Raw genomic sequence first — 57152 nt, forward strand, 5'->3', positions numbered from 1 at the left:
GCCGGTGTCCAGACCACTGGCCCCCTCGGTGGCCGGCACCACGCGCAGGGGCAACTCACCCCCGGGGTGGCGCAGGGACACGTCGGGGTCGCCGGTCGCCGATGCACGCGCAGTCTCAGTCATCGGTAGGGACGCTACTGCTGTCGCGGGTGCCCGACCACGCGCGCTGACCCGGCGGGGCGGACCGGGTGCCCGGCCCGCCCCCCACCCGGTTCAGGGGTGGGTCATCGAGAGGACGTCGAGGGCCTCGTCGAGCTGCTGCTCGGTGAGCTTCCCCTGCTCGACGTAGCCGCGCTCCACCACCACCTGGCGGATCGTCTTCTGCTCGGCCAGCGACTGCTTGGCCACCTTGGCCGCCTCCTCGTACCCGATGTACTTGTTCAGCGGCGTCACGACCGACGGCGAGGACTCCGCGTAGGTCCGGCACCGGTCGACGTCGGCGACGATCCCGTCGACGCAGCGGTCGGCCAGGATCCGGCTGACGTTGGCCAGCAGCCGGACCGACTCGAGCACGTTGCGGGCCATCAGCGGCAGCGTCACGTTGAGCTCGAAGTTCCCGGTGGTGCCGGCGAAGGTGACCGCGGCGTCGTTGCCGATCACCTGGGCGGCGACCTGGATGGTCGCCTCCGGGATCACCGGGTTCACCTTGCCCGGCATGATCGAGCTGCCCGGCTGCAGGTCGGGCAGCTGGATCTCGGCCAGGCCGGTGCGCGGGCCCGAGCCCATCCAGCGCAGGTCGTTGGCGATCTTCACCAGGCCGACGGCGATCGTCCTGAGCTGGCCGGAGGCCTCCACGAGCCCGTCGCGCGAGCTCTGCGCCTCGAAGTGGTCGCGGGCCTCCGACAGCGGCAGGTCCAGCTCGGCGGCCAGCCGCTCGATGATCGCGGCGGCGAACCCGGGCGGCGTGTTGATGCCCGTGCCGACCGCGGTGCCGCCCAGCGGCAGCTCCCCGATCCGCGGCAGCGAGGCCTGCAGCCGCTCCACGCCGTAGCGCACCGCCGCGGCGTACCCGCCGAACTCCTGCCCCAGGGTGACCGGGGTGGCGTCCATGAGGTGGGTGCGCCCGCTCTTGACGACCTCGGCGAACTCCCCGGCCTTGCGCGACAGCGAGGCCTCCAGGTGCTGCAGCGCCGGGATCAGCGTGCGGACGATCGCCCGGGTCGCGGCGATGTGGATGGCCGACGGGAAGACGTCGTTGGACGACTGCGAGGCGTTGACGTGGTCGTTCGGGTGCACCGGCGAGCCCAGCGCCTCGGTGGCGAGGGTCGCGATCACCTCGTTGGTGTTCATGTTGCTCGACGTCCCCGAGCCGGTCTGGAAGACGTCGATGGGGAAGTGGTCGTCCCACTCGCCGCGGGCCACGGCCGCGGCGGCGGTGCCGATGGCGTCGGCGGTCTCCTGCGGCAGGACGCCGAGGGAGGCGTTCACCGCGGCGGCCGCGCCCTTGACGGCGGCCAGGGCGGCGATCAGCTCCCGCTCGATGGGCGTGCCGGAGATGGGGAAGTTCTCGACGGCGCGCTGCGTCTGCGCCCGCCACTTCGCCCAGGCGGGGACCCGGACCTCGCCCATGGAGTCGTGCTCGATGCGGAAGTCCGTGCCGTCCTGCGGGGCGGCCTGGTCCGCGAGGGGCGTGTTGTCAGGGGGCATCGCTGCGGCTCCCGGTGTGGTGGTCGGTGACAGTGCTCCGGACCAGGACCCTAGAGGCCCGCTTGACCCCGGCCAGCCGCCGCCCGGGGAGGCTCCGCGGACCACGCACGGCGGCCACCGGCTCGGCTACGGTCGCCGCGTGGAGCCCGACGCCGCCCCCGACCGGCCCGTCGTCCGCGCCTCGGACGCCGACCGCGAGGCCACCGTGAGCCGGCTGCAGCAGGCGGTCGCCCAGGGGCGGATCGACCTCACCGAGTTCGGCGAGCGGGTGGAGGCCGCCTACGTCGCGGGCACCCTCGACGACCTGGCCGCGCTCGTCGCCGACCTGCCGCCGGACGCCCCGGCGCCGCTGGAGATCGTCGGGTCGCGCGTCCCCGAGGAGGTGAGCAGCACGTTCGGGGACGTCGAGCTCGCCGGCCCGAACGCCCCGCACCGGGTGTCGACGGTGTTCGGCGACGTGCGGCTGGACCTGCGGGGCCTGCGCACCGACGCCGACCGCGTCGAGGTCACCCTGAGCGCGGTGTTCGGCGACATCGACGTGGTGGTCGCGGAGGGCGTGGACGCCGAGCTGCGCGGCCGGACCGTCTTCGGGGACCGCAAGACCGACCTCGCCGCAGTCCCGCGGCTGGCCGGCACGCCGCGGATCGTCGTCCACGCGCGCACCGTCTTCGGCGACCTGCGGCTGCGCAGCCTGGCGCCGGGGGAGTCGGCCAGCCGCTGGCGCGCGATGGTCGACCGCCTCGCGCAGCGGCACCTGCCCCCGCCGGTCAGCTGACCGCGTCGGGCCGGTCCAGGGGCGCGGCGGCGTAGGCGCGCAGCTTCTCCAGCGAGTGCAGGCTCTCGATCGAGCGGATGGTGCCCGAGCGCGAGCGCATGACCAGCGACTGGGTGGTGCACCCGCCGGCCCGGTACTGCACGCCGCGCAGCAGCTCGCCGTCGGTGATGCCGGTGGCCACGAAGAAGACGTCGCCGCGGACCAGGTCGTCGATGTGCAGCACCCGGTCGAGGTCGTGGCCGGCGTCGATGGCCTTCTGCCGCTCCTCGTCGTCCTTGGGCCACAGCCGGCCCTGCAGTGCACCGCCCATGCACTTGAGCGCGCAGGCGGTGATGATCCCCTCGGGCGTGCCGCCGATGCCCATGAGCATGTCGACGCCGGTGCCCTCGCGGGCCGCGGCGATCGCGCCGGCCACGTCGCCGTCGGTGATGAACTTGATCCGCGCGCCGGCCTCCCGCACCTCCTGCACCAGCTGTTCGTGGCGGGGCCGGTCGAGGATGCAGACGGTCACGTCGCCGGTCGAGCTGCGCTTGGCCCGGGCCACCCGGCGGATGTTCTCCCCGACCGGCGCGGTGATGTCGACGACGTCGGCGGCGGCCGGGCCGACGGCGATCTTCTCCATGTAGAAGACCGCCGAGGGGTCGTACATGGCCCCGCGGTCGGCCACGGCCATGACCGCGATGGCGTTGGGCATGCCCTTGGCCATCAGGGTGGTGCCGTCGACCGGGTCGACGGCGACGTCGCACTCGGGGCCCTGGCCGTCGCCGACCTGCTCGCCGTTGTAGAGCATCGGCGCCTGGTCCTTCTCGCCCTCGCCGATGACGACGACGCCGCGCATGCTCACCGTCCCGATGAGGGCGCGCATCGCGTCCACGGCGGCCCCGTCGCCGCCGTTCTTGTCCCCGCGGCCGACCCAGCGCCCGGCGGCCATGGCCCCGGCCTCGGTGACGCGGACCAGCTCGAGGGCCAGGTTGCGGTCCGGCCGGGGCCGGTCGGGCCGCAGACCGCTCCCGCCGTGGGTAGCGGAGCCTTCGGGCACGGGCAGGGACACGCGGACCTCCTGGAGGAGGACCCCGTCCCCCCACCCCGCACGAGCTGGGGCGGGGCCCGGGACGGGGCCGTGGGCGGCGGGGTGGGCGGTCAGTGCTGTCATCCTAGGGGGGTGAGCTCCGCCGGCCCGACCAGTCAGCCGCCCCCGCAGGCGCCCTCCCCGGCGGTCGAGCGGGCCAACCGGATGAGCGCGTCGAACATGCTGCGCTCGCTGGTCCCCCTGGTGGTGATCTGCCTGGCCCTGGTGGGCTGGATGACCTTCCAGCAGTCCGGGGTGGACACCGTCCGCGAGGTCGACCCGGCCAGCACCGTGCAGCTGGCCGCCGCCCGCGCGGACTACCCGGTGCCCGTCCCGGCCGACCTGCCGGAGGGCTACCGCCCGACCAGCGCGCGCACCGACGCCGGCGGCGTGCAGTCCGGTGACCCGGTCACCCTGGAGATCGGCTACCTCACCCCGTCGGCGGAGTACGCGGGCTTCGTCGTCAGCGACGACGCGCGGGCCGACGCTGTCGACGACGTCCTGGGCGGCGCGCAGCAGAGCGGCACCCTCGACCTCGGCGGCCAGTCCTGGACCCGGGGGACGACGGACCGCGGCGAGACGGTGCTGTCCCGCGCGGCCGACGGCGTCACGGTGCTGGTCACCGGCTCTGCGACCGAGGAGGAGCTGGCGACCCTCGCGGCGGCGGTGCGGCCCTACGCGGGCTGATCGCTACTCCGGCTGGTCACCCGGCGTCGCGGCGGCGAGCCGCTCACGGGCCCGGTCCAGCCAGTGCCGGCACAGCTCGGCCAGCTGCTCACCCCGCTCCCACAGGCCCAGGGACTCCTCGAGCGTGAGCCCGCCGGCCTCCAGCCGACGGACGACGTCGGCCAGCTCCTCGCGGGCCTGCTCGTAGGTGGTCGCCGGCTGGTCCTCCGGGGTCTGGCTCATGGCCGTGCATCCTCCCTGGCGACCCGCACCGGCAGCCGCCCGCCCGCCACCCGGACCGCCAGCCGCTCGCCGTCGGCCACCTCGCCGGGGTCGCGCACCAGGGACCCGTCGGCCCGCTGGACGACGGCGTAGCCGCGCTGCAGCGTCGCGGCGGGGGAGAGCGCGGCGACCCGGGCGCGGGCGTGCTCGAGGTCGCGCTCGGCGCCCTCCAGCCGGTGCACGAGGGTGCGCCGGGCGCGGCTGCGCAGCTGCTCGACGTCGTCGGCCCGGCCGTGCAGCAGCCGCTGCGGGTCGGTCAGGACCGGGCGGCTGCGCACCCCCTCCAGCCACCGCTCCTGCTGCTCCAGCCGGGCGGCGAGCAGGTGCCGGGCGCGGGCGCGCAGCCCGTCGACCAGCCGGCGCTGCTCGCCGATCTCGGGCACCACGCGGTGCGCGGCGTCGGTGGGGGTGGCGGCCCGGACGTCGGCGGCGTGGTCGACCAGCGTCGTGTCGGTCTCGTGCCCGACGGCGGTGACCACCGGGGTGCGGCAGGCGGCGATCGCGCGGACCAGTCCCTCGTCGGAGAAGGGCAGCAGGTCCTCGACCGAGCCTCCGCCGCGGGCGACCACGATGACCTCGACCTGCGGGTCGCGGTCCAGCCGCTGCAGGCCCTCGATCACTGAGGCGGCCGCGCTGGGGCCCTGCACCAGGCTGTGGTGGACGGCGAAGCGGACGGCCGGCCAGCGGCGGCGGGCGGTGACCAGGACGTCGCGCTCGGCGGCGCTGTCCCGCCCGGTGACCACGCCGACGACGGCCGGGGCGAAGGGCAGCGGGCGCTTGCGGGCGGCGTCGAAGAGGCCCTCGGCGGCCAGCAGCCGGCGGATCCGCTCGATGCGGGCCAGCAGCTCGCCGAGGCCGACCGCGCGGATCTCGGTGGCCCGCAGCGAGAACGACCCGCGGGCGACGTAGTAGTCCGGCCGGGCCCGCACGACCACCCGGGCGCCCTCGGCGAGCTCCAGCCCGGGGCGGTCGGCGACGTCCCGGGCGCAGGTGACCGGCACCGACAGGTCGGCGGCCGGGTCGCGCAGGGTGAGGAACACCGTCGCCGCCCCGCGGCGGGACAGCTGGGCGACCTGACCCTCCACCCAGACCTCGCCCAGCCGGCCGATCCACTCGGCGACCTTGCGAGCCACCGTGCGCACCGGCCAGGGGGCGTCCGGGGTGGAGGGCGCGGTCACGTCCCGAGCGTGTCAGACGGCACCGACGGCGCCCGCGGGGAGGCGGGCGGCCCCGTCCCGGGTCCCGCCCCGAGCGTGCGAGGGGTGGGGAGGACGGGGTCCTCTCTCAGGCGCCGCGCGGGGCCAGCGGGCTGGACTCGGCCGCCTGGCGCTCCAGCTTCTCCAGCCGGTTGCGCAGCATCCGCAGGTACGGGTCGCGGGCGCGGGTGGCCTCCTCGTAGGCGACCAGGTCCTGCACGGTGGCGAGCTGGTAGCCGCGCAGCCGGCCACGCAGCTGGGCGATCGTGAAGGCGTCGTAGCCCGCGACCGGCGCGGCACCGGCCGCCTGCCCGCCGGTGGCGGCGTCGTCCCCGGCGCCGGCCTGGTCGTCCACCTGGGCGCCGGCCGCGGTGACCAGCTCCTCGCCGCTGCCGGTGGCGTCGCGGTCGTCGGCGGCGCTCGGCGTGGTGTCGGTGGACGGGCGGGTGTCGGCGTCGCTGACGCCACTGCCGGCCGCCTCGTCGACCCCGGTGTCCTGCCGGTCGTCCTGGGCGGGCCCGCCCGGGGCCTCCTCCGCGGCGCCCTCCGGAGCGGCGACGCCCTCGTCGGTCACCGTGCCCTCGACGGTGGCCACCCGCCCGTCGGGGGTGAGCACGTCGACGTCGGTGGCCACGTCCGGGGTCACGTCGGCGGCGCTCTCCGCGTCACCGACGAGCAGGTCGGTGTCCGGGGTCCCGGCGTCCGGCGCGTCGGCGCCGACGTCCGGGCCGCCGGCCTCCTCGCCCACCGGCGAGCCGCCGGGGTCGCTGGGCGCGGGCGCGTCCGCCGGGTCCCCGGAGAGGAGGTCGGTGTCCACGCCGCCGGGGTCCATGGGCGCCGGGGGCGGCGTCCCCAGGTCCTCGGCCGCCGTGGCCTCGGCCCCTCCGGCGTCCGTGTCCCGCAGGGCGGGCGGCGGGGTCGTCGGGCTCTCGGCGATCTCGTCGGTGTCCACGGCGCCGGCCCCGGCCGCGGCGCCGTCGGCCTCCAGCAGCGCGGTCTCCAGCGCGTCCTCGGTGGACAGGCCGGGCTCGGCGCTGCCCAGGTCGAGCCCGGCGGCGGCCACCTCGTCGGTGATGTCCGCGAGGGCCTCCACGACCTCCTCGGGCGACGGCTCGGCCGGCAGGCCGGACACCTCGTCGTCGACCAGCGCGGCGGCGTCCAGGGCCACCTCCTCGTCGTCGACCGGCACGGAGGCCCGGTCGAAGGGAGTGTCGCGGTCGAACCCGGGGGCGCGGTCGAAGGCGGAGCCGCGCCCGGCCGGCGCGGGCAGGTCCTCGTCGAAGGTCGCCATCCCCGGCTCGGCCTCGCCGCGGAGCCCGGTGAGCACCTCGTCGCCCCGGGCGACCAGGCCCGAGTAGTGCTGCTGCAGCCGCATCGTGGCCTGCATCGCCAGCCCGATCACGCGGACCGGCAGACCGGTGAGGGTCCGCGGCAGGGCGACGACGTCGTCGATGACGGTGGCGGTCAGGCCCACGACGGCGCGGACGGCCTGGGGGATCTCACGGGACATGGCCCCACCCTGCCCCGAATCGACGCGCCCGACACGCGTGCGGCGGCGCACACCCCGCCGATGGTGGTACACGTCTCGCCCGCCGTCCGGCCGCCGGGTGAACCTGCTCACAACGGGGGCCGGCCTCCCCGCAGGATCCCGCCGCGAGCCTGCGAGGGGCGAGGGGCGGGGGGCAGTCGGCCCTCTGCAGGGTCCCGGTGTGAGCTTGCGAACGCCGGGGGGCAGAGGGTCCTTCTCCTACCATGGGGCCATGGCTGATCAGCGCGGACGCGTCCTGCTGGCCGATCCCCGGGGCTACTGCGCCGGCGTGGACCGGGCGGTGGTCGCCGTCGAGCGCGCCCTGGAGATCCACGGCGCACCGGTGTACGTCCGCAAGCAGATCGTCCACAACAAGCACGTGGTGGCGACGCTCGAGCGGCGCGGGGCGGTCTTCGTCGACGAGACCGACGAGGTTCCCGAGGGTTCGGTCGTCGTCTTCAGCGCGCACGGCGTCTCCCCGGTCGTGCACGAGGAGGCGGCCGCCCGGCAGCTGCGCACGATCGACGCGACCTGCCCGCTGGTGACCAAGGTGCACCAGGAGGCCCGGCGGTTCGCCCGTGACGACTACGACATCCTGCTCATCGGCCACCGCGGCCACGAGGAGGTCGAGGGCACCGCCGGCGAGGCCCCGGAGCGCATCCAGCTCGTCGACGGTGCCGACGACGTGGCCACCGTCCGGGTGCGCGACCCGGAGAAGGTGGTGTGGCTGTCGCAGACCACGCTGTCGGTCGACGAGACGCTGGCGACGGTCGACCAGCTGCGCCACCGCTTCCCGGGGCTGCAGTCGCCCCCGAGCGACGACATCTGCTACGCCACGCAGAACCGGCAGCAGGCCGTCAAGCAGATGGCCGCCGAGTGCGACCTCGTCGTCGTCGTGGGCTCGACGAACTCCTCGAACTCCGTCCGGCTGGTCGAGGTGGCGCTGGAGTCCGGCGCCCGCGCCGCCCACCTGGTCGACTTCGCCGCCGAGATCGACCCGGCCTGGCTCGACGGCGTCGGCACCGTCGGGGTCACCAGCGGCGCGTCGGTGCCCGAGGTGCTGGTCAGCGAGGTGCTCGACTGGCTCGCCGAGCGCGGCTACCCCGACGTGGAGACGGTCAAGGCCGCCGAGGAGCGCCTGGTGTTCGCGCTGCCCCGCGAGCTGCGCACGGACCGGCCCCGGCCGGCCGCCGACCCCGCCTAGCAGCACCCCCCGTACGACGACGGCCCCCTCCCGGACTCGGGAGGGGGCCGTCGTCGTACGGGGCCTTCAGCGACGGGCGGCCCAGCGGATGAGCGCGACCACCGCGGCGGCGACGGTGGCGATCACCATCGCGGGGAACCCGCGGATGAGCAGGGTGGCCACCGTCGGGAGGTTCACCGACGCCGACGGGGCCAGCACGGTGTTCAGCACGGCCACGGCCACGTAGACCAGCGGCGGGGCGACCAGCGTGGTGAGCAGGTCTTGTCGGCGCACCGCGGCCGCGGCGGCGGCGCTGGTCACGGTGAGCAGCACCAGCGTGCCCGGGCCGAGGCCGGTGCTGACCCAGGACTCGAGGGCGGCGCCGGCCAGCGTGACCAGGAAGACGGCCAGGACGGCGACCGAGCCGCGCAGCCGGCTGCCGCTGTCCGCCGCACCGCGACCGGCCGGCCGCGGTGCCCCGGACCGCGGGTGGGCCGACCGGGGGGTGCGGGCGTCGGGCTCGTCGCGGTCGCGTGCGTCCCGCGGGCGGTCGTCGCGGGGCCGCCCGCGCTCGGCCGCGGGCGGGACGGGGCGGCTGCGCCCGGCGTCCGGGGCCGGTCGCGCCGCCCGCTCGACGGGCCGGCGCGGGGGCGCGGCGGCCGGGCGGCCGTCGCGCGCGAGGTCCCGGTCACGGGCGGCGCGTCCGGTGTCCCGGGGGAGCGGCGGCAGGCCGGCCGGCCGCATCCGCGGGGGCGGCGGGGGCACCGGCGGGCGGCCGATCCGCGCGACCTGGTCGGCCGCCCCGGAGCGGGCGCCGGTGCGCCGGTCGGCCCGCGCCCCGGGCTCGCGCCAGGTGTCGGCGCTGTTCACCGTGGCCATGGCGGCCCCCGTCCCCTCGTGGTGGACCCCGGTGCGCGGCGGTCCCTGTCGCGGCAACGGTAGCGACGGCCGGGCCGGCGGCGGGGCAGGACGACGCCGACGCGGGGTGTGCAGAAGTGCCAAAAGCGCAGCCCGGGCCGCACACCGGGCGGGGACGGCGGGGTGCGTGTGACGGGGCGGTACGGGAGCGGCGACCGGGACGACGCCCGCCGTCGGTCAGCCGCTGGTGCCGTCGCGCTCCACCGGCGGGGGCCCGGGCGCGCCCGCCGGCGCGGGCAGCTGGGTGGGCCGGGGCAGCTCGGCCGGCCGCAGCGTGCGCACCGTCGCCTCGACCGGCTCGGGCGTGGGCACCGGGGCCTCGGCGACCCCCAGGTCGTCGAACCGGCGGGCGGCGACCAGCACCGAGCTCTCGTAGGAGCCGACCGTCTCGTTGTAGCGGGTCAGCGTCGAGGACAGCGCCGACCCCAGCCGGGTGAGGTGCCCGGACAGCGTCGTCAGCCGGGCGTGCAGCCGGCGGCCCACCTCGAGCACCTGGTCGGCGTCACGCGCCAGCCGTTCCTGCCGCCACGAGTGGGCGACGGTGCGCAGCAGCGCCAGCAGCGTGCTGGGGGTGGCCAGCACCACGTCGCGGGCGAACCCGTACTCCAGCAGGCCGGGCTCGGCCTCCAGCGCGGTGGTGAGGAACCCGTCGGAGGGCACGAACAGCACGGTGAACGGCGCCGCGGGGCGGAACGCCGTCGGGTACCGGCGGGCGGAGAGGGCGTCGACGTGGGTGCGCAGCTGGCGGGCGTGCGCGGCCACCCGCTCGGCGCGCACGCCGACGTCCTCGGCCTGCACCGCCTCGATGTAGCCGGTGAACGGCACCTTGGCGTCGACGACCACCTGGCGGCCGTCGGACAGCGTCACCACGAGGTCCGGGCGCACCCCGGCACCCGCGTCGTTGGTGCCGGAGGGCTGCTCGACGAAGTCGCAGTGCTCGAGCAGGCCGGCCACCTCCACCACCCGGCGCAGCTGCACCTCGCCCCAGCGGCCGCGCACGTGCGGGGTGCGCAGCGCGGTGACCAGCGCGGCGGTCTCCTGCCGCAGCAGCGCCGAGGTCTGCCCCACGGTGCCCATCTGCTCCCGCAGCTCCCCGTGGGCGGTGGCGCGGTCCCGCTCGATGCCGGCCAGCAGCCGGTGCAGGTGGTCCAGCGACTCGTGCACCGGCTCCAGGCCGTCGTCGGCCGGCCGGGTGCGGGTGACCAGGGCGACGACGCCCAGGGTGACCGCGGTGGCCAGCAGCGCGCCGACGAGCAGACCGGTGAGCAGGGAGGCGGCGTCCACGAGCGAGGAGCCTGCCGGATGGGACCGACACTCCCCGGGAGGCACCGCGGTGGCGGAGGCACAGGAAGCAACACCCCCGTCTCCGGGCGGTGCCACGTGGGTGTTGCCTCCTCTGCCTGGGCTCAGGCGGGGACGGGGGCGTGCGCCGCCTCGTGGTCGAGCAGCCAGCGCTTGACCGGCGTCCCCCAGCGGAAGCCGCCGAGCCCGCCGTCGGAGCCGAGCACCCGGTGGCAGGGGACGAACAGGGCCGCGGCGTTGCGCGCGCAGGCGTTGGCCGCCGCCCGGACCGCGGCGGGGCGCCCGCAGCGGGCGGCGAAGGCGGCGTAGCTGTCCGGCGTGCCGGCCGGGACGGTGCGCAGCACCTGCCAGGCGTCCTCGAGGAAGGGGCCGGAGCGCTGCCGCACCGGGACGCCGTCGATGGCGGCCACGTCCCCGGCGACGAACGCGGCGACCGCGTCGAGCACGGGCAGGTGCCCGGCCGGCTGCACCGACGGCGGGCGCAGCGAGCGGTGGACGACGGGCAGCAGCTCGCCGACGTCGGCGGTCCAGCCGCTGGCGAGCACGGCGCCGTCGCGGTCGACGACCACGGTGAACGGCCCGGGCGGGGTGTCGAGGGTCGCGGTGCGGGCGGACGGGATCACGAGGCGCTCCGATCGGGGGTGGGGGCGAGCGGTCGGGTGGTCGGGGCGGGTGGGCGGGAGAAGAGGAGAGGCGCGGCCACGGCCCACAGGTGCATGACGGCGTAGGACCGCCACGGCCGCCAGCGGGTCGCGGCCTCGGCGTCGGAGCTGCCGAGGGCGGCCAGCGAGCGGCGCAGCGCCAGGTCGCCGGGCAGCCACACGTCGGGGTCGCCCAGCCCGCGCATGGCGACCACCGCGGCCGTCCACGGGCCGATGCCGCGGACGGCCTGCAGCGCCCGGCCGGCCTCGGCGCGGTCGGCGCCGGGGTCCAGCGTCACCGCGCCGGAGTCCAGCGCCTCGGCCAGCGCGTGCACGGTGCGCCGGCGCGCGCCGGTGAGGCCCACGGCGGCCAGGTCGGCGTCGGCCAGGGCGGCCGGCCGGGGGAAGGCGTGGGTCAGCGTGCCGACCGGCTCGGGCATCGGCGTGCCGGCGGCGCGCAGCAGGCGGGCGGTGAGCGTGCGGGCGCCGGCCACGGACACCTGCTGGCCCAGGACCGCGCGGACGGCGAGCTCGTCGGCGTCCGGCGCGGCGGGCACCCGGCGGCCGGGCGCGGCGGCGACCAGCGCGCCGAGCGCGGGGTCGGCCCCGAGGACGCCGTCGACCGCGGCCGGGTCGGCGTCGAGGTCCAGCATCCGGCGGCAGCGGGCCACCGCCGTCCCGAGGTCACGCAGGGCGGTGAGCTGCAGCCGCGCGGTCACCGCCGGGCCACCGTCCGCGGCGGGGGACAGCTGCACCACGCCGGGGCCGTGCGGCAGGTCGAGCACGCGGGCGAACGTCGTGCCGTCCCACTCCTCCAGGCCGGGGACGGCGTGCCCGCCGAGGAACAGCAGCACCTCGGCGGCCTCGTACGGGGCCCGGGCGGCCAGCCGCAGGGTGAGCCGGCCGGGCGTGCCCAGGGGAGCGGCGGCGCGGGTGCGGCGCAGCCCGGTCGGGGTGGTCGCGAAGACCTCGCGGACGGTGTCGTTGAACTGCCGGATGCTGGCGAAGCCCGCGGCGAAGGCGACGTCGGACACCGGCAGGTCGGTGGTCTCCAGCAGCAGCCGGGCGGTCTGCGCGCGCTGGGCGCGGGCCAGCGCCAGCGGGCCGACCCCGAGCTCGCCGACCAGCAGCCGGTGCAGCTGGCGCTCGGAGTAGCCCAGCCGCGCGGCCAGCCCCGGGACGCCGGAGCGCTCGACCTCGCCGTCGCCGATCAGCCGCATGGCGCGGGCGACGACGTCGGCGCGCACGTCCCACTCCGGCGAGCCGGGGACGGCGTCCGGCCGGCAGCGGCGGCAGGCCCGGTAGCCCGCACCCTGCGCGGCCGCGGCGGTGGAGTAGAAGCTCACGTTGCCCGGCAGCGGCGTGCGGGCCGGGCAGGACGGGCGGCAGTAGATGCCGGTGGTGGCGACCGCGGTGACGAACCAGCCGTCGAAGCGCGCGTCGCGGCTGGCCACCGCCCGGTAGCAGCGCTCGGGGTCCAGCGACGAGGTCACGCACCGAGCATGACAGCGCCGGGGGGCCCCGACTGGCGGTTTCCGGACACGGCCGCCCGGTCCGGCCCGGTCAGCCGCCGCCCGGAGCAGCTCCGCCCGGCGCCGGCGGCTCCACGAGCAGGTCCAGCCGGGCTCATCCGTGCTCGACGGCGCGGTCCGGCCCGACTGCCGCCGTGGGGTGACCCGCCCGGCGCCGCCACGCGGTGGCGACCGCGAGCAGGAGCAACCCGCCGGCGGCCCACAGCGCCAGGACGGTCAGCGGCCGCCCGGCGCCGGTGCCGTCGAACCCGGACACCGCCCGCAGGGCGGCCACGACCGCGCCCGGCGGCAGTGCCTGGCCCAGCTCGCTCCAGCCGGCGGGCAGCAGCTCCGGGGCGCTCGCCGCCGCCGACAGCGGGTTGCCCAGGACGACGACCGTCAGCTCGGCGAGGACCAGCCCGACCCGGCCGGCGACGGCGGCGACCCCGAGCACGCCGAGCGAGGTGGCGGCCAGGCCGAGCGACACCACGGCCGCCTCGGCCGGCCAGTCCCCGCCCAGGGCCCCGAGCCACCCGTGCAGGACGGCGACGGCGGTCGGCCCGCCGAGCAGGGCGAGGACGACTGCACCCGCGGCGCGGCGGGCCGGCCCGCGGACGCGGACGGCCAGCACCGCCCCGGACACGGCGCCGATGATCGACAGCGGGAGCGCGCCGGCGGCCAGGCCGGCACCGCGCGGGTCGTCGGCCGGCGGTGCCGCGACGTCCTCGACCGGCACGCTGCTGCCGGAGGCCCCCTGCGCGACCTGGACCAGCAGCTGCGCGACGGCGGGCCCGCCCTGGGTGGCGACGACGACGCCCGGCCCGTCCGGGCCGAGCACGAGGGCACCGGCGGCCTCGCGGTCGCGGACGAGTTGCCGCGCCTGCCCGGCGTCGGCCGCCGGCGTGACGGCGAAGGCGCCGGGCTGGGCCTGCGCGAGCGCGGCGCGGACCTGCTCGACGGCCGGGGGCGGTCCGACCACGGCGACGGGGAGGTCACGGGGCCGGCTCTGGGTGGCCGGCCAGGCGAAGGCGGCCAGCAGCACGGCCAGGGCCGCGGTGAGCCCGGCGGCCAGGCCGAGGACGGTGCGCCACGGGGTGCGGCCGGGAGGGGGGGCGGGGTGGCCGGGGCCGGCCGGCCGCTCGGGGGCGAGGGTGCTCACGGTGTCCTCCTCGGGGGGCGTCAGGCGGCGCGGCCGCGGACGACCACGACCGGGCACGAGGCGGAGTGCAGGACGGCGGAGGCGACCGAGCCGAGCAGCAGCTCGCGCAGCTCGCCGCGGCCGCGCGAGCCGACGACGAGCAGGTCGGCGCCGGTGGAGGCGGTGCTGAGGACGGTCTCGGGGCGGCCGTGCACGGCGTGCCAGCGCACGTCGAGCCCCTCGCGGCCGTCGACCAGGGGCCGGCGGGTGCGTTCGAGCTCCTCGCGCACCGCGGCCTCGAAGTCGGTGAACGGCGGGACGTAGCCCGGCGCCCACGTCCGCGGGGTGGGCGCGGTGGTGATGGACCAGGCGCGGACGACGTGCAGCGGGGCGCCGCGGCGCGCGGCGTCGTCGGCCGCCCAGCGCACCACGGCGCGGGAGGCCGGCGACCCGTCGTCCCCGACGACGACGCCACCGGCGGGGACGAGGTGCTCGAGCACCGTGGCGGCGGACGGGAGGACCGGCGTGGAGGTGGTCATGACAGCTCCTGTAAATCGGACGACCGTTCAGCAACCACGACGATCCTCCTCCCCCCCTCCCTGGTCAAGACGGACGACCGTTCTCTATTGTGGGACAGGTGCCCCGCGTGACCGCCGACCACCTGGAGTCCCGGCGCCGGGAGATCGTCCTGGCGGCGCTCCGCTGCTTCGCCCGCGAGGGCTTCCACGCCACGTCCGTCCGGGACGTGGTGCGCGAGTCGGGCCTGTCCGCCGGCGCGGTCTACAGCTACTTCCCGAGCAAGGCCGAGCTCGTCGCCGGCGCGGTGGCGCCCATCCTGGAGGCGCTGACCGGCGTGCTCGACGCCGTCGTCCTCGACGGCGTCCGGTCCGTGGGGGAGGACCGGACGCCGACCGAGGCCGTCGCGGAGGTGCTCCGGCGGATCTACCCGATCGCGGTCGGCGGCGAGGTCGACTACACGCGGGTCGCCGTGACCGCCTGGGCCGAGGGCCTGCGCGACCCCGCCGTGCGCGCCATCGCCGAGCGGACCTACGGCACCGTGCGCGGCCGGCTGACCGACCGGGTCACCCGGTGGCGGGACGCCGGGCACCTCCCGGCCGACGTCGACGCCGGGGCGCTGGGGCAGGTGCTGCTGTCCACGCTCCTCGGGTTCGTGCTGCAGCACGCGCTGCTCGGCGACGTCGACCTGGACCGCTACGCGACCGCCGTGGCCCTGCTGCTGCCGCGCGGCTGAGCGTCACTCCCCGACGGTGGGCAGGTAGCCCGGCGCCCGGCGGGCGTCGACCTCCGTCTCGAAGGCGTACGCCAGGTCCAGGACGTCGGCGTCGTCCCAGCGGGTGCCGATGAAGTTGACCCCCACCGGCAGCGCCTCCTGCGGCCCGGCGAACCCGGCCGGCACCGTGACGTTCGGGTACCCGGACACCGCGGCCGGCGTGGAGGAGGCGTAGACGAACGCGTCCGCCTCCCCGTCGAGGTACTCGTAGCGGGTGACCCAGCCGGGGGTGTTGGTCAGCGCCATCACCGCGTCCAGGTCGTCCTCGTGCCCGGGGCCCTGCGCGAGGGCCTCGTCGATGGCGGCCCGCGCCAGCCGGCGGATCTCCTCGCGGGTCGCCCGGACGGCCGGGTCCTCCTCCGGCACGGTGGCCGCCTGCGCCTGCTCGAACAGCTCCTGGCCGAAGTAGGCGAGCTCCACCGGGTCCTGCTCGTTGAACGCGATCAGGCCGGCGAGGTCCTCGGGGTGGTCACCGGGCGTGGCGGCCAGGTAGGCGTTGAGGTCCCGCTTGAACTCCGCCAGCAGCGCCGGGAGCTCACCCGCGCCGATCTCCTCCTGGTACGCCAGCTGCAGCGGCACCGGGGTGGCCCCGGCGGCCTCGACGGCCTTGACGGCGTTGGCGAACACCGCCTCGGTGCCGTCGTCGACGGCCTCGGCCTGCTCGGGGGTCAGCGTCCACACGCCGATCCGGGCGCCGTCGAGCGCGTGCGCGTCCAGGTCGGCGAAGTCGGCATCCAGGTCGCCGGGGATCTCGGCCGTGGCGGCGTCCGCCTCGTCCTCGCCGGCCACGACCTCCAGCAGCAGCGCGGCGTCGACCGCGTGCCGGGCCATCGGGCCGGCGGTGTCCTGCTCGGCGGAGATCGGCACGATGCCGTCCCGGCTGACCAGGCCGACGGTGGGCTTGTGCCCGACGATGCCGGTGCTGCCGGCGGGGCAGACGACGGACCCGTCGGTCTCGGTGCCGATGGACACCTGCGCCAGCGAGGCGGCCACGCCGGCAGCCGAGCCGGTGGACGAGCCGCAGGCGTTGCGGTCGAGCACGTAGGGGTTGGCGGTCTGCCCGCCCACCCCGCTCCACCCGCTGGTGGAGGCGGCCCCGCGGAAGTTGGCCCACTCCGAGAGGTTGGCCTTGCCGATCACGATGGCGCCGGCCTCCCGCAGCGTGCGGGTGATGGTGGCGTCGTCGGGCCGGCTGCCCAGCATGGCCCGCGAGCCGGCGGTGGTGGGCAGGTCGGCGGTGTCGACGTTGTCCTTGAGCAGCACCGGGATGCCCTCCAGGGCGCTGCGCGCGCCGTGCCCACCGCGCACCCGGTCGCTGGCGGCGGCCTCGTCCAGCGCGTGCGGGTTCACCGCGAGCACCGCGCCCAGCTCCCCGTCGACGGCGGCGATGCGGTCCAGGTAGGCGCGCACCAGCTCGACGGCGCTCAGCTCCCCGCCGTCCATCCGCTCCTGCAGCTCCGGGATGGTGAGCGCGTCGAGGTCCAGCCCGCGCAGCGGCAGGGTGCCCGAGCCGGCGGCGTCCACCGAGGGTGCGGTGGCCGGCGCGCCGGTGTCGGCCGAGGCGGCGACGGCCGGGACGACCATCGCCCCGGCCAGGACGGCGGTCAGGGCCACCCGGCCGGTCAGCGGGCGGATCGGGTTGCGGCGGGCGGGGGGCATGGCACTCGACGGCATGGCGCTCCTCGACAGGGCGGACGTGACCCACGGATGCTGGACCGCCGCGCGTGACCGTGGCGTGACGGAGCGGTGCGTCCGCCCGACACCCCGCCCGCCCGCAGCGTCCCGTCACCGGGCCGGGACGCTGCGTGCAGACCGGTAGCCGGTCAGCCGGTCGCCTCGGGCGGTGCCTCGTTGCCCGGGACGAACCGGCGCTCGAAGGTGAACACGTCGGGGTCGGCCGGGTCGATCGTGGCCTCGATCCAGTGCAGGTTCGGGGTGCCGAAGGTCTCCACGCGGGTGAAGTCGGGGACGCCGGAGGTCTCGCCGGCCTCCAGCGCGAGCGGCCCGTCGATGCGCTGGAAGTGGCTGTCGCCGTGCACCAGCACCACCGGCCTGCCGAAGGCGGTGACCTCCTCGCGCAGCGCGGCCAGCAGCCCGGCGTAGGCGTCGTCCCACAGCGGCGGCCGCTCGGCGGCGACGTCGGCCTCCCAGAACGTCTGCGCGTACGGGTCGGGGTTGGCGTGCCAGACCAGCATGACGCCCGGGGCGCCGGTGCGCTCCGCCTCGTCGAAGGTCTCGGCCAGCCAGGCCAGCGCGGCCTCCTGCCGGGCCGGGGTCTCCTCCGCCAGCTCCGGCGCCAGGCCGACCTGCTCGTAGCCCTCGAGACTGCCGACCACGTGCAGCGTCGCGACCGGCACGCCGGCGACCGTGGTGCGCCGGTTCTCCGGGTACTCCTCGCTCTGCACGTCCAGCGGGATCCGCTCGCCGCCGAGGGAGCGGTCGTCCGGGAAGAAGGTCTCCCGGACGGCGTCCAGGGCCACCAGCGGGTCGGTGTAGCCGAGGTTCTCCGCGCCGAAGCCCTCCACGTAGGCCGGGCAGTCGGTCCACTCGTTGTCGCCCGGGGTGTAGAGGACCGGGGTGTCCAGCGCGTTCAGCCGGTCGACGTGGTACTGCAGCACCTCGCGGCTGCACCGGAACTGCGGCACCGGGGCGTAGGTGGTGTCCCCGTCGTGGACGACGAGGTCGAGGTGGGCAGCGTCGATGTCGGCCAGCATCCGCTCGGCGTCGTCGACCTGGTCGGCGTCGTACAGGTAGTCGCCGATCAGCCCGAGCGTGACCGGGCCGCTGCCACCGCCGTCCGGCCGGTCGGACGGCCCGGCGGCCACCGCCGGTGCGGTCGCTGCGGTGAGGGCACCGGCGGCCAGCAGGCACACCGCTCGTGCTCGGGCGCTACGGGGGACGGTCACGGCGGGGCCTCCGGGGGACGCGGGACGGCGGGCAGCCGCACCCGACACCCGCCGCGTGAACCCGCGGGGGACGCCGCGGTCCCCGTCGGGGAACTCGCGGGGACGGGGACGCGGCGGCCCGGCCGGTCGTCACCGCGCGTGCGCGGCGCCGGGCTAGGCGGGACGGCCGTCGTCGCGGACGACCCGCAGGTGCGGGCCGGTGCAGATGTCGGCACGGGGGTCCGCCAGCAGGGGCAGCCCGGCCAGCCGGCGGACCCGGTTCTCCGGGACGTCGAGCGCGCGGGCCAGCGCGGCCGCCAGGCGCTCGCTGACCATGCCGGAGTGCCGGCCGTCGGCGATGCGGGTGATGGTCTCCGGTGCGATCGCCCACTGGGCCCTCCGCGATGCCGCCTGAGCGGTCGAGGACAGCTCCAGCAGGCGCCGTCGCACCAGCTGCTGCAGGTCGTCAGCCACCCGGCGAGGCTAGAGCGGACCCGGCCGCCAGGGGGCGGCGTCGCGCTGCCGCGTGCGGGACGGCGCTCAGAGCGGCTGCTGCGCCCGCCAGGCGACCCAGGCGCTGTGCACCACCGCTCGCAGGTCGCGGCGGGCGCGGAAACCCAGCTCCCGGGCGGTCCGGTCGGCCGCGGCCACCCGCCCCGGCGTCGCGGTGCCCGGCCCGGCATCCCCGGGGGCGGTGCCGGCGCCGGTGACCTCGCCGACCAGCCGCAGCACCTCCCCGTCGCCGGCCGGCTCGCCGCGGCCCACGTCGAAGGTGCCCCCGAGGGAGCCGGCGGCCAGCGCGCGCACGGCGGCCAGGTGCGCGTCCGCGACGTCGGCGACGTGCACCAGGTCCAGCCCGGCAGCGGGCGGCACCGGCTGCCGGCCCTCGTCGACGGCCCGGAAGACCGCCGCGAGCGGGCCGGCCGGGTCCCGGTCGCCGAGCTCCGGCGCGCCGGCGCCGGCTGCGTCCCGGCAGCGCAGGACGACGGCGGCCGATCCCCACGCGGCGCCGTCCTGCACCGCCCACTCCGCGGCCAGCGCCGCCCGGCCGTAGGACGACACCGGAGCGCCGTCGGCGTCCGGCCGGGCGGCCGCGGTCGAGGACAGCACGAGGCGCGCGACGCCCTTGGCGCGGCAGCTCTCCAGCAGCGCGACGGTGCCCTCGACGTTCTCCGTCCACCACGGCAGCGGGTCGGCGGCCGGCTCCCCGGCCCGCCCGGCCAGGTGGACGACGCCGCGGACGGCGTGCTCGCGCAGCACCCGGCGTACCAGCCCGCGGTCGCGGACCGACCCGACGACCAACGGCACCGAGACCAGCCGCCCGGGGTCGCCGGTGGACAGGTCGTCGAGGACGACGACCCGCTCGCCGGCCGCGGCCATCGCCCGCACGACGTGCGCCCCGACGTACCCGGCGCCGCCGGTGACCAGCCAGGTCACCGGACCGCCCCCGGCACCGCCGCCCGCGCCCGGTCCCCGGCCAGCAGCACCTCGGGCAGCCCGGCCAGCGCCGCGCGCATCGCCTCCGGGCCGCCGAACTGGAAGCCGAGCTGGGTGGCGTAGCAGGCGCACGCGTCGGCACGCCGGTCGAGGTCCTGCGGGAGGCGGACCTCGGCCAGCCCGCCGGGCAGCCCGGGGCCGGGCACGGCGCCCGGTTCGCGCAGCACGTAGGGGCTGTCCCGCCACCACAGCACCGGCCGGTCCAGCGCGGCCACCGCCCGCAGCACCTGCAGGTGGTCGACGTGCCCGCCGAGGGCCTGCGGGGCCAGCCACAGGTCGGCGTCCTGCCCGGCCAGCTCGGCGGCCAGCTCTCGCCAGACGTCGTCCGCCGGGTGCACGCCGGCGAACAGGTCGGCGGCGCTGGTGTAGCCGCGGTGCGGCGCCTCGGGCAGCCCCAGGTGCACCGGGGTGGCGCCCAGCACGGCCATCGCGGCGGTGTCCTCTGCCCGGCGCAGCGCCATGTAGTCGACGTCGGCGGCCAGTCCCTTGTCCAGCTGGCAGGCCAGGGCGAACCCTGCCGGGTCCGGCACGCTCGCGGTGAAGCAGGTGAGCACGGTGACCTCGTGTCCGGCACCGGCCAGCGCGGCCAGCGTGCCGCCGGCGGAGAACGCGGCGTCGTCCAGGTGCGGGCTGACCGCCAGCACCCGCATCACAGCAGGTGCGCGGCGGCGCGGAAGCGGCAGGAGAGGTCGACCCCGGCCGGCATCGACCAGCCGGCGGCCGGGGTGGTGCCCGCCACCTCGCCGTGGACGGCGTCGATGGCGGCGGCGAGCACCGGCCAGGAGTACAGCCGGCGCACCTCCTCCAGCGCGGTGCTCGCCAGCCGGGTGCGCAGGTCGCCGTCGGCCAGCAGCCGGCCCAGCGCCGCGCGCAGCCCGGCCACGTCGCCCGGTGCGTGCAGCAGACCGTTCTGCTCGTGCCGCAGGCAGTCGACGACGCCGACGCTGTCGGTGCTCACCGTCGGCAGCCCGCTGGCCATCGCCTCCAGCAGGGTGTTGCTGAACCCCTCGCTGTAGGTGGGGCTGACGAACACGTCGGCCGAGCGGTAGACCTCCGGGGCCTCCTCGGGCGGGACGTAGCCGAGGAACGTCGTCCGCGCGTCGGCTCGGGCCCGGGCCTCGTCGAGGTCCGGGCCGATGCCGGAGACGACCAGCCGGACGCCGTCGGGCAGCGCCTCGAGCAGGTCCAGCACGCCCTTGCGCCGGTCGACCCGGCCGTGGAACAGCAGCACCGGCGGCTCGCGCAGCGCGCCCAGCGGCCGCTCGCCCGGGGTGAACCGCCGGGTGTCGGTCGCGCCGGGGACGATCGTGAACCGCGCCGGGTCGCAGCCGAGGTTGCCGACCACCTCGTCGCGGAAGCTGGCGCTGCCGATGAGCACCGCCGACGAGGAGTCCACGACGGTGCGCATCGCGTGCGCGTGGGTGGCGCAGCAGGTGCCCACCCAGTGCCCGTCGCCGCCCTGGATGCTCACCACCGCCGGCAGCCCGGTCTCCCGCGCGGCGGCCAGCACCGCCAGCCCTGGCGGGTAGCCGTACTGGGCGTGCAGCACGTCGAAGGGGCGCTCGGCGTGCAGGTCCAGCACCGTCCGGACGATCTCCGCGATGTCGCCCTCCCAGTCGGCGGGGACGACCGTCTCCCCGCGGCTGGGCAGCGCGTGCACCTCCACGCCGCCGGGCACCCGGTCGGGCGGGGGCGGGCCGCCGCCGTAGACGCGGGTGCCGGCCTCGTCGTCCCGGTACTGGCTGACCAGCACCACCTCGTGGCCGAGGGCCACCAGCTCGCGCAGCAGGTTCTCCGCGTAGACGCTCATCCCGCTCACCGCCGGCCAGTAGCGCCGGCTGACGAAGCAGATCCTCACGCCGCCTCCGCCGCGCGCAGGGTGGCCATCGCCCGCGGCACCATCTCGTGCGCCCGGTGCCCGTCGCGGGACAGCTCCAGGGTGACCAGCCGCTCGTGGCCCACGTCGCGCAGCGCGCGCAGCACCGCGGGCAGGTCGACGTCGCCCTCGTCGAGGGGCAGGTGGTCGTGCACGCCGCGGCGCATGCCCTCGACGGCGACCGTGCCCAGGTGCGGGGCGAACGCGCGCACCGCCTCGTGCGGCTCGTACCGCCCGGCGACCACGCAGTGCCCGGTGTCGAGGGCCAGGGAGATCCCGGGCGCCTCGGCGGCCAGCCGGGCCCAGCCGTCGCAGTCCTCGACCAGCATCCCGGGCTCGGGCTCGACGGCGAGCGAGCAGGCGCGCCCGCCGTGCGAGTCGACCAGGGCGCGCACGCCGTCGACCACCCAGCCCCAGGCCTCGGCGCGGTCGACCCCGGGCTTCGGCACGCCGGCCCAGAAGCTCACCGCCTCCGCGCCGAGCACGTCCGCCAGGTCGCAGGCCAGCCGCAGGTAGGCCAGCCGCCGCGCCCGGCCCTCGGCCGACGCGGTGACCAGCGTCGGCTCGTGCTTGGCCCGCGGGTCGAGCAGGTACCGGGCGCCGGTCTCCACGACCACGCCCAGGCCCAGCTCGTCGCAGCGCGCCCGCGCCTTCTCGGCCTGGGCGAAGGCGTCGGGGGCGAACGGGTCGAGGTGGACGACGTCCAGGGTCAGGGCCACGCCCGCGTAGCCGCAGTCGGCGAGGAACGGCAGCGCGTCCATGAGCCGGTGCGAGGTCAGCCCGTTGGTGTTGTACGCGTACCTCACCGGGCCAGCACCTCCGCGACCGTGTGCCGGCCGGGCTCCCGGTAGAGGGCGTAGAGGGCGCCCACCCGGCGGTCGGCGCCGGCCCGGTCGAACCAGGCCGGACCGCCCAGGCGTTCCTCGGCCCCGGGCGTCAGGTGCACGCGCGCCCAGCCGCCGGGGTCGGCGCCCACGACCGCGAGACCCTCGTCGTGCTCGATCAGCCGGCGCACCCCGCGCTCGCCGATCCGCCCGTAGGACATCGTCTCCACCTCCAGCCCCGGCACCAGCACCTTGGCCGCCACCGCGTCGCCCACCGACGGCTGCAGCTCGACCAGCACGTCGTGCCCGGCGGCCTGCACCGCGCCGAGCACGGTGGCCGGCAGGTCGCCGCCGTCTCCCGAGCCGGACCAGGCCGGCAGGTCGGTCAGCGCGACGGTCGACCGGCGGGACAGCACGGTGTCCTGGAGCAGGTCGACCAGCGCGGCGGTGCCCATCCGGGTCCAGGCGAGCATCGCCTCCAGCGCGCGGTCCTCCTCGACCAGCCGCTCGGGCGGGTGCCCGCCGCGCCAGTGGTCCAGGTAGCCCGGCGGCGTGGCCGGCAGGACGACGTCGAACGGGCCGTGCATGAACGCCTTGCGGCTGCGCGCCGAGGCGAACTCGTGCAGCGCCTTGCGGACGGCGGTGTCCCGGTCGGGGTGCGCGGCCTCCCCGCACGCGGTGGCCATGACCGGCACCGGCTCGGAGAGGTCCCGCGAGCAGCCGACGGCGTACAGGTCGACGACGCCGAACTCCGTCGCCGCGAGCTTCACCACGACGTCGATGCCCGCGGCGTCGAGCCGGTCCAGCAGCGATAGCGCGTCGGGGTCGCGCAGCCCGGCCAGGTCGACGACGACGCCGCGGTCCATCGCGCGGAAGGAGGTGGCGTTGCCGTCGCGCTGCAGCACCTCCAGCAGCGCGTGCGCCACGGCCCGGTCGGCGTCGAAGGCCGCGCCCTGACCGTTGGTGACGACCGTGGTCAGCCAGCCGCCGGGCGGTGGGTCCCCGGGCAGGTCGTCGGGGGCCGACGCGACCAGCTCCGCGGGCACCAGCACCGTCTCGCCGTCGCGCTGCCGGGTCATCGGCAGCCACTGCAGCGGCCGGTCGTCGTCGTGGGCGCTGCCGGCCTCCAGGCACAGGGTGCGCGGGTCGGCCACCCGGTCGCGGCCGTGCCGGCGGGTCATCTCCGCGTACGAGCCCTGCTCGCGCTGCACCCCCTGGTGGGCGCGCAGCGACAGCGCCATCTCCGCCATCTCGCCGAGCGCCCCGGTGCGCGCCTCCTCGCGGGTGGCGCCGTAGCCGAGGCCGCTGCCGCCGGGGTGCGCCGGCGACGGCGTCAGGACGGCGCTGTGCAGCGGCACGTCGAGGACGTCGAGGCCCTCGATGGCGAACTCGTCGACCGGCGCAGGGAAGGAGTCGAGGTACCGCTGCGAGGCGGTGAGGGTGCCCGTCACAGTGTTGTCCTCCGTCCGCTCCCGGCCGGCGGAGCCGGCGTGGTCATCGAGCCGCTCACAGGTCGGCCAGCGGGACGGGGGCGGCGTCCGGCGGCCCGGACAGCAGCCGCTGCACCAGGTGCACGACGTGGTCGGTGGTGACCCCCGGGACCATCTCGAACGGCGTCGCGACGACCCCGAAGTCGAGCTCGGCGACGACCGCGAGCATCTCGCGCAGCTCGCCGTGCGACAGCGGGATCTGCGCGTGGAACGCCTTGTGCGCGCTCAGCGCGACCGGGTCGCCGGCGTCGTCGAGGTCCACCTTGAGCGAGTCGCCGCAGAACAGGATGCCGCGGCGGGAGTCGTGCAGCACCGAGTGCCCGGGGAAGTGCCCGCCGGTGCGGTGCAGGGTGAGGTCGGGGGCCAGGGTCAGGACGTCGTCGGCCGGCCAGGTGACCCGGAAGGCCTTGGTCCAGGGCAGGTCGTGCACGTTGACGCAGACCACCCGCGGCTCCAGCTCCGCCTGCAGCTGCCACAGCGCGCCGTAGCCGTGCACGTGGGATGACGCCAGCACCGGGAAGCCGCCGTGCGCGTCGGCCATCCGGCGCAGCTCGGCGAGCATGTCGGCCGTGTACCAGGGCGCGCACTCGAAGCCGACCAGGCCGATGTCGGTCTCCACCACCCAGCCGCGGCTGTCCAGGCCGAAGCGCGGCTCGGTGCCGAACTCGGTGACGCCGTCCACCGGCGCGGGCCGCCAGAAGCCGGTGACCAGCTCGTCGGCCTGCTTGTCGGTGACGAACTCGAAGCCGTCCTCGGGCAGCGCGTTGCGCACGTCGGCGCAGACCGGGCACACCTGCGGGCCGGGGGCCGGCCAGCGCTGCCAGTGCCCGCAGTTGGTGCAGGCGTAGGCGGGCAGGTCCGGCAGCAGGCCGCGGTAGGGGTTGGTGTCCACCTGGCTGGACCCGTGGCGGGCGCCGGGGTCGGCGGCGGGGTCGGTGGCCCGGTCGATGGCGCCGGGCACGTCGGGCGAGGTCACGCGGGGCCTCCGGAGAGAGCGGTGAGGAGCAGGCGGTGCAGGGCGAGGTCGCGGGCGGGGTCGTACGGCCACCGCGCGCGGCCCGCGACCGCGGCGGTGAAGGCGGCGAACTGCGCCTGGAACGGCGAGGTGCCGGCGAACGGCACGTCCACCGGCCCGGGGCGGTACAGCGTGAGCGAGCCTCCCGCCGTCTGGCCCATCGTGTCGACGGCGACCGCCATCCCGCGGGTGCCGACCACCTCCAGCCGGCGGCGGGGCAGCGCGTCGGGGGTGTTGAAGGCGACGTGCAGGCCGACCAGCACCCCGCCGGCGGTGGTGCCGGTGAGCAGCGCGCCGTCGTCGACGCCGTAGTCGTGCACCCGGGTCTGCAGCCGCGCGGACAGCTCGACCACGTCCTCGCCGAGCAGCACGCCGGCCAGGTCCAGGCCGTGCGGGGCCAGGTCGATCGCCGCACCCCCGCCGGCGCGGACCGGGTCGACCCGCCAGTTGTCGTGCGGGCGGCCGTCCGGCGTCCAGTCGGCGGGCAGCCAGCAGCAGTAGACGACCCGGACGGCGGTGACGGTGCCCAGCTCGGGCACCAGCTCGCGCAGCCGCACGTGCGCGGGGTGCCAGCGCTGGTCGTACGCCGTCCCGAGCAGGACGCCGGCGTCGCGGGCGGCGGTCACCACGGCCCGGGCGTCGGCGACGTCGGCGGCCAGCGGCTTCTCGCAGAGCACCGCCTTCCCGGCCGCGGCAGCGGCCTCGACCAGCGGGCGGTGCGCGGCGTTGGGGACGGCGACGTAGACGGCGTCCAGCCCGGGCGTGGCGAGGAACCCGGCGAGGTCGGTGCTCCGGTGGGCGCCCTCGACCGGCATCCGGGCCAGCGCGGCCGGGTCGCGGTCGTGCAGCGCGACGACCCGCGCGCCCGGGTCGCTGAGCAGCGCGGGCAGCGCGTGGTCGCGGGCCACCCAGCCGCAGCCGGCGATGCCCCACCCGACGGTGCCGCTCACCAGGCGTCCGGGAGGTCGACCAGCAGCCGGCGGCGGGCGGCGTCGGGCGGCAGCGGGTCCGGCCAGCGGGCCGGCAGGTACCCCGAGCGCGGGCCGTACTCGGCGGCGTAGCGCCCGCTGGGCCAGCGCAGCCCGCCGCCGGCGTACAGCGGGTTGGGCCGCAGCGGCCCCAGCGGCTCGCCGAGGTCCACCGGGGCCGGGGCCAGCGGGTCGCCGGCCACCAGCGCGACCGCCTCGCTGCCGTGCAGGGCGGCGGCGGGGGCCGGTCGCGGCGGGCGGCCGGCCAGCAGCGCGCCGGTGAGCTCGGCGTCGTCGTAGAGCAGGTCGGTGCCGAGCACCGCGGCGTAGCCCTCCGGCGTCAGGGGCTGCCCGTGCGGGTCGGCGACGTGCGCGTGGCCGACGACGACGGTGCCGCCGTCCCCGGCCAGCGCCCGCATCGCCGCGGCCGCGGCCGGCTTGTCCCGCAGGAAGTAGAAGGCGTCGTGGCACAGCACGTACGCAGGCCGGGGCACGCCCAGCTCGGGGGTGGCGGTGACGTCGGCGCAGACGTAGCGGGCGGCGGGGCAGACGAAGCGGCGGGCCAGCCAGAGCTTCGCCCAGACGACGTCGACGCCGGTGAGGTCGGTGCAGCCGCGGCGGGCCAGCTCGCGCAGGTGCGTGCCCGTGCCGCAGGCGACGTCGACCACCGGCCGCGCGCCGGGCCAGTGCTGCTGCAGCAGCGCCAGCCCGGCGAGGTGGGTGGGGTCGGACCAGCGGTGCGCGAAGTAGTCCGCGACCCGGCCCATGCCGAGCAGCGCCATCGCCTCGCGCAGGGTCGTCGCGGCCGGCACGCGGGCCAGCTGCTCGGCCGGCGGGGGCGGCTCGGTCCACCAGTCGTCGGCGTCGGCCAGCAGCAGCACGCGGGCGCGGTCGACCTCCCCGTGCGCCAGCAGGCCGGCCACCTCCGCGCGCAGCTCGTCGCGCCCGGCGCGGGCGAACGGGATGCCGTCGACCACCGGGACCGCGGGTGCAGCAGTACTCACAGGCCGGCCGCCGCCAGCACGTCGAGGTGGAAGGCCTGCACCGGCCCGGCGTGCACCAGCTCCAGGTCGTCCAGGGCCTGCGAGGCGGTGAACGCCGCGGCCCGGGCGTGGTGGTGCACCTGGAGCACCCGGTCGAGCACGTCGGCGGCGTGGAAGGCCTGCGACTCCGGCGCCCCGGCGTCGGCGCGCAGCCGCAGCACCGCCCGCAGGCGCTGCGCCAGCGCCCCGGGCAACGCGGCGAGCTCGCGGGCCTCCAGTGTCGCGACCACCCGGTCCAGCGCGGACCCGAGCAGCACCTCGCCGGCGAACCCGGCGTCGGGCAGCTCGACGTTGTGCAGGTGGTGGGCGATCCCGACGAGGAACGGCGCGACCGGGTCGGCGCCGAACACCGGCGCGAGGAGGACCCCGTACACCGCCACGGTGAGGCAGTGGTCGCCGTGGCTCTCCGGCGGCTCGACCACCACCCGCGCCCGCCCGGGGGCGGTGGCCCCGGCGCGCGGCTGCGCGTTGAGCCGCGCGGCCAGCGGCGGCGGCTCCGGCGCCGGGACGGCGAGCGGCAGCGCCTCGCGCAGCACCGAGCGCAGCCCGGGGTCGAGCGGGCCGGCGACCTCGTCGAACCCGCGGCGCAGCACGCCGCGCGCCTCGTCGTCGGCCAGGCCGGCCGTGCGCAGCACCGCACCGTCGATGCCCGCCAGCCGCGCCCGGGCCACGGCGGCGGCGGTCTCCGAGACCGCGACGGCGGCCGGGTCCTCGCCGGCGACCAGCCGCCCCCAGCTTCGGGCGAAGGCCTGCTCGGCGAGGGACCCGGGCGCGCCGGCGACGCGGACCCGCTTGGCGTCGCCGACCTCGGTCAGCAGCGGGCGGAGCCGGGCGAGGGCGGGGGAGCCCCCCGTCACCGGCCGGTCGCGCCGGTGGTCACCCAGTCCAGCAGCACCCGCTCCTGGCGGTGCAGGGCGTGCTCGGGGGTGCTGCCGTCGGGCGTCATCGGGGCCTTGAAGAACCAGCCCAGCTGGGTCTGCACCCCGCCCTGCCCGCGCTGCTGGGCCAGGTCGGTCAGCCGGGCCAGCTCGATGGCCAGCGGGGCGGCCAGGATCGAGTCGCGGCACAGGAAGTCGACCTTGACCTGCATGCGCTGGCCGAGGAAACCGACCAGGTCGATGGCGTCCCAGGCCTCCTTCTGGTCCCCGCGCGGGCGGTAGTAGTCGATCCGCACGACGTGGTCCTCGACGGGGTAACCGAGGATGGAGTCCAGCACGCTGCCCTTGGTCTGCAGCTTGCTCTGCAGCGAGGCCGGGTCGTCCAGCGCCAGGCCGTCGCGGTTGCCCAGGATGTTGGTCGAGTACCAGCCCTCGACGGTGAGCGCACGGCTGCGGAAGGCCGGGGCGAGCACCGTCTTCATCATCGTCTGGCCGGTCTTGCCGTCCTTGCCGGCGACCGGTACCCCGTGCCGCTCGGCCAGCTCGACCAGCGCCGGGACGTCGGCGGCCAGCGACGGCGTGAAGTTGACGTACCCGACACCCTCGGCGATCGCCGCGTAGGCGTACACCATCGACGGCGTGATCGAGCGGTCGTCGGCGTCCAGCCCGGCCTCGAAGGCCTCGGTGGACTGCAGCGCCGGCGCCGCCGGGTCCGGCCAGCGCTCCGTGGAGGCCAGGTTCACCAGCACCAGCCCGTCGAGCCGCTCCTCCTCGCGGAAGCGGACCAGGTCGGCGCGGACGGCATCGACCTGGGCGCGGCGGGTCTCGGCGAGGACCACGTTGCCGCCGGTCACGTTGCGGCAGAAGTCGGCGTCGCCGGCCGCCGGCCACGGCGTCACCGACGACAGGTACGGCCCGGCCTGCGCCAGCTGGTGGTGGTCCAGGACCCCGTGCTGCTCGGCGGCCTTGCGCAGGTCGCTGCCGTCGAGGTCCCAGCCGCCGACGACGAGGTCGGTGTACTCGACCATCCCGGTCGCCGCCTCGACGGGCCGGCCGTCGACCGCCAGCCCCGCGAGCGGCAGCCCCGCGGTGTCACCCCCGGCGCGCAGCAGGTCCAGACCCGCGACCGCGGTCGTCGCGACCGCTCCGCCCAGGCCGACCACGGCCATCCCCACCCGTCGTGGTGCACCGGACAACGTGTCCCCCTCGAGTTCGGCTGCACGGCCGGGAGGCGCCGTGGTGTGGCGCACGGGCGCGTGCAGAAAGACACTGGAACCACTCCAGCGACAGGTGCCACTCCACCACCAGGGCCCCCGCCGTGTCCACCGATCGGTGGAACGGGGACCGGCGGATCGGCGGTGCCGCGGGATCCTGTGGGGAGGGAGGGTCACCCCATGCAGAAGGACTCCCTCCTCCCCACCACCCGCGCGCTCGCGGCGGATCCCCGGGAGGAGCCACCGGATCCCGGCCCCGTGATCTCGATCCGGGGCCTGGTCAAGCGCTACGGCGGGCGGGCCGTCGTCGACGGCGTGGACCTCGAGGTCCGCCGCGGCGAGGTGTTCGCGCTGCTCGGCCCCAACGGGGCGGGCAAGACGACGACCGTCGAGGTCCTGGCCGGCGTGCGCCGCCGCGACGCCGGCGAGGTGCAGGTGCTCGGCGTCGACCCCGCCGTCGGCGACCGCGCCTGGCGCGACCGGGTCGGCGTCGTCGCCCAGACCACCGGCGCGGGCAACGCGCTGACCGTCCGGGAGACCGTCGACCACTTCGCCGCCTACCACGCGACCCCCGTCCCGGGCGGCGAGCTGCTCGACCTGGTCGGCCTCGGCGCGACCGCCCGCACCCGCGTGGACAAGCTGTCCGGCGGGCAGCGCCGGCGGCTGGAGGTCGCCCTCGGCGTGCAGGGCCGCCCGGAGCTGCTGTTCCTCGACGAGCCGACGACCGGCCTGGACCCGGTCGCGCGGCGGCAGTCCTGGGCCCTGGTGGAGTCGCTGCGGGCCGCGGGCACCACCGTGCTGCTCACCACCCACTACCTGGACGAGGCCGCACACCTCGCCGACCGGGTCGGCGTCATCACGGCCGGCCGGCTGGTGGAGGTCGCCCCGCCGGCCGAGCTCGGCGGGGAGCTGCGCCGGGAGGCGACGGTCCGCTGGACCGAGGACGGCGTCCCCCGCGAGGTGCGCACGTACCGCCCGGCCGCGGTGCTGCGCGACCTGCTCGCCGCCGCGCCCGGCGAGCTGCCCGACCTGACCGTCACCCGCCCCGGCCTGGAGGACGTCTACCTCCGCCTGGTCGGCGTCCCCGAGGAGGCCGTGCGATGACCGCTCCCGTCCTGACCCGGCCGGCCCCGCCGTCGTGGACCCGCATCGCGCGCGCCCGGGTGCTCCTGGAGCTGCGGCTGTTCCTGCGCGAGCCGCAGCAGGTGGTGTTCTCCTTCGCCTACCCGGTGCTGATGATGGTCGTCTTCGGCTCGGTGTTCGGCGCCAACGAGGTCTCGCCCGGCGTCTCGTTCAGCCAGTACTTCCTGGCCGGCATCGCGGCCACCGGCATCATGCTGACCAGCTTCCAGGCGGTCGGCATGGGCATCGCCGAGGAGCGCGACCGGGGCGACCTCGCCCGGCTGCAGGTGCTCGGCACCCCGCCGCTGGCCTACGCCGGCGGCAAGGCCGGGCAGGTGCTGCTGTCGACGGCGGCCCAGCTGGCGCTGCTGCTCGCGGTGGCCGCGCTGGTCTACGACGTGCCGCTGCCCGACGACCCCGGCCGGTGGGCCACCTTCGCCTGGGTGTCGCTGGGCGGGGCGCTGGCCGGCACGGTGCTCGGCATCGCGGTGTCCTCGGGCGTCGGCAGCGCCCGGGCGGCCGCGGCCGGCATCCCCGCCCTCGCGATCGTCCTGCAGTTCTTCTCCGGCGTCTTCTTCGTCTTCACCGAGCTGCCGGCGTGGATGCAGCAGGTCGCGGCGGTCTTCCCGCTGAAGTGGATGACCCAGGGGATGCGCTCGGTGTTCCTGCCCGAGCAGGCGGCCGCCGCCGAGGTCGCCGGCGCGTGGGAGCACGGGCGGACCGCCCTGGTGCTGCTGGCGTGGGTGGTCGTGGGGACCGTGCTCGCCGCCCGGACCTTCCGCTGGCGGCGCGGCGCGTGATCGGTCGCGGCCGGCTCACCGCCGCCGTCCTGCCCGCCCGGGGTGGGGACGGCGGCGGTGCGCCGCTGTCCGGCCGCGACTGGCGGGCCACGGTGCTCGGCATGCACCTGGTGTCCGCCGCGGTGTGGGCGCTGGCCGTCGTGACCGCGCTGGCCGGCGACATCGCCCCCGGCGGGCGCGCGGTCGTGCTGGGGACCCTGGGCGTGCTGGCCGCCGGCTACGCCGTCGCGGGCGCACCGGCCATCGCCGGGGAGCACCCGGCCCGGGCGGTCGGCTACCTGGTCGTGCTGGTCGGCTGCTTCGCCGTCCTGGCCTGGCAGGCGCCCTCGCTGCTGTTCCTGCTGTTCCTCGCCTACCCGCAGGTGTGGTTCCTCGTCGAGTCCCCGCGCCCCGGCGTCCTGTGGACCGTGCTGCTGGCGGCGGCGAGCCTGGCCGGACCCCTGGCCGCCGCCCGCGACGGCGGTGACGCCCGGCAGGCCCTGCTGTCGGCCGGCGTCGGGATGGTGTTCAGCGTCGCGCTGGGCATCTGGGTCAGCCGCGTGCTGCAGCAGAGCCGGCAGCGGGCCGAGCTGATCGAGCAGCTGGAGGCCACCCGCGCGGAGCTGGCCGCCGCCGAGCGGGAGCGCGGGGTGCTCGCCGAGCGGGAGCGGCTGGCCCGCGAGGTGCACGACACCCTGGCGCAGGGCTACACGAGCATCGTCGTCCTGGCGCAGACCGCGGCCGACCGGCTCGACGGCGACCCCGCCGGCGCGCGGGAGCGGCTGGCGCTGATCGAGGAGGTCGCCCGGGACAACCTCGCGGAGGCGCGTGCCGTGGTCGCGGCGTTCCAGCCGGTCGCCCTCGACGACGGCACGCTGGTGGAGGCGCTCGAGCAGCTGGCCGCCCGGTTCACCCGCGAGACCGGTCTGCCGGTGCGGGTGGACACCGCGGCCCTCGGCGAGGGGCCGCCGCTGCGGCGGGACGAGGAGATCGTGCTGCTGCGCGGCGCGCAGGAGGCGCTGACCAACGTGCGGCGGCACGCCGGCGCCACCGACGTGGTGGTGCGGCTGGCGCGGGAGGCCGGGCAGGTGTCGGTGCACGTGGTGGACGACGGCGTCGGCTTCGACGTGGCCGCGGCCCGGGGCGCCGGCCTGGACGGCCTGCGCGGCCGGGTGCAGCAGGTGGGGGGCGCGGTGGACGTGAGCTCGGCACCAGGGGAGGGGACGTCGGTGGTCGTGCGGGTGCCGGCGCCGTGATGGCCGCGAGGGCGACGGCCGAGCGAGCATCGCAGCGAGCGCCAGCGAGCGAGGAGCGGGACGAGGACGGGGTCGAGCCGTGATCAGGGTCCTGGTCGTCGACGACCACCCGGTGGTGCGCGGCGGGCTGGTCGGCTGGCTGGACGCGCAGGAGGACCTGACGGTGGTCGGGGAGGCCGCCGACGGGCAGGAGGCGCTGGCGCTGGTCGCCGCGGCCGGCCCCGACGTCGTCCTCATGGACCTGCGGATGCCGCGGATGGACGGCGTGACCGCCACCGGGCGGATCGCCGCCGCGCACCCCGCCGTCCGGGTGCTGGTGCTGACCACCTACGACACCGACGCCGACATCGTGCGGGCCGTCGCCGCCGGGGCGACCGGCTACCTGCTCAAGGACGCGCCGCTGCCCCAGCTGGCCGACGCCGTGCGCGCCGCCGCCCGGGGCGAGACGGTGCTCGCCCCGCCGGTGGCCGCCCGGCTGGTGTCGCACCTGCGGGCGCCGGCGGCCGAGGCGCCGAGCGCGCGCGAGCTGGAGGTGCTCGCCGGGGTGGCCCGCGGGCTGACCAACGCCGAGATCGGCCGGGAGCTGTTCATCGGCGAGGCCACGGTGAAGACCCACCTGCTGCGGGTGTTCGCCAAGCTCGGCGTGGACGACCGCACGCGGGCGGTGATGGTCGCCGTGCAGCGCGGTCTGCTGCCCCCGCCGGGCGGCTGACCGCGGCATCGGGTGTCGCCGACCTCCTGCGGTGTTCCCGTCGCTCCCGCGGTGGTTCAGCACCGCGGGAGCGGTGCAGCGGCCGCAGGAGTGCGCTTCCCACCGAGGCGGCCGCCGGTCGAGGGCTCGGCTGTGCGTGGTCCGTAGGCTGGATGTCCGTGAGCCTCACCATCGGCATCGTCGGGCTGCCCAACGTGGGCAAGTCGACGCTGTTCAACGCGCTGACCAAGAACGACGTCCTGGCGGCGAACTACCCGTTCGCGACCATCGAGCCGAACGTGGGCGTGGTGGGCGTGCCCGACCCCCGGCTCGGCACGCTGGCCGAGCTGTTCTCCTCGCAGAAGACGATCCCGGCGACGGTGTCCTTCGTCGACATCGCCGGCATCGTGCGCGGCGCCAGCGAGGGGCAGGGGCTGGGCAACAAGTTCCTGGCCAACATCCGCGAGTCCGACGCGATCTGCCAGGTCATCCGGGTGTTCACCGACCCCGACGTGGTGCACGTCGAGGGCAAGGTCAGCCCGGCCGACGACATCTCCACGATCGACACCGAGCTGGTGCTCGCGGACCTGCAGACCCTGGAGCGGGCGATCCCGCGGCTGGAGAAGGAGGCGCGCAAGGACAAGGAGCGCGCCGCCCTCCTCGCCGCCGCCCAGGCCGCGCAGCAGGTGCTCGACGAGGGCCGGACGCTGTTCTCCGCCGGGGTCGACCCCGGGCCGCTGCGCGAGCTGACCCTGCTGACCACCAAGCCGTTCCTCTACGTCTTCAACGTCGACGCCGACGAACTGGCCAACGAGGAGCTCATCGCCGAGCTGCGCGCCCTGGTCGCGCCGGCCGAGGCGATCCTGCTCGACGCGAAGACCGAGGCCGAGCTCGCCGAGCTGCCCGCCGAGGAGGCCGCCGAGCTGCTCGCGTCGATCGGGCAGAACGAGCCGGGCCTGGACCAGCTGGCGAGGGTCGGCTTCCGCACCCTGGGCCTGCAGACCTACCTGACCGCCGGCCCCAAGGAGGCCCGCGCCTGGACCATCCCGGTCGGCGCGACCGCCCCGCAGGCCGCCGGTGTCATCCACACCGACTTCCAGCGCGGCTTCATCAAGGCCGAGATCGTCTCCTACGACCAGCTGGTGGAGGCCGGGTCGATGGCGGAAGCCAAGTCCCGCGGCTGGGTGCGCATCGAGGGCAAGGACTACGTCATGCAGGACGGCGACGTCGTGGAGTTCCGCTTCAACGTGTAGCGACGCGCAAACCGCAGCTCAGCGGCCTGCCGACCCCCGCCAGTCCACGTCCAGTCCACACGATTCTGCGAGCAAGGTCTGCGCTGCCGCCCGCGTGCGGTCCTCGGCGCTCGGCCACAGGTGCGAGTAGGTCGACAGGGTGGTCGTCGCCGACGCGTGCCCGAGGGCCCGCTGCACGGTGACGACGTCGCAGCCGGAGGCGATCAGGCCCGAGGCGTAGAAGTGCCGGAGGTCGTGGAGTCGCAGCCCGGTGATCCCGGCAGCGGCAGTGGCGGTGGGCCACCGGTGGCCGACGGTGTTCTGGTGAGGCGGGTCCTGGCCGGCTCCGGTGAACGGCCAGCCACCGTCCGGGCAGTACGTGGCGACGTGCGCCGCCAGCATCTCGACCAGTCCGGGCGCGAGGAAGACGACCCGCTCGCTGCCGTACTTGGGCAACCGGACCTCGACCGCACCGCGGCCGGCACGCTGCACCTGGCGTGCCACGGTCAGGGTGCGGCGCAGGAAGTCGACGTCCTCGACCCGGGGGCCGGCGGCCTCGCCGAGCCGGAGGCCGGCGAACGCGCAGAGCGCGACGAAGGGGCGGAAGGCGTCCTCGGCGGCCTCGAGGACGGTGCCGACCTGGGCCGCGGTGGGCAGCGTCATGGCGGCGCCGGTCCGCCGGCGACGGGGGAGTGCGACACCGACGCTGGGATCGCTCGGGATCAGCTTGTCCGCAACGGCGCCGCGGATGACGGCGCGCACGTTGTTGACCCGGGTGTGCACGGTCCCGGGCGCCAGTCCGCGGTTGACCATGCCCTTCACCCAGCCCTCGACGTGGGATCGGCGCAGCGACCGCAGCGGCACGTCGGCGAAGGGCACGGAGTCCGCGGCGAGCTTCATGGCAAGGACCGTGCTCGGGGCCCAGACCTGCCGGCTGGACCAGTCGGCGTAGAACTCCGCGACGGTGAGACGGCCGGCGCCAGGGTCGACGTACGTGCCCCGCGTGATGTGCGCGGTCCGGTCGTCCAGCCAGCGCTGCGCGTCGCGCTTGAGCGCAAAGGCATTCATCACCTGACGGCCCGATGGGTCACGGAACTGGGGCCGGTAGCGCAGACCCTCGCCGTCCAGCTCCGTGGGCACCAGGCGGCCGGTGGCCGGGTCCCGGCGACGCCATCGGTCCTGGATGCTCGCCATGGCTCCGCCCTCCAATCCGCATGGACCTCACCGGGACCGACGCGGCCGAACGTGGTCCGAGGGCCTGACAATGCGCGCCCTGGCGCCGACGCCGTCCGCGGAGTTCGACCGCGCGCCGCGCCCGGCCCGGCGGGCAGTCCGGTCAGCTTGACGCGACCTCGGGAAGCAGCGTGAACGCCACGACTCGGGTCGGGCGGACGACCGTGAGATGGCGCCGGTCGAAGGTGGCGATCCGAGCGATGGGCAGGCGCTCGGCGATGGCGACGACCGAGGCATCGGTCCCGCCAAGCCGGAGGTCCGCATACCGCTCAGCCGGGTCGGCCATGCGTGCGACGTCGGCAGCGGTCAGCTCTGCGAGTTGCAGCCCCGCGGACCGGAAGTCGCCGAGGAACCGGACCTCAGCATCGGGTCCGCCCCACTCGTCGAGGAGGTGGCACGCCTCCGCCAGCACGGTGGGTGGAACCAGCAGCGCCTCGTCGAGGGTCTCGAGCAATCGCGCCCCAGCGTCGTGGTTGGTGTCGGCGGTCCGGGCAGCGGCGACGAGGACGTTCGTGTCGACGAGGATCACTCGCGGCTGAAGCCTCGCTGCAGGTACTCGTCAATGCGGATGGACAGGTCCGCGGGACCACCGTGCACCGGACCGATGAGGTCGAGCTTCGCCCGGGGAGGCCGGGCAGCATCTTCGCCGCTCGACTGCTTGGACTCCTCGTACGCGCGCACCACATGCAGGCGCTGGCCGGGCCGCACGCCGTGACGGCGCAGCTCGGCGAGCAGCTCGGCTGCATCCTCGGGGACCGTCAGGTCCCAGCAGTCGGCGGAAGTCATGATCACAGGGTGTCGGATCCTCGGACAACGAACCCCGGTCGCGGAGCCGCTCCCTCTGCGTAGGTATGCCGGCTGGCGGGGGTCGCCGGAAGGGCGCTGCGCGGCCCTCCGGGTGGGCCCCCGGCCCACCCTTCCCCCGACTCACCCCAGCCGGCCCGGAAGCGGTTAGCGGGAGCTGGCTGGGAAGTGAGCACCCGTCGCACCCCGGCAGTTCCGCTTGGGATCGTCGTGCGGGACAGGGCTGCGGATCGGCGGGCGAGCCGTGATGCGAATCGCCCATCGCGGCCCAGTCAAGGGACACCGCGACGGTGCGATGCCGCCGTCCTCGTCCCCGCCTGTCATAGTCGCTCGAGCGTCAGTCCCACCGCGGCGAACCGACCCCCATCCAGGTCGGCCGACGATGGATGGTCGAGCGGACTGGCTCCTGGCTCAACGACTTGCGCTGATTCCGCCGCACCGAACGCCGTCAAGCCCGCTTCGACGCACCTCGCGTTGCCTGCTGCAATTGTCACTTTCCGTGCGCCATGCCGCGCCGCCTGGCGCCTTCCCCATGGGATGACCGGCCAGAGTTGCAACGGATCCGCCGACCTGCTGGCAGAGGCTCAGGTCCGGCAGGGCGCCTCGACCTCGAACACCGGCGGAAGGAGTCGCAGTTCCTGCTCAGTGAAGTCGCGGTCCGCTGCCCTGCAGATGTCGTCGTATCAGCCTTGTGCGGTGATCGCAATAGTCTGCGGTAACTGGTCGTCGGTTCCGTCGACGTGCATCCACACTTCGGCTGCGCGGAGATCGAACGCGGTGGCGGAGTGCAGTGCCATGGATCCAGCCGCTGCGTTCCGGGACAGGTGCCAGGAGTGGAGGTTCTCGCCTGCGCCCGATCCGACGGTCAGTAGGTACCCGTCAGGAGTGGATGCAACTACTCCCTCACCGTCCGGCGCGATGATCCGGTTGAGCATCCGCCGCTCATCTGTGTCCCAGACCTGCACAGTGGCGTCTGCGGCTGCGAGTGCGAGCCGGGCGCCTGACTCGTCCATGATCGCGTCCTGCGATCCGCTACTCACTGACACGGGAAGAGTGGATACGTGGCGCCTCTCCCGGGTGCTCCATGTCTCGATAACGCCACTCGGGGTAGCGAACGCGACCTCATCGTGTTGGGGTCGGATGCCCATCATCTGTGCCGCTGGACGTCCAGAAGACGCCGCGAGGTCAAGAGTACTTGACTTCTTGTCCGATAAACCATACTTTGCAGGTGTGGGGCGGGCGTCAGCGAATGGGCGACGCAACGCGGTGCGCCGGGCTCGGCTGCTGGCCGAGCTGACCCAGGCCGAGCTGGCTGCCAGTGCCGAGGTCACCCGGCAGACGATCGTGGCGGTGGAGGCCGGAAACTACGCGCCCTCGGTGTATCTGGCGCTGGCCATCGCCGAGCGGTTGGGCAGCACTGTGGAGGAACTGTTCGGGCAGCCGGCGACCACCAGCGCCGGCGACGTCCAGGGGGATGGGTGAGAGTGGTGAATGCAGATGGCGCAGATGGCTGGTTCGTGCGGGCCGCCGCGGTCATCGGCGACCTGAGCAACCCCTTCTACCGGGAGGAACGCCAGCGCGACGTCTGGAACGAGGCCTCCGCCGTCGCCCTGCAGGTCCTGCTGTGGATGAGCTGGCTGGCCGCCACCGCGGCGGTGTGGATCATCGGCGCCCCCGCCGTGCCCTACGCCTGGGCCATGATCGCGATCATCGCGATCGCCGTCTGGATCGCGGTCCTCTACGCCCGCAGCCTCGGCGTGGACGCGACCGATTCGCGGTGGATCCGGTGGCCGCGGATGATCCCCTACCTGGCGTTGCTGGGACTGTTCTCGGTGGGTCTGCTACTGGCCTCCGAGGACCTACTACAGGCGGCCGAGAGCTACCCGTCCCTCATCAGGGGATTCGTCCAGGGGGCTGTCGTCGGAGCGCCGCTCGGGCTAGCGGCTCTCGTGGTGGGACTGCTGCTGGACCTCAAGCGGTCCCGAGCCCGCAAGAGAAGGTGAGCGACGAGCTCGGGGATGTGGCGCCGCAGACCTCATGTCCCCGGAGGGCGTCGGCGAGCGCCAGCGAACCCGGCTCGCCCACCGCGGTGGACAGGGGCGACCGCTACGGGATCAGCGCAGGTGCGGGATCACCTCCCTGGCTGGGCAGCGGGTTGATCATCCGGAAGAACAGGCGCGCGATCGGCTGGTCAAGCACCGGACGATCGTGAAGGCGAGCGGCAGGTCGGGGTCGTAGCGGCCGGTTCTCAGGGCGTTGACGGTCTGACGGGACACGTCGAGCCGGTCGGCGAGGTGGGCCTGGCTCCACCGACGGGCGGCGCGTAGTTCGCGCAGAAGCTTGCGCATCAGGCCTTCCCGGCGTGGACGGCTCGCACTCCCAGCGAGGCCAGCACTTCACCGGCCGAGCTGAGCGACATGCCTCTGCTGGGGCTCCACCAGTTGGGCCGCGGCCAGCAGCCCGGCGACCAGCAGCAGCACCCGCACAGCAAGGCCCACGGCCAGCGCCTGCAGCTGGAGCAGGCGCTGGTACTCATCAGCGCGCCGCAGGCTGCGGACCTCCGCCCACCTGCCCAGGCCCCCGGCGGCGAGCACCAACACCCCTCACACCAGGGTTCCGGCGTTCGGCCTCGGATCGGGGAAGACGCTCATCGCCACCAGCGCCCCCCCCCATGACCACCCCGACCGGCAGCGCATCCCGCCACGCGGCCCCAGGTGCGCTGCACATCGCTGCGGCTGTCCGTGTTGGATCCAGGTCCTGACATCACCCGCAGGGGCCGCCGACCTCCCTACTCCGTGCGGTAGGTGAGGAGAGCAGCGTCTGGCCCGAGGCGGCGGGCTCCAACGTGAGTCGCCGCTATGGCTTGTTGCGTCCCGCTCGTTGCTTGGGCGACCGAGTCCCGTTGCCACACGCGTCCCGACGCGCCGTACTCGTGGAAGTCCTCGTGCAGCAGAGACAGGAGCTGCTGCGGGTCGTTGCGCACGTGCGGTTCGAGTAGGAGCCACTCCAGCCTGACGACCTCGGCCAGTTCCTCGTCCATGACGAGCACGCTAGGAGCGGCTTCGCAAGGTCGCGGCGGTGTCCCGGTGGCCGAACCCGCTACGGCCACGTCGGCGCGGTTCGCGTCCCCGTGGCGCCAGCGTCCGCTCCAGCCGAGCCCAGCATGACGACGTTCGCTCACACGCTCCTGCAAGGGGCTGCGCAGCCGAGCGGTGCGGACCCCAGGTCGGCTGTCTGCGGGTCCAGGGTGCATCTGCCGACTGGGCTCCGGGTGCGGTGGGGGTCGCCTGGGTGGTGTCGGTCCAGGGGCGCGGCCTCACTGTCGGGTCCGCTAGCGTGGCGGTTCGTGACGGACCTGGAGCGTCCTGACGACGGCTGGGAGCGGCCCGGGCCCGCGCTCGCGCAGCGGCGTACCGACGTCCGCGTCGGTCTTGCCCTGGCCGTGGCGACCGTGGCGAGTGTCGAGCTCGCGCGCAGCGCCGGCCTCGCGCTGCCGACGTCGCCCGGGCTCGCGGAGCAGGTGGTGTGGGCGCTGGCCGTGTCGCTGCCGCTGTGCGTTCGCCGCGTGCACCCCCTCGGCGTCCTCGTCGTGGTCGCGGTGGTGTTCATCGCGCTGCAGGCGCGAGGTGTGATCGAGGGCTTCATGACGTCGGTGTGTCTCTTCACCGCCCTGTACACGGCCGGCGCCTGGGCCCAGGACCGCCGCGCGGCGAACGCGGTGCGCCTCGTCGTCGTGGTCTCGATGTTCGCCTGGCTCGTGATCTCGCTGACCGCGACGCCCTGGCAGGAGCTGCTGGCCGACGACGGCGAGCGCTCGGGATCGATCGACCCCCGGGTCGCCAACCTGCTCTACGGCGTGGGGCTCAACGTCTTCTACTTCGTCGGGGCCTGGCGCTTCGGGGACGCGGCCTGGCGCGACGCGCGCAGTCGCGCCGAGCTCGAACAGCGCAACGAGGAGCTGCGGCGCGAGCGGGAGGAGCGGGCCCGCCGTGCGGTGCTCGACGAACGTGTCCGCATCGCGCGGGAGTTGCACGACGTGGTCGCTCACCACGTCAGCACGATGGGTGTGCAGGCAGGCGCGGCGCGGCGCGTCCTCGACGTCGATCCGGCGGCCGCCCGCCGGGCGATCGGCGCGGTCGAGGCCAGCAGCCGCACGGCCGTGGAGGAGATGCGCCGGCTGGTCGGCGTCCTCCGCGAGGGGGACGGCGCCGTGGAGCCGCCGCCCGATCTCGGCCGCCTCGATGAGCTGGTCCGCGCCGGGCGTCCGGGCCTGGAGGTGGACGCCCGCGTGCTCGGCGAGCCCCGCCCGCTGCCACCCTCGGCGTCGGTGAGCGCGTACCGGGTGGTGCAGGAGGCGCTGACCAACGTCGTCCGGCACTCCGGCGCGTGCCGCGCGTCGGTGCGGCTGCGCTGGCTCGACGACGCCCTGGAGGTCGAGGTCGTCGACGACGGCCGCGGCGGCGCGGGCGACGCCGGCGGCCACGGGGGTGGCCTCGGCCTCGTCGGCATGCGCGAGCGCGTCGACCTGCACGGTGGTCAGCTGGACGTCGGTACGCGGCCGGAGGGCGGATGGCGCGTGCGGGCGCGGTTTCCGCTCAACGGCGCAGGAACGGCCGCGGCGCCGTGACCGTGCGGGTGCTGCTCGTCGATGACCAGGACCTCGTGCGCGCCGGGTTCGGCATGATCCTCGGGGTCGAGCCCGACCTCCAGGTCGTCGGTGAGGCGGCCGACGGGGCCGGCGCCGTCCGCGCGGCACGCGAGCTCGCGCCGGACGTCGTCCTCATGGACGTGCAGATGCCCGGCACCGACGGCCTCACCGCCACGCGCGAGGTCGTGGCCACGACGGACTCCGCGGTGGTCATCCTCACGACCTTCGACCGCGACGACTACCTGTTCGCGGCGCTGGAGGCCGGCGCGTCGGGCTTCCTCCTGAAGAACGCCGTCCCGGAGGACCTCGTCGCCGCCGTCCGGCTCGTCGCCGCCGGGGAAGCCCTGCTCGCGCCCGCGGTGACGCGGCGGGTCATCGAGCGGTTCGCGCAGCGGCCCGGCCGCGCCGCCCGGCCCGACCTGCTCGCCGGGCTCACCGAGCGCGAGCGCGAGGTGCTCACACTGGTGGCGCGCGGGGAGTCCAACGCCGAGATCGCCCAGCGGCTCGTGCTGGGCGAGGCGACGGTGAAGACCCACGTGTCCCGGGTGCTCGCGAAACTCGGTCTCCGCGACCGGGTGCAGGCCGTCGTGCACGCCTACGAGACCGGCCTGGTGCAGCCGGGGGAGTTCCCTCCGCCGCGAGGCTGACAGCGCCGATCCGCCCCGCGGCGGACGCGCGGGGTGTGTGCCGTTCCCTAGCGTCGAGGCGTGCTGGAGCTCAGGGGAGTGACCAAGCGCTTCGGGTCCACAACGGCGCTGGACGACGTGTCGTTCGCCGTCCGGCCGGGGCGCATGACGGGGTTCGTGGGCGCCAACGGCGCCGGCAAGACGACCGCGATGCGCGTCGTCCTCGGCGTCGTCCCCGAGGACGCCGGTCACGTGCTGTGGCGGGGGAGCCCGCTCGACCTCACCTCACGCAGCAGCTTCGGCTACATGCCGGAGGAGCGCGGGCTCTATCCGAAGATGACGCTGCTGGAGCAGCTCGCCTTCTTCGCCCGCCTACACGGCCTCGGCTCGGAGGAGGGCCGGCGCCGGGGACGCGAACTACTCCAGGAGCTCGGCCTCGGCGACCGTGAGGGCGACCGGCTGGAGTCGCTGTCGCTCGGCAACCAGCAGCGCGTGCAGATCGCGGCGGCGCTCGTGCACGAGCCGGAGCTGCTCGTGCTCGACGAGCCCTTCAGCGGACTGGACCCCCTCGCGGTCGACGCGATGGCCGCGATGCTCCGCCGCCGTGCGGCTGCCGGTGTGCCCGTGCTGTTCTCCAGCCACCAGCTCGACCTGGTCGAGCGGCTCTGCGACGACCTCGTCGTCCTCGACCACGGCCGGGTGGTCGCGGCCGGGCCGGCCGACGACATCCGCCGGGACCGCACCCCCCTGCGCTACCGCGTGGTCGTCGAGCCCGACGCCGGCTTCCTGCGCGAAGAAGGACTGCGGGTCCTCGACGTCGACGGCGCCCGGGCGCTCATCGAGCTCGAGCCCGAGGCCGCCGGCGACCTCGTCGCGGCCGAGCAGCGCCTGCTCGCCCGGCTCACCCGGGCCGGCGCCGTCCGCGAGTTCCGGCCCGTCGTCCCCACGCTGTCCGAGATCTTCCGGGAGGTCGTCCGATGACCACCACCACGCCGGCGCGGTCCGCGACGGCGACGCCGGCCGGGCCGTCGCGCGACAAGCCGCGCCGCGCGCTCGGCCTCGCCGCGGCGGCGCGGGTGATCGCCGGCCGGGAGGTCGCGGTCACGCTGAGGGACCGCGGCTTCATCGTCTCGACGCTCGTGACGCTGGTGATCGTCGCCGGAGCCACCGCGCTGCCCGCGATCCTCTCCGGCGGTACGGAGACGAGGACCGTCGCGGTCGTGGACGACGCCGGCGCCGCTCTCGTCCAGGCCGCCGACGAGCTCGCCGCCGCGGACGCCCCGCCCGGTGACGAACCCGTGGTCAGCCTCGACGTGCTCCGGACCGGCGGGGTCGCGGCCGCGGAGGAAGCCATCCGCGAGGACGAGGCCGACCTCGCCGTGCTGACCGCCGCCGACGACGTCGAGCTCGTGGCTCTCGACGGCGTCCCCAGCGACGCCGCGGACGTCCTCTCTCGGGCAGCGTCCGTCCAGCGCGCGGCGGCGGTCGCCGACGAGCTGGGCGCCACCGACGCGCAGGTCGCTGCGCTGCAACCGGTCTCGCTGGAGCAGCGGCGCCTCGGCGGCGGGCTGGACCCGACCATCGCCTCGGTGGTGGCGACCGCGTTCGGCTTCCTGTTCTCCTTCACCGTCTTCGGCTACGGGATGATGATCGCCCAGCGCGTGACCGAGGAGAAGCAGAGCCGCGTCGTGGAGCTGCTCGTCGCCGCCGTGCCGATGCGGGCGATGCTGGTCGGCAAGGTGCTCGGGGTCGGCGCGCTGGCCCTCGGACAGGTCGTGCTGACCGTGGGGATCGCCGCCATCGGGGCGTCCCTCTCGGGGCAGGGCCAGCTGTTCCAGCTGCTCGCCCGCAGCAGCGGCTGGTTCCTCGTCTTCTTCCTCTTCGGCTTTGCGCTCCTGGCGTGCCTGTTCGCCGCGGCCGGCGCCATGGCGCCGCGGCAGGAGGACCTGCAGCAGACGGTGAACCCGCTGTCGCTCGCGATGATGCTGCCCTTCTTCGCCTCGGTGTTCATCACCGACCGCGGGCCGCTGCTGACCACGCTGTCGTACGTGCCGCTGACCTCGCCGCTCACCATGCCGCGTCGACTGCTCATCGACGACGCCGCCTGGTGGGAGCCGGTGCTGTCGCTCGGCGTGCTCGCCGTCAGCGTCGCCGCCCTCGTGGTGCTGGGCGCCCGCCTCTACGAGCGAAGCCTGCTGCGGACCGGCAGCGCCATCACGTGGCGGTCGGCGCTCAGGCGCAACGCCTGACGCCGTCGAGCAAGACGACGACATGAGGTACCTCGGCCGCACCGAGGTCGAGGTTGACGACGAGGATGGAGACGGTCGTGCCTCAGCCGGCGAAGCCGACGACGAAGCGGAGCCACCGGTACTACACGTTCTGGCGGTTCGTCACCGCCGGGCTGCTGCTGTTGATCGCCTGGGACGTACGTCGTCCCGGGAACGTCAACTGGAACGACGACGCGTGGTGGCCGCTGCCCGCCGTGATCGGCGTGGTGTACGGGCTGGCCGGCGTGCGGTCTCTGGCGCTGTGGGTGCGGGAGCGCAAGGCCGCCGACACGGGGGAGGGGACGGCGTGAGCACCATCCGCGAGTTGCTGCTACAGGCGCGCAGCAAACCCGGGGGACGTTCCGCGGGCGCTTCAGCGAGAGCATCGCCGCAGGCGAGGATCGGCCGGCGGTCGCCCGCTGGCGGTCGACCCGAACCTTGCGCGGTCCACACGGTCACGGACACAGGATGGCCGGGTTGTCGCTCAGGGGATCTGGCCTGCGGGACAACCCGGCAACCGCCGACAGCGGGAGTCAGCGCCGCGTGCCCGTGCCTCCTGCTGTCGTGTGGCGACTGTTGCCTCCTCGGGCCCGGTCTCGTTGCAGGGCGCGGTAGACCGAAGAGCGGGCGACGCCGAAGAGGTCGATGGCCCATACCAGTCAACGGTAGAAGCGCAGGTCGACCATGGTCCTCAGTCATGTTCAGATCGCTCCATCACGCAGGGGACGTTCCGCCTCAACGTGTAGCTGGCGGCATTCGCGCAGGTCAGCGCGGAGCCTCGGCGCGGGTCAGCCGAGGACACCTGGCAGTGCGCCGGTCAGCGACCGGGAACGAGGGGCGGGCACGGGCGGCCGCGCCGCTGCGGGGATGCGCCGAGTGCCCTCTCCCGTGGCACCGGCCGGTCGGCGACGTGCCACTGCCGTGAGGACAGCGAGGAGGAGCAGCGCGGCGGTGGCCGCGGCCGCGGCGGCCGGCAGGCCCGTCTGCAGGATGACCAGGGGGAGCACCGCTGTGCCGGCGGCCGAGCCCAGCGCCCGACCGGCGGTGACGGATGCCAGGGCGCCGGTCACCCGGTACGGTTCGCGAGCCGCGGCGGCACTGTCCAGCAGGCCCTCCAGGAGGGTCATGCACAGTCCGGACAGCAGCTGGGCGGCGCACAGCAACGGGATGGACAGCGGGGCGACCACCCAGCCGGCCGCCATGCCTGCGGCGGCGAGGACGTAGCGGAGTCCCGGCGACCCCGGCCGCCGCTGCAGCGCCGAGGCGGCGGGAGCGGCCAGTAGGGAGCCCGCGACGAAGGCGACGGCCGCGGCCGCCACGGCGGTGCGGCCGTGCGCCTGCTCGGACAGGGCCACGTACAGCAGTGTCGGAGCCGAGCCGAGGAGCATCAGCAGCCCACCGAGGACCGAGAGCCCGGACGGCGCGGCTCCACGGGCCTTCCCGGGCACGGCGGCGGCACGCGGGACCCACGACCCCCCGGCCACCAGCACCGTGGGCACGAGGCCCAGCACGTAGGCGACCACGGCCGCAGACAGCACGGCGTCCTCGACTGCCGGGCCCGTCGGCAGCAGGGCGGCCAGGGCCACTCCGGCGGCCTCGACCGCGGCGATCGCGGTGCCGTACCACGTGAGCGCAGCTGCCCCCGGCCGGACGGCGGTCACCTCGGCGCGCATGCCGGCGTAGCCGGTCCAGGCGGAGACGTTCATCGCCGCGATGCACAGTGCGAGCGGCAGCACCGGCGCGCCGGACAGCACGAGGACCGCAAGACCACCGCGCAGGACCATCTCCGCGCCCGCGGCCGTCCGCAGCAGCCGCCGGCCGTCGAGGCGGACGGCGACCCAGCCGGCCACCGGCGCGGACAACGCGACGCCGACGAGCATGGCGGCGCTGCAGACGCCCACAGCGGCCAGCCCGTGCTCGTCGGCGACGCGGAGCACCAGCAGGGTCCAGGCGACCGAGAGGCACAGGGAGTCGACCAGGCCTGCTGCCACCAGCGCACCGAGCCGCCGCCGGCCGCCCGGGTGGCCCGGCGGCCGGCTGTCGGTGCCCGGCATCAGCGTTCGATGAAGTAGGTCGCAGGCGGCGGGAAGCCGTTGAACGACGAGGCGTAGCTCAGCGTGTAGGCGCCCGCCGAGGCGATGAACACGCGATCGCCCTCGGACATGGTCACCGGCAGCGGGGCGCCGTAGAACATCGTGTCCGAGCTGTCGCAGCTCGGGCCCGTGACCGTGTAGGGCACCTGCTCGACCACACCGTGATCGGCGCGCGAGCTCCACAGCGGGAACCGCCACTGACCGACGGTCTGCTGGGTCTCCATCAGGCCGTTGTAGGCACCGACGTCGAGATAGAGCCACTCCTCGCCGGCGCGCTCCTCGCGGCCGAGCACGCTGGCCACCATGACCGCGGTCTCGGCGACCATGTGCCGCCCGGGTTCGGCGACGATCAGCAACGGCTCGTAGGGCAGGAGCTCGTCGAGCGCCGACTCGATGACGTCGCCGATCTGCTCGATGGAGGGGACCGCGTCGCCGTAGCGCGCCGGGAATCCGCCACCCAGGTCGAGCATCTCCAGCCGGATGCCGTCCTGCTGCAGGTTGCGCATGATGCGGCCGGCGGAGGCGATGGCCTGTCGCCAGGCCGAGGTCGCGGCGCACTGGGACCCGACGTGGAAGGTCAGACCGTAGGGCTGCAGGCCGAGGCGCTTGGCCTCCTGGAGCAGCGCACGCGCGTGGTGGGCCTCGGCGCCGAACTTGCGGGAGAGCGGGAAGACGCTCCCGCTGTCGTCGACCCGGATCCGGATGTAGACGGCGCTGCCCGGAGCGACGCGGGCGATCTTGTGCAGCTCGCCCTCGGAGTCCGCCGCGAAGCGCCACAGCCCCGCCTCGGCCGCCTGGGCGATGTGGGCTGCCGGCTTCACGGTGTTGCTGTAGAGCACGTCCGCGGGGTCGACGCCGACGGCCTGCAGCATGCGCAGCTCGCCGATGGAGGCGACCTCGAAGCCGGCGCCCTGCGCGGACGCGGTCCGCAGGATCTCCGGAGCGGAGTTGCACTTGACCGCGTAGTGCGCCCGCACGCGGGGCAGAGCCCGCGCGAACCGCTGGAAGCGGTCGGCGACCATGCGCAGGTCACCGGCCAGGAACGGCGTGGGCAGCTCGATCGCGGCGAGGACCTCCGGCGTGAGCCCCTCGGGCCAGGTCGGTGGGGTCTCCAGGATCGGGCCCAGCCCGGTCAGGGACGCGGTCATCTCGGTGTCTCCTCGGTACGTGGGACGCGGCTGCGCCCGAGGAGGTCGTCGGCCGGATCCGGCGACGCGTTGAGGTCCCTCCCCCCGAAGGGGGAGATCGCCGCGACACCGTCAGGTTGTCGCCCATCCGGTCGATACCGGTCGCGTGACCACGACTCCGGCTCACCGGCGGCCCCGCCTCCTGGCGGTGGCCGTCCTCATCGTTGCCCTCCTGTGGGGCGTCGGGCTCGTCAGCCTGCCGGCGGCCACGGCCCTGCACCTGTCCAACGTCGGGCTGACGGTGTTCTCGCTGGCGGCCGGTGCCGCCGCGGTGGTCCGCGCCCGCAGGCACGCCGGCCGCGTCCGCCTCTTCTGGCGTCGTCTCGGCGCCGCGTCGCTGGCGTGGGGCGGTGGCATGGCGGCGTGGAGCTGGTACGAGTCGCTGCGCGGGCTGGAGGTGCCGTTCCCCTCCGTCGCCGACGTCGGGTTCCTGGCGTCCCCGCTGCTGGCCGGGTGGGCGCTGCTCACCCTGCCCCTGGCCGCGCCCACGCGTGCCGGGCGCGTCCGCACGGTCCTGGACGGGCTCGTCGTGGCCAGCTCGCTGCTGCTGGTCAGCTGGATGCTCGTCCTGGACTCCATCGTCCAGGCGGGAGGGGACGTCACGAGCCAGGCGATCTCCCTGGCCTACCCGGTGAGTGACATCGTGCTGATCACCACGGTGGTCTACACGTGGATGCGTGCCCGTTCCCGCGGTGCGGGCCTGCTGGTCCCGCTGCCCCTCATCGGCGTGGGCCTGGTGGCTCTGGCGGTGGCCGACTCCGGCTTCGTGTACCTCACCACGGCGGGGGTCTACAGCTCCGGCAACTGGATCGACCTGGGCTGGGGCGCCGGGTTCTGCCTGCTGCTGCTGGCTGCCCTGCGACCCGGGGAGGACGCCGGCGACGTCGAGATGGAGGAGGTCGTCACCCGTCCACTGGGCAACCTGCTGCCCTACGCCGCGGTCGGCGTCGCGCTGCTCACCTCGTCGCTGGAGGTCCTCCGCGGCGGGACGACCGACACCGTCCACTTCTGGCTCCGCACGGCGATCATGGTGCTGCTGGTCGCCCGGCAGATCCTGACGTTGCTGGAGAACCACTCGCTCACGCAGGACCTGGAACGGCGCGTCGAGGCGCGCACCGCCGAGGTGCGGGCCAGCGGCGAGCGGTTCGCCGCCCTGGTGCAGCACAGCTCGGACCTGGTGACCGTGGTCGACCGCTCCGGCACCGTGCTCTACCAGAGCCGGTCGAGTGAGGCCCTGCTCGGCTTCGACGCCGACGCGATGGTCGGCCGGCTGCTGACCGACTTCGTGGTCCCGGCGCACGCGGCTGACCTGGCCGCTGTCCTGCGCGGTGTCGCCGGCGACGCCGACCGGGTGCAGACGGTCCAGAGCACCTGGCGGCACGCGAGCGGCCGGGAGTGCCACATGGAGATCACCCTGACCAACCTCCTGGCCAACGCGGCGGTCGGTGGTCTGGTGCTCAACACGCGCGACGTCACCGACCGGATCACCCTCGAGCGGCAGCTGACCCACCAGGCCTTCACCGACTCGCTGACCGACCTGCCCAACCGGGCCCTGTTCAAGGACCGACTCCAGCACGCGCTCACCCGGGGGGCCGACTCGGCGCCGCCGATGGCCGTGTACTTCCTCGACCTGGACGGGTTCAAGGCGGTCAACGACACGCTGGGGCACAGCGCCGGTGACGACCTGCTCGTCGAGGTGGCTGCGCGCCTGCGCACGGTCGTCCGGCCGAGCGACACGGTGGCCCGCTTCGGCGGTGACGAGTTCGCCATCCTGGTGGACGACCTGCCGGAGGGCGAGGACGGCACTGCACTGGCCCAGCGCGTCTGCGACGCCATCGCGGCGCCGATCCTGCTCGACGGCAGCGAGGTGCACATCTCGGCGAGCATCGGCATCGCCCACCGGGAGGACCCCTCCATCGACGCCGAGCAGATGCTGCGCAACGCCGACCTGGCGATGTACCAGGCCAAGGCCGACGCCGGCGGCTTCGCGGTCTTCGTCCCGGAGATGCACGAGGGCCTGGTCGCCCGCATGCGCCTGGAGGCGGACCTCCGCAAGGCGCTGACCGACGACCAGTTCATCGTCCACTACCAGCCCATGGTCTCCATGCGCACCGGTGAGATCACCGGCGTGGAGGCGCTGGTGCGCTGGCAGCACCCGGAACGCGGATTGGTGCCGCCGAACGAGTTCATCCCGCTCGCCGAGGCGACCGGCCTCATCCGGCCGCTGGGGCTCTGGGTCCTGCGCGAGTCCTGCCGGCAGGCGGTGACCTGGGCGGCGGCGGGTGACTCGCGCCGGGGTCTGAAGCTGAGCGTCAACGTGTCGGCCCGCCAGCTGCAGCAGGACGACCTGGTCGAGCAGGTGGCCGGCATCCTGCGGGAGACCGGCCTGCCCGCCCAGCGGCTGACCCTCGAGATGACCGAGAGCGTGCTGCTGGAGAAGGGCGAGGAGACCCTGGCCACGCTCACCGCGCTGCGTGACCTGGGCATCCGCCTGGCCATCGACGACTTCGGCACCGGCTACTCCTCGCTGAGCTACCTGCACAGCTTCCCGGTCGACATCCTCAAGATCGACCGCAGCTTCGTCGAGCGGCTGTCCACCGGCGGTGACACCGCGCTGATCAGCACCATCCTCCGGTTGGGGCAGACGATGAAGCTGGAGACCGTGGCCGAGGGGATCGAGCACCCGCAGGAGTTGCTGCTGCTGCGCCGCCAGGGCTGCACCACCGGACAGGGCTACCACTTCTCGCCCCCAGTGCCCGCGGCGCGGATCGAGGAGCTGCTCGCCGAAGCCAGCCCGGACGGCCGCCGGTCAGTCCCGGCGCCTCGTCCGGCGACCGTGCCCGGCGAGGATGCTCTGCCGGGTGACGGTGCCCTGGCGCTCGAGGCCGCGGCGGGGCGCATCTGAGCGCTGTCGTCGCAGCCGGAGCAGACCGGACGCGTGACGTGTGTGACGGAGTGGTGCCCGGGGCTGTCCTGCGGACCAGGGACACCTGAGACCCGCAGTCGTCCGACCGTACGGGTGCGGGTCGGCGCAGAGCCGGACCTCCGACACGCATGGCCGGTGGAGCCGGCGCATGGGCCCCTGAGGCCATGGCGGACAGCAGGGAGACGACCACCGTCAGCGCATGGGCACCTCATCGGAGTGGTTGTCCCCGCTGATGCCCGGTGCGCTCGGCACCCATCAGCTGCTGACGGGAGAACCGGACACCCGAGCTGCCAGCACCGGCCGCCCGGGGTGTGCGGACGAGTGAGCCGAGCCACGGGCAGTGTGCGAACCCGGTGGCCGGACGTGACCCTGTGCGGCCACCCCCACGACCGGACGCCCCTGACGGTTCAGACCTTGCCGCGGAGGAGGCGGCGCCAGTAGATCTGCGGCAGGACGTGGCGGTCGAAGAACCAGGTCGAGCGGCGGGGCTTGAAGGGGTCCAGGCCAGGTACCGACGGGCTCGCTCGGCCGTCGCGGTCGACCTCGTTCAGCACCAACTTGCGCCGGCTCACGGTGATGGGCATGACCGTGTACCCGTCGTAGCGCTGCATCGGCCCGCCGTCGCTGGCAGCGGCCAGGTTCTGCGACAGCACGTCGACCTGTTTCCTCAGCGCCCCGCCCGACGGCCGGGTCGCGACGGCTGCAGCGTCCCCGATCGCCCAGATCGACTCGTGCCGGCGGGACAGCAGCGTCTGCGGATCGATGTCGACCAGTCCGGGGGTCGGGTCGGCGGCGAGGCCGCCGTCCGCGATCCAGCGCGGAGCCCGGTAGTGCGGGACGGCGTGGGCGAAGTCGACGTCCTCGACCACTCGCCGGCCGGTGCCGGTCGCGACCGTGAGGGCGTGGACGTCCCAGTCCACCTGCTCGATGCGGGCCTCGCGCAGCACCTCGATCCCGTAGTCCGCGAAGATGCGCTCGAGGACCTCGTCGGCCTCCGGCACGCCCGTCGCGGTCGGCTCCGGCAGGACGAGCCGGACCGCGAAGTCGGCCAGGACGCCGGCGCGCCGCCAGTGGTCGCACGCCATGAGCAGCGGCTTGAGCGCGGTCGGACCGCAGGACGCCGGTTCCGGCGGAACGGTGAACACGACGGAACCGGCGCGCAGCGACGTCAGCCGCGGCCACACCAGCGGTGCGCTGCCGGGTACGTACGAGGAGGCGGCCCACCCGTCGGTGTACGCCGACTGCAGGCCCGGCGTGGCGTCCCAGTCCTCGACGAGACCGGGGCAGAGGACGAGCGTGGAGCAGTGCAGCGTGCGTCCCGCGCGCGTGCGCACGGTCATGGCGGCCGGGTCGACCGCCTCGACGCTGTCCCGGATCCAGGTGCACCCCGCGGGGACGACGTCGGCCATCGGGCGTTCCAGAGCGGCCATCGTGGCCTCGCCGCCGCTGACGTAGTTGAGCAGCGGCTTGTACCGGTGCACCGGTTGAGGGGACACGATGGTGACGTCCCGGGCGCCGTCGCGGACCAGCCGCGCTCCCAGGGAGATGCCGGCGTTGCCGCCACCGACGATCACGATCCCGCTGCGTTCCACGTCGCTCCTGACTGGGTGCCGCGGACCTCCGTCACCGCCGCAGCTCGGCCACCGTGTCGAGCCTGCCGAGTCCGTGCGGGTTCCGCACGGCGGACGTGCGGCTGAGCCGGCCGTCCTCGACCACGCCGGGACGCGGGCTCCGCGGAGCGGGACAGCACCGCGGCGACCCGCTCCCGGGACGACGACCGGGCGCCGGCGGCCACGTGCTCGCGGGCCCGGTGCGTGATCTGCCGGACAGCCGCACCCGACCTGCCACCCGCCTCGGCGATCTGGCGGAACGGCACGCCGCTGTGGTGTGCTCCACACCCTCTCCCCCCTCCCGCTCCGCACCAGCGATGGAGACGCCGTGACCACTCCCACCACGCACCCGCCACGGACCGTCCAGGTCGGCGACATCTCCGTCGCCGTCCAGGAGTACGGCGAGGGCGAGCCGCTGCTGATCGTCAACGGGACCACCCAGTCCCTGGGCTTCTGGGCCGAGCTCGCGCCGGTCCTGGCCGCCCGCCACCGGGTGGTCACCTACGACCTGCGGGGCATGGGCGGGTCCGAGCGGGGGTCGGGGGAGATCAGCGTCGCCTCGCTGGCCGCGGACGCCCGCGGGCTGATGGATGCACTGGAGATCGAGCGGGCGCACGTGCTCGGCTACTCCCTCGGCAGCGCCATCGCGCAGGAGCTCGTCCTCGCCGCCCCCCAGCGCGTCGCCTCGCTGGTCCTCTACTGCACCTGGGCCCGCACCGACGGCTTCCAGCGCGCCGTGCTCACCGGGCTCGCGTACCCGTGGCGCACCGGCGACATGGAGGCCGCGCTCGGCGCCCTCGGCATCGCCTTCTCGCCCCAGCTGCTCGACAGCCCGGCCTTCGGCGAGCTGGTGGAGCAGCTCCTCCCGCTGTTCCCCAGCACCGAGCAGCAGATCCGGACCACCGCCGAGCAGTGGGACGCCGATCTCGCGCACGACACCCTCGACCGGCTCGGCGGCATCACCGCGCCCACCCTCGTCATCGCCGGCGAGCAGGACCTGCTGACCCCGCCGTGGCACGGCCGGCAGGTGGCCGAGGCGATCCCCGGGGCGCAGCACCACCTGTTCACCGGCCCGGGGTCCAGCCACGCCCTCGGCGTCGAGCGCGCCGAGGAGTTCCTGCCCCTGGTGCAGACCTTCCTCGCCGAGCACCCGCTCACCTGACCTGCGGCGGAGGCTCCGGAGGGCACCCCCGCCGGGGAGCTAGTGTGAGACGCGTCACTCCCCCTGGCACTGGAGGTCCCTTCGTGACGACGACCACCGAACGCGCCACCGCGCCGGAGCTGCACACCGACGGGCCCGGCACCCGCCACGTCGACGTCCTCGTCGTCGGGGCGGGGGTCTCCGGGATCGGCGCCGCTCACCACCTGCAGGAACGGTTCCCCGACCGGTCCTTCGTCATCCTGGACGCGCAGGACAACCGCGGCGGCACCTGGTGGACCCACCGGTACCCGGGCGTGCGCTCGGACAGCGACCTGTTCACCTACGGCTACCGGTTCAAGCCCTGGCGCGGCCCGTCGATCGCCGCGGGGGAGGAGATCCTCAACTACCTGGACGAGGTCATCGCCGACGACGACCTCGGCCGGCACATCCGCTACCACCACCGGGTCACCTCGGCCAGCTGGTCCACCGAGGACCGGCGGTGGACGGTGGAGGTCACCCGCGGCGACACCGACGAGCAGCTGCGGTACACCACCGACTTCCTGTGGATGTGCCAGGGCTACTACAACCACACCAAGCCCTACCGGCCGCAGTGGGAGGGGCTCGACGACTTCCAGGGCCTCGTCGTCCACCCCCAGCAGTGGCCGCAGGACCTCGACCTCGCCGGCAAGCGCGTCGTCGTGATCGGGTCCGGGTCCACGGCCGCGACCCTGATCCCGGCCATCGCGCAGGACGCCGAGCACGTGACGATGCTGCAGCGCTCACCGTCCTACTTCCTGGCCCCGCCCCTGACCCACGAGCTCGCCACCTGGCTGCGCGCCCTGGACATCCCGGAGGACTGGACCCACGAGATCCTCCGCCGCGCCTACGCCGCCGAGTTCAACGAGCTGGCGCGCATGTCGCACGAGGCGCCCGACGAGCTGCACACCTTCCTCATGGAGTCGATGAAGCCGCTGTTGCCCGAGGGCTTCGACATCGAGAAGCACTTCACCCCCCGGTACCGCCCGTGGCAGCAGCGCATCGCGATCGTCCCCGAGGGGGACCTGTTCACCGCGCTGCGGGAGGGGCGGGCATCCATCGTCACCGACACCATCGAGACGTTCACCTCGACGGGCATCCGGGTCAGCTCCGGGGAGGAGATCCCGGCCGACGTCGTCGTCACCGCCACCGGGTTCAACCTGTCGGCCTTCGGCGACATCCCGTTCGCCGTGGACGGCGAGCCGGTCGACTTCGCCGATCGCATCACCTGGCGGGGCATCATGATCAGCGGGATCCCGAACATGGCCTACGTGTTCGGCTACTTCCGGCACAGCTGGACGCTGCGGGCCGACCTGGTCAGCGACCTGGTCTGCCGGCTGTTCGACACCATGGAGACGAAGGGCGCCACCACGGTCGTCCCGACGCTGCGGCCCGAGGACGCCGACATGCGGATCCGGCCCTGGTCGGACCCGGAGAACTTCAACGCCGGCTACGTCATGCGCTCCCAGCACGTCCTGTTCAAGCAGGGCGACCGGGAGCCGTGGACCCACATGCTGGAGCACGCGGAGGAGATGGAGCTCCTGCCCAAGGTCGACCTCGAGGACGGGACGCTGGTCTACCGCTGAGCCCGACCCCGGGACTCAGCGGTACTCAGCGGGACGCGGTGGGCCCGCCGTCCGGGGACTTGGCCGGCGGGACCAGCGGGTCCGGCAGCGGTGGGTCGGTCCGCTGCGGGGTGCGGGTGCCGGACGCAGGCCGGGACGGCGTCGCGACGGCGGGCCCACCGGCGACCGTCGCCGCACCGGCGTCCCGCCCGGCCCCGCGCCCCGTGAGCCGGTCGATCCGGTCCTGCAGCGGAGCGGGCGCGACGTCGCGGACCTGCGCCAGGACCTGCTGCACCTCCGGCCGGGCCACCACGCCGCCCGCGGCCCGCGCGATCTCCTCGTAGCGCGCCCGCCCGGCCCGCGCGCCGAGCACGTACCCGGTGCCGAGGCCCAGCACCAGCGACGTCCGGCGCACCGTCCGCCGCCAGCCCCGTCCCAGCCGCTCACCGGTCCCGACGAGCACCTCGGGCACCGCCCCGACGGCGAGCGCGGCCTGCACCCCGGTCGTGAGGGCGCGGCCGACGCCCGCGCCCGCCTGCGGCAGGGCCGCCCCGACCGCCAGCAGCGCGGCGTCGGTGGCCCGCAGCGCCGTGCCCGTGCCGGTGCGGGCGGCCCGCCACGCCGCCTGACCCGCCGCCGACAGCACCGGGGTGAGCTGGGTGGCGACCGCGTCGGTGCGGGTGCGTGCCACCGTGGCGGCCTGGCGGGCGCGCTCCGCGGCGTCGACGGCGAGCCGGCCGGTCACCACGGCGCCGATGGACGCCCCCTCGCGGGCCAGCCGGACCGAGTCCTGCAGCACCGGCCCGGCCGCGGCGGCGTACCGGCCCGCCCGGGCGCCGGCCGCACCGGCGAGGGCCCGGTACGGGGCCGGCGCGGGTGCGGGGGCCCGGCGCCGCCGGACGCGCCCCACCCAGGCCGGGCGCCGGCGCAGGCGCACGGTCACGACGACGACGGCCGCCAGGCCGGCGAGCACCGCCAGGGCACCCGCCAGCCCACGGCCGCGCTGCGCGGAGGACGGCTGCGCGGAGGACGGCTGCGCGGAGGACGGCTGCGCGGGGGACGGCTGCGCGGAGGACGGCTGCGCGGGGGACGACTGCTCGGCGGGCGGCTGCTCGGTGTCCCGGGCCGGCTCGGGTGCCCCGGCGGTGTCCGGGGACGGTGCCGCCGGCCCGGCCCCGGCGGCCGGGAGGAGGCTGTCCGACGCGGCCGTCGAGTACTCGATGCCGTAGTGCCGGTAGAGCTCCGCCTCCTGGTCCTGGGACAGCTCGCGCGCGGCACCGAGACGCGGTGCGTCCTCGGCCTCCGCCCGGCTGACCGTGACCTGCACCCGGTCGCCCGCCGCGGTCGCGCCGAGCAGCGGGACGACCTCGGTGACCTCGCCGCGCTCGGCGTACATCCACTCCGGCGACCCGGTGGCCTCGTCGGCGAGCAGGGCGACGCACACGCCGATCTCGGCCCCGTCGCGGTCGACCACCGTCCGGCCGACCCAGTCCCTCGCCGCATCCCGATCGGGCAGTGTCATGGTGGCTCCCTGTGGTGAGCGGCCGGGCGACCCGGTCGCCGGGCCGACGGCCGTCGAGGGCAGCTACCCACCCGGTGCCCCGCCAACCGGTCCCGCCGGGCGGACCCGGGCCGGGAGCCGATCACCGACGCCCGCAAGTCGCCGACGGGACGCAACCCGGCGATGCTGTGGCCCGGCCGACACCGGCGGAGACGCCGGTCCGGCCGCCAGGTGCTGCACACGCGAAGGGGAGTGAGCCTTGTCCAGGTCCCAGCAGGGAGCCGCGGTGCCCGCGTCGCGGACGTCCATCGTCAAGGTCGTCGGCGCCAGCCTCGTCGGGACCACCGTGGAGTGGTACGACTTCTTCCTCTACGGCTCGGCCGCCGCGCTGGTCTTCAACACGCTCTTCTTCCCCGAGTTCGACCCGCTGGTCGGCACCCTGCTCGCCTTCGCCACCTACGCCGTGGGCTTCGCCGCCCGGCCGATCGGCGGCGTGGTCTTCGGGCACTTCGGCGACAAGGTCGGCCGCAAGAAGATGCTGGTCATCACCCTGATGCTGATGGGCGGGGCGACGTTCCTCATCGGCCTGCTGCCGACCTACGCCGCCATCGGCATCTGGGCGCCGATCCTGCTGATCCTGCTCCGGCTGGTGCAGGGCTTCGCCCTGGGCGGCGAGTGGGGCGGGGCGGTGCTGATGGCCGCCGAGTACGGCACCCCGGAGCGGCGCGGGTACTGGGCGTCCTGGCCGCAGGCCGGCGCGCCGGCGGGCAACCTGCTCGCCGTCGCCGTCCTCGCGCTGGTCTCGGCCTTCACGGACGACCAGCAGTTCCAGTCGTGGGGCTGGCGCATCCCGTTCCTGCTCAGCGCGGTGCTGGTGCTCGTGGGGCTGTGGATCCGGTTCTCCATCGAGGAGTCGCCGGTCTTCCAGGCCGCCCGCGAGCAGGCCGCGTCGGCCGAGGAGGCTCCCCGGCTGCCGGTGGTCCAGGTCCTGCGCGACTACCCCCGTGAGATCGTCCTGGCCATCGGTGCCCGCCTGGCGGAGAACATCGGCTACTACATCTTCACGGCCTTCGCGCTCAGCTACGCCACCCAGCAGCTGGACGTCCCGCAGGGCACGGCGCTGAACGCCGCGCTGATCGCCTCGGCCATCCACTTCTTCGCCATCCCGGGGATGGGTGCGCTCTCCGACCGGTTCGGCCGCCGGCCCGTCTACCTGGTCGGGGCCGTGGGGGTCGGCGTGTGGGGGTTCGTCTTCTTCACCCTCTACGACTCGCGGTCCTTCGCGCTGCTCGCGCTCGCCGGCACCGTCGCGCTGGTCTTCCACGGGGCCATGTACGGGCCGCAGGCGTCCTTCTTCTCCGAGCTGTTCTCGACCCAGGTGCGCTACAGCGGGCTGTCGGTGGCCGGGCAGGTGTCCTCCATCGTGGCCGGCAGCCTGGCGCCGGTCATCGCCACGGCGCTGCTCATCGAGTACGGCAGCTCGGTGCCGATCTCGCTGTACCTGGCCGGTGCCGCCGTGCTCACGGTGCTCGCCGTCCTGCTCAGCCGGGAGACCGCGCGCAGCGACCTGACGCGGGACCCCGTCGCCGACCGGCGGC

55 protein-coding genes (1 of these 55 running past the window's edge) are annotated in these 57152 nt (G+C 75.4%); 20 read left to right on the top strand and 35 right to left on the bottom strand.

What is annotated here, in order from left to right; all coding sequences use genetic code 11:
- Positions 1 to 213 precede the first annotated feature (213 nt).
- Entirely contained in the window at positions 214 to 1647 is a 1434-nt protein-coding gene (locus CHB98_RS06615; protein ID WP_089304843.1) for a class II fumarate hydratase, read from the bottom strand.
- A 139-nt stretch (positions 1648 to 1786) separates the two neighbouring features.
- Between CHB98_RS06615 and CHB98_RS06620 the strand changes: the two genes are divergently transcribed.
- Positions 1787 to 2422, top strand: coding sequence for a DUF1707 SHOCT-like domain-containing protein (locus CHB98_RS06620; protein WP_089304844.1), 636 nt, complete (start codon positions 1787 to 1789; stop codon positions 2420 to 2422).
- On the opposite strand, the gene glpX is transcribed toward CHB98_RS06620, so the two are convergent.
- Complete coding sequence (gene glpX / locus CHB98_RS06625; protein WP_218822277.1) at positions 2415 to 3473, bottom strand: class II fructose-bisphosphatase; 1059 nt, start codon at positions 3471 to 3473, stop codon at positions 2415 to 2417. The two genes, CHB98_RS06620 and glpX, sit on opposite strands and share 8 nt — an antisense overlap.
- Positions 3474 to 3584: 111 nt before the next feature.
- On the opposite strand from glpX, the gene CHB98_RS06630 reads away from it, so the two are divergent.
- Positions 3585 to 4178 (top strand): DUF4245 domain-containing protein, encoded by a 594-nt coding sequence (locus CHB98_RS06630; protein WP_089304845.1) that lies wholly within the window; start codon positions 3585 to 3587, stop codon positions 4176 to 4178.
- Positions 4179 to 4181: 3 nt separating this feature from the next.
- Here the strand turns inward: CHB98_RS06630 and CHB98_RS06635 are convergent, their stop codons facing one another.
- The 3 genes from CHB98_RS06635 to CHB98_RS06645 form a co-directional block, all read right to left on the bottom strand.
- Positions 4182 to 4400 carry an exodeoxyribonuclease VII small subunit gene (locus CHB98_RS06635; protein WP_089304846.1) on the bottom strand — a complete coding sequence of 73 codons (219 nt, stop codon included), beginning with the start codon at positions 4398 to 4400 and terminating at the stop codon, positions 4182 to 4184.
- The gene (gene xseA / locus CHB98_RS06640; RefSeq protein ID WP_089304847.1) at positions 4397 to 5617 is read right to left on the bottom strand and encodes an exodeoxyribonuclease VII large subunit; all 1221 of its coding nucleotides are present in this window, start codon (positions 5615 to 5617) and stop codon (positions 4397 to 4399) included. Before xseA ends, CHB98_RS06635 begins: the two co-directional genes overlap by 4 nt.
- Positions 5618 to 5723: 106 nt before the next feature.
- A complete protein-coding gene (locus tag CHB98_RS06645) occupies positions 5724 to 7145 on the bottom strand; it encodes a hypothetical protein (protein ID WP_089304848.1) in 1422 nt (473 codons plus the stop codon).
- A 250-nt stretch (positions 7146 to 7395) separates the two neighbouring features.
- Here CHB98_RS06645 and CHB98_RS06650 point away from each other — a divergent pair, with 250 nt between their 5' ends.
- Complete coding sequence (locus CHB98_RS06650; RefSeq protein WP_089304849.1) at positions 7396 to 8367, top strand: 4-hydroxy-3-methylbut-2-enyl diphosphate reductase; 972 nt, start codon at positions 7396 to 7398, stop codon at positions 8365 to 8367.
- 66 nt (positions 8368 to 8433) lie between these two features.
- Here the strand turns inward: CHB98_RS06650 and CHB98_RS06655 are convergent, their stop codons facing one another.
- The 6 genes from CHB98_RS06655 to CHB98_RS06680 form a co-directional block, all read right to left on the bottom strand.
- Complete coding sequence (locus tag CHB98_RS06655) at positions 8434 to 9225, bottom strand: DUF6542 domain-containing protein (RefSeq protein WP_089304850.1); 792 nt, start codon at positions 9223 to 9225, stop codon at positions 8434 to 8436.
- Between the two features lie 216 nt (positions 9226 to 9441).
- Positions 9442 to 10548, bottom strand: coding sequence for a DNA recombination protein RmuC (locus CHB98_RS06660; protein ID WP_245820970.1), 1107 nt, complete (start codon positions 10546 to 10548; stop codon positions 9442 to 9444).
- Positions 10549 to 10670: 122 nt separating this feature from the next.
- Positions 10671 to 11189: a methylated-DNA--[protein]-cysteine S-methyltransferase gene (locus tag CHB98_RS06665; protein WP_218822278.1), complete on the bottom strand. Its 519-nt coding sequence runs from the start codon at positions 11187 to 11189 to the stop codon at positions 10671 to 10673.
- Complete coding sequence (locus tag CHB98_RS06670) at positions 11186 to 12700, bottom strand: AlkA N-terminal domain-containing protein (protein WP_089304852.1); 1515 nt, start codon at positions 12698 to 12700, stop codon at positions 11186 to 11188. The genes CHB98_RS06665 and CHB98_RS06670 overlap by 4 nt, the downstream gene beginning before the upstream one ends.
- Positions 12701 to 12833: 133 nt before the next feature.
- On the bottom strand, positions 12834 to 13877 hold the full coding sequence (locus CHB98_RS06675; protein ID WP_218822279.1) for a hypothetical protein: 1044 nt from the start codon (positions 13875 to 13877) through the stop codon (positions 12834 to 12836).
- 20 nt (positions 13878 to 13897) lie between these two features.
- Complete coding sequence (locus tag CHB98_RS06680) at positions 13898 to 14395, bottom strand: universal stress protein (protein WP_089304853.1); 498 nt, start codon at positions 14393 to 14395, stop codon at positions 13898 to 13900.
- A 107-nt stretch (positions 14396 to 14502) separates the two neighbouring features.
- Between CHB98_RS06680 and CHB98_RS06685 the strand changes: the two genes are divergently transcribed.
- The gene (locus CHB98_RS06685) at positions 14503 to 15108 is read left to right on the top strand and encodes a TetR/AcrR family transcriptional regulator (RefSeq protein ID WP_143424965.1); all 606 of its coding nucleotides are present in this window, start codon (positions 14503 to 14505) and stop codon (positions 15106 to 15108) included.
- A 3-nt stretch (positions 15109 to 15111) separates the two neighbouring features.
- On the opposite strand, the gene CHB98_RS06690 is transcribed toward CHB98_RS06685, so the two are convergent.
- The 13 genes from CHB98_RS06690 to CHB98_RS06750 all read right to left on the bottom strand — a co-directional run bounded on the left by CHB98_RS06690 (position 15112) and on the right by CHB98_RS06750 (position 28792).
- Entirely contained in the window at positions 15112 to 16821 is a 1710-nt protein-coding gene (locus CHB98_RS06690) for an amidase family protein (RefSeq protein ID WP_245820971.1), read from the bottom strand.
- 149 nt (positions 16822 to 16970) lie between these two features.
- Entirely contained in the window at positions 16971 to 18053 is a 1083-nt protein-coding gene (locus CHB98_RS06695; RefSeq protein WP_143424967.1) for a metallophosphoesterase, read from the bottom strand.
- 153 nt (positions 18054 to 18206) lie between these two features.
- Positions 18207 to 18506 (bottom strand): hypothetical protein, encoded by a 300-nt coding sequence (locus CHB98_RS06700; RefSeq protein WP_089304857.1) that lies wholly within the window; start codon positions 18504 to 18506, stop codon positions 18207 to 18209.
- Between the two features lie 66 nt (positions 18507 to 18572).
- Entirely contained in the window at positions 18573 to 19469 is an 897-nt protein-coding gene (locus CHB98_RS06705) for an NAD-dependent epimerase/dehydratase family protein (protein ID WP_089304858.1), read from the bottom strand.
- Positions 19466 to 20179 carry a PIG-L deacetylase family protein gene (locus tag CHB98_RS06710; protein ID WP_089305249.1) on the bottom strand — a complete coding sequence of 238 codons (714 nt, stop codon included), beginning with the start codon at positions 20177 to 20179 and terminating at the stop codon, positions 19466 to 19468. Before CHB98_RS06710 ends, CHB98_RS06705 begins: the two co-directional genes overlap by 4 nt.
- Positions 20179 to 21387 (bottom strand): glycosyltransferase family 4 protein, encoded by a 1209-nt coding sequence (locus CHB98_RS06715; protein WP_089304859.1) that lies wholly within the window; start codon positions 21385 to 21387, stop codon positions 20179 to 20181. The genes CHB98_RS06710 and CHB98_RS06715 overlap by 1 nt, the downstream gene beginning before the upstream one ends.
- Positions 21384 to 22211: a sugar phosphate isomerase/epimerase family protein gene (locus CHB98_RS06720; protein ID WP_179224271.1), complete on the bottom strand. Its 828-nt coding sequence runs from the start codon at positions 22209 to 22211 to the stop codon at positions 21384 to 21386. The genes CHB98_RS06715 and CHB98_RS06720 overlap by 4 nt, the downstream gene beginning before the upstream one ends.
- Entirely contained in the window at positions 22208 to 23680 is a 1473-nt protein-coding gene (locus tag CHB98_RS06725) for a YcaO-like family protein (protein ID WP_089304860.1), read from the bottom strand. Before CHB98_RS06725 ends, CHB98_RS06720 begins: the two co-directional genes overlap by 4 nt.
- Before the next feature lie 55 nt (positions 23681 to 23735).
- Positions 23736 to 24695 carry an MBL fold metallo-hydrolase gene (locus CHB98_RS06730; RefSeq protein WP_245820972.1) on the bottom strand — a complete coding sequence of 320 codons (960 nt, stop codon included), beginning with the start codon at positions 24693 to 24695 and terminating at the stop codon, positions 23736 to 23738.
- A complete protein-coding gene (locus tag CHB98_RS06735; protein WP_089304861.1) occupies positions 24692 to 25684 on the bottom strand; it encodes a Gfo/Idh/MocA family protein in 993 nt (330 codons plus the stop codon). The genes CHB98_RS06730 and CHB98_RS06735 overlap by 4 nt, the downstream gene beginning before the upstream one ends.
- The gene (locus CHB98_RS06740) at positions 25681 to 26679 is read right to left on the bottom strand and encodes a class I SAM-dependent methyltransferase (RefSeq protein WP_245820973.1); all 999 of its coding nucleotides are present in this window, start codon (positions 26677 to 26679) and stop codon (positions 25681 to 25683) included. The genes CHB98_RS06735 and CHB98_RS06740 overlap by 4 nt, the downstream gene beginning before the upstream one ends.
- A gap of 23 nt (positions 26680 to 26702) precedes the next feature.
- Positions 26703 to 27602 (bottom strand): hypothetical protein, encoded by a 900-nt coding sequence (locus tag CHB98_RS06745; protein ID WP_089304863.1) that lies wholly within the window; start codon positions 27600 to 27602, stop codon positions 26703 to 26705.
- A complete protein-coding gene (locus CHB98_RS06750) occupies positions 27599 to 28792 on the bottom strand; it encodes an inositol-3-phosphate synthase (RefSeq protein WP_089304864.1) in 1194 nt (397 codons plus the stop codon). Before CHB98_RS06750 ends, CHB98_RS06745 begins: the two co-directional genes overlap by 4 nt.
- A gap of 303 nt (positions 28793 to 29095) precedes the next feature.
- Here CHB98_RS06750 and CHB98_RS06755 point away from each other — a divergent pair, with 303 nt between their 5' ends.
- From CHB98_RS06755 to ychF, 5 genes are all read left to right on the top strand, one after another.
- On the top strand, positions 29096 to 29941 hold the full coding sequence (locus CHB98_RS06755) for an ABC transporter ATP-binding protein (protein WP_245820974.1): 846 nt from the start codon (positions 29096 to 29098) through the stop codon (positions 29939 to 29941).
- Positions 29938 to 30759, top strand: a complete 822-nt coding sequence (locus CHB98_RS06760; protein WP_089304866.1) for an ABC transporter permease — start codon at positions 29938 to 29940, stop codon at positions 30757 to 30759. Before CHB98_RS06755 ends, CHB98_RS06760 begins: the two co-directional genes overlap by 4 nt.
- A complete protein-coding gene (locus tag CHB98_RS06765) occupies positions 30756 to 31994 on the top strand; it encodes a sensor histidine kinase (protein WP_245820975.1) in 1239 nt (412 codons plus the stop codon). The genes CHB98_RS06760 and CHB98_RS06765 overlap by 4 nt, the downstream gene beginning before the upstream one ends.
- A 79-nt stretch (positions 31995 to 32073) precedes the next feature.
- Positions 32074 to 32706: a response regulator gene (locus tag CHB98_RS06770; RefSeq protein WP_089304867.1), complete on the top strand. Its 633-nt coding sequence runs from the start codon at positions 32074 to 32076 to the stop codon at positions 32704 to 32706.
- Positions 32707 to 32858: 152 nt separating this feature from the next.
- Positions 32859 to 33938, top strand: a complete 1080-nt coding sequence (gene ychF / locus CHB98_RS06775; protein WP_281251839.1) for a redox-regulated ATPase YchF — start codon at positions 32859 to 32861, stop codon at positions 33936 to 33938.
- 18 nt (positions 33939 to 33956) lie between these two features.
- On the opposite strand, the gene CHB98_RS06780 is transcribed toward ychF, so the two are convergent.
- From CHB98_RS06780 to CHB98_RS06795, 4 genes are all read right to left on the bottom strand, one after another.
- Positions 33957 to 35111 (bottom strand): tyrosine-type recombinase/integrase, encoded by a 1155-nt coding sequence (locus CHB98_RS06780; RefSeq protein WP_089304868.1) that lies wholly within the window; start codon positions 35109 to 35111, stop codon positions 33957 to 33959.
- Positions 35112 to 35253: 142 nt separating this feature from the next.
- A complete protein-coding gene (locus tag CHB98_RS06785) occupies positions 35254 to 35679 on the bottom strand; it encodes a type II toxin-antitoxin system VapC family toxin (protein ID WP_089304869.1) in 426 nt (141 codons plus the stop codon).
- Positions 35676 to 35936 carry a hypothetical protein gene (locus CHB98_RS06790; protein WP_143424969.1) on the bottom strand — a complete coding sequence of 87 codons (261 nt, stop codon included), beginning with the start codon at positions 35934 to 35936 and terminating at the stop codon, positions 35676 to 35678. The genes CHB98_RS06785 and CHB98_RS06790 overlap by 4 nt, the downstream gene beginning before the upstream one ends.
- A 701-nt stretch (positions 35937 to 36637) precedes the next feature.
- Positions 36638 to 36967, bottom strand: a complete 330-nt coding sequence (locus CHB98_RS06795) for a WD40 repeat domain-containing protein (protein WP_089304871.1) — start codon at positions 36965 to 36967, stop codon at positions 36638 to 36640.
- 253 nt (positions 36968 to 37220) lie between these two features.
- Between CHB98_RS06795 and CHB98_RS22235 the strand changes: the two genes are divergently transcribed.
- Together CHB98_RS22235 and CHB98_RS06805 are read left to right on the top strand one after the other, a co-directional pair.
- Complete coding sequence (locus tag CHB98_RS22235; RefSeq protein WP_245820976.1) at positions 37221 to 37436, top strand: helix-turn-helix transcriptional regulator; 216 nt, start codon at positions 37221 to 37223, stop codon at positions 37434 to 37436.
- A gap of 2 nt (positions 37437 to 37438) precedes the next feature.
- The gene (locus tag CHB98_RS06805; protein ID WP_089304873.1) at positions 37439 to 37957 is read left to right on the top strand and encodes a hypothetical protein; all 519 of its coding nucleotides are present in this window, start codon (positions 37439 to 37441) and stop codon (positions 37955 to 37957) included.
- Positions 37958 to 38113: 156 nt separating this feature from the next.
- Here the strand turns inward: CHB98_RS06805 and CHB98_RS06810 are convergent, their stop codons facing one another.
- The 3 genes from CHB98_RS06810 to CHB98_RS06820 form a co-directional block, all read right to left on the bottom strand.
- Complete coding sequence (locus CHB98_RS06810; RefSeq protein ID WP_089304874.1) at positions 38114 to 38302, bottom strand: helix-turn-helix transcriptional regulator; 189 nt, start codon at positions 38300 to 38302, stop codon at positions 38114 to 38116.
- A 48-nt stretch (positions 38303 to 38350) separates the two neighbouring features.
- Complete coding sequence (locus tag CHB98_RS06815) at positions 38351 to 38554, bottom strand: hypothetical protein (RefSeq protein WP_089304875.1); 204 nt, start codon at positions 38552 to 38554, stop codon at positions 38351 to 38353.
- A gap of 188 nt (positions 38555 to 38742) precedes the next feature.
- Positions 38743 to 38994 carry a DUF4440 domain-containing protein gene (locus CHB98_RS06820; protein WP_143424971.1) on the bottom strand — a complete coding sequence of 84 codons (252 nt, stop codon included), beginning with the start codon at positions 38992 to 38994 and terminating at the stop codon, positions 38743 to 38745.
- Positions 38995 to 39300: 306 nt separating this feature from the next.
- On the opposite strand from CHB98_RS06820, the gene CHB98_RS06825 reads away from it, so the two are divergent.
- From CHB98_RS06825 to CHB98_RS06845, 5 genes are all read left to right on the top strand, one after another.
- On the top strand, positions 39301 to 40581 hold the full coding sequence (locus CHB98_RS06825; protein ID WP_218822280.1) for a sensor histidine kinase: 1281 nt from the start codon (positions 39301 to 39303) through the stop codon (positions 40579 to 40581).
- Entirely contained in the window at positions 40578 to 41249 is a 672-nt protein-coding gene (locus CHB98_RS06830; protein WP_281251840.1) for a response regulator, read from the top strand. Before CHB98_RS06825 ends, CHB98_RS06830 begins: the two co-directional genes overlap by 4 nt.
- 60 nt (positions 41250 to 41309) lie before the next feature.
- Positions 41310 to 42209, top strand: a complete 900-nt coding sequence (locus tag CHB98_RS06835; RefSeq protein WP_089304879.1) for an ABC transporter ATP-binding protein — start codon at positions 41310 to 41312, stop codon at positions 42207 to 42209.
- The gene (locus CHB98_RS06840; RefSeq protein WP_089304880.1) at positions 42206 to 43477 is read left to right on the top strand and encodes an ABC transporter permease; all 1272 of its coding nucleotides are present in this window, start codon (positions 42206 to 42208) and stop codon (positions 43475 to 43477) included. Before CHB98_RS06835 ends, CHB98_RS06840 begins: the two co-directional genes overlap by 4 nt.
- Before the next feature lie 77 nt (positions 43478 to 43554).
- Complete coding sequence (locus CHB98_RS06845; RefSeq protein ID WP_143424973.1) at positions 43555 to 43806, top strand: hypothetical protein; 252 nt, start codon at positions 43555 to 43557, stop codon at positions 43804 to 43806.
- A 477-nt stretch (positions 43807 to 44283) separates the two neighbouring features.
- Here CHB98_RS06845 and CHB98_RS06850 read toward each other — a convergent pair whose 3' ends face one another.
- Together CHB98_RS06850 and CHB98_RS06855 are read right to left on the bottom strand one after the other, a co-directional pair.
- On the bottom strand, positions 44284 to 45549 hold the full coding sequence (locus CHB98_RS06850) for a hypothetical protein (protein WP_089304882.1): 1266 nt from the start codon (positions 45547 to 45549) through the stop codon (positions 44284 to 44286).
- Positions 45549 to 46736 carry a type III PLP-dependent enzyme gene (locus CHB98_RS06855; protein ID WP_089304883.1) on the bottom strand — a complete coding sequence of 396 codons (1188 nt, stop codon included), beginning with the start codon at positions 46734 to 46736 and terminating at the stop codon, positions 45549 to 45551. Before CHB98_RS06855 ends, CHB98_RS06850 begins: the two co-directional genes overlap by 1 nt.
- 187 nt (positions 46737 to 46923) lie before the next feature.
- Here CHB98_RS06855 and CHB98_RS06860 point away from each other — a divergent pair, with 187 nt between their 5' ends.
- On the top strand, positions 46924 to 49680 hold the full coding sequence (locus tag CHB98_RS06860) for a putative bifunctional diguanylate cyclase/phosphodiesterase (RefSeq protein WP_089304884.1): 2757 nt from the start codon (positions 46924 to 46926) through the stop codon (positions 49678 to 49680).
- A gap of 428 nt (positions 49681 to 50108) precedes the next feature.
- On the opposite strand, the gene CHB98_RS06865 is transcribed toward CHB98_RS06860, so the two are convergent.
- Complete coding sequence (locus tag CHB98_RS06865) at positions 50109 to 51293, bottom strand: NAD(P)/FAD-dependent oxidoreductase (protein WP_089304885.1); 1185 nt, start codon at positions 51291 to 51293, stop codon at positions 50109 to 50111.
- A gap of 346 nt (positions 51294 to 51639) precedes the next feature.
- Here CHB98_RS06865 and CHB98_RS06870 point away from each other — a divergent pair, with 346 nt between their 5' ends.
- Together CHB98_RS06870 and CHB98_RS06875 are read left to right on the top strand one after the other, a co-directional pair.
- Complete coding sequence (locus CHB98_RS06870; protein ID WP_089304886.1) at positions 51640 to 52473, top strand: alpha/beta fold hydrolase; 834 nt, start codon at positions 51640 to 51642, stop codon at positions 52471 to 52473.
- 83 nt (positions 52474 to 52556) lie between these two features.
- The gene (locus tag CHB98_RS06875) at positions 52557 to 54074 is read left to right on the top strand and encodes a flavin-containing monooxygenase (RefSeq protein WP_089304887.1); all 1518 of its coding nucleotides are present in this window, start codon (positions 52557 to 52559) and stop codon (positions 54072 to 54074) included.
- Positions 54075 to 54099: 25 nt separating this feature from the next.
- On the opposite strand, the gene CHB98_RS06880 is transcribed toward CHB98_RS06875, so the two are convergent.
- Complete coding sequence (locus CHB98_RS06880; protein WP_143424975.1) at positions 54100 to 55575, bottom strand: hypothetical protein; 1476 nt, start codon at positions 55573 to 55575, stop codon at positions 54100 to 54102.
- A 265-nt stretch (positions 55576 to 55840) separates the two neighbouring features.
- Between CHB98_RS06880 and CHB98_RS06885 the strand changes: the two genes are divergently transcribed.
- Positions 55841 to 57152, top strand: the 5' portion of a protein-coding gene (locus tag CHB98_RS06885) for an MFS transporter (protein ID WP_089304889.1). The gene runs 23 nt beyond the window's last position; 1312 of the gene's 1335 nt are visible here — the first part of the coding sequence; the start codon lies at positions 55841 to 55843; the stop codon falls past the right edge of the window.

This window comes from Geodermatophilus pulveris, assembly GCF_900188375.1.
In the GTDB taxonomy this organism is placed as follows: domain Bacteria; phylum Actinomycetota; class Actinomycetes; order Mycobacteriales; family Geodermatophilaceae; genus Geodermatophilus; species Geodermatophilus pulveris.

Coding starts and splice junctions, on each gene's coding strand:
- CHB98_RS06615 (WP_089304843.1), bottom strand. CDS start 1,647: ATGCCCCCTGACAACACGCCCCTCGCGGACCAGGCCGCCCCGCAGGAC.
- CHB98_RS06635 (WP_089304846.1), bottom strand. CDS start 4,400: ATGAGCCAGACCCCGGAGGACCAGCCGGCGACCACCTACGAGCAGGCC.
- CHB98_RS06645 (WP_089304848.1), bottom strand. CDS start 7,145: ATGTCCCGTGAGATCCCCCAGGCCGTCCGCGCCGTCGTGGGCCTGACC.
- CHB98_RS06650 (WP_089304849.1), top strand. CDS start 7,396: ATGGCTGATCAGCGCGGACGCGTCCTGCTGGCCGATCCCCGGGGCTAC.
- CHB98_RS06655 (WP_089304850.1), bottom strand. CDS start 9,225: ATGGCCACGGTGAACAGCGCCGACACCTGGCGCGAGCCCGGGGCGCGG.
- CHB98_RS06680 (WP_089304853.1), bottom strand. CDS start 14,395: ATGACCACCTCCACGCCGGTCCTCCCGTCCGCCGCCACGGTGCTCGAG.
- CHB98_RS06690 (WP_245820971.1), bottom strand. CDS start 16,821: ATGCCGTCGAGTGCCATGCCCCCCGCCCGCCGCAACCCGATCCGCCCG.
- CHB98_RS06710 (WP_089305249.1), bottom strand. CDS start 20,179: ATGCGGGTGCTGGCGGTCAGCCCGCACCTGGACGACGCCGCGTTCTCC.
- CHB98_RS06750 (WP_089304864.1), bottom strand. CDS start 28,792: ATGGCCGTGGTCGGCCTGGGCGGAGCGGTCGCGACGACCGCGGTCGCG.
- CHB98_RS06760 (WP_089304866.1), top strand. CDS start 29,938: ATGACCGCTCCCGTCCTGACCCGGCCGGCCCCGCCGTCGTGGACCCGC.
- ychF (WP_281251839.1), top strand. CDS start 32,859: ATGTCCGTGAGCCTCACCATCGGCATCGTCGGGCTGCCCAACGTGGGC.
- CHB98_RS06780 (WP_089304868.1), bottom strand. CDS start 35,111: ATGGCGAGCATCCAGGACCGATGGCGTCGCCGGGACCCGGCCACCGGC.
- CHB98_RS06790 (WP_143424969.1), bottom strand. CDS start 35,936: ATGACTTCCGCCGACTGCTGGGACCTGACGGTCCCCGAGGATGCAGCC.
- CHB98_RS06795 (WP_089304871.1), bottom strand. CDS start 36,967: ATGGACGAGTCAGGCGCCCGGCTCGCACTCGCAGCCGCAGACGCCACT.
- CHB98_RS06810 (WP_089304874.1), bottom strand. CDS start 38,302: ATGCGCAAGCTTCTGCGCGAACTACGCGCCGCCCGTCGGTGGAGCCAG.
- CHB98_RS06820 (WP_143424971.1), bottom strand. CDS start 38,994: ATGGACGAGGAACTGGCCGAGGTCGTCAGGCTGGAGTGGCTCCTACTC.
- CHB98_RS06840 (WP_089304880.1), top strand. CDS start 42,206: ATGACCACCACCACGCCGGCGCGGTCCGCGACGGCGACGCCGGCCGGG.
- CHB98_RS06850 (WP_089304882.1), bottom strand. CDS start 45,549: ATGCCGGGCACCGACAGCCGGCCGCCGGGCCACCCGGGCGGCCGGCGG.
- CHB98_RS06855 (WP_089304883.1), bottom strand. CDS start 46,736: ATGACCGCGTCCCTGACCGGGCTGGGCCCGATCCTGGAGACCCCACCG.
- CHB98_RS06880 (WP_143424975.1), bottom strand. CDS start 55,575: ATGACACTGCCCGATCGGGATGCGGCGAGGGACTGGGTCGGCCGGACG.